This is a genomic window from Parafrankia sp. Ea1.12, from assembly GCF_900465275.1.
GTDB classification, from domain to species: domain Bacteria; phylum Actinomycetota; class Actinomycetes; order Frankiales; family Frankiaceae; genus Parafrankia; species Parafrankia soli.
Genome location: NZ_UBIZ01000193.1, coordinates 1 through 56,825, shown reverse-complemented (window position 1 = coordinate 56,825; position 56,825 = coordinate 1). Strand labels below are relative to the sequence as shown.

44 protein-coding genes, 4 tRNA genes and 1 pseudogene are annotated in these 56,825 nt (G+C 70.9%); 11 read left to right on the top strand and 38 right to left on the bottom strand.

The genetic code is table 11. The annotated features are described in order from the left end of the window. The first annotated feature begins 474 nt into the window (after positions 1–474). Positions 475–1,116: a G/U mismatch-specific DNA glycosylase gene (gene mug / locus FMEAI12_RS06585; RefSeq protein ID WP_235013762.1), complete on the top strand. Its 642-nt coding sequence runs from the start codon at positions 475–477 to the stop codon at positions 1,114–1,116. A gap of 265 nt (positions 1,117–1,381) precedes the next feature. Here the strand turns inward: mug and FMEAI12_RS06580 are convergent, their stop codons facing one another. From FMEAI12_RS06580 to FMEAI12_RS06540, 9 genes are all read right to left on the bottom strand, one after another. Next, positions 1,382–5,272, bottom strand: a complete 3,891-nt coding sequence (locus FMEAI12_RS06580; protein WP_071066150.1) for a DNA-directed RNA polymerase subunit beta' — start codon at positions 5,270–5,272, stop codon at positions 1,382–1,384. Positions 5,273–5,432: 160 nt separating this feature from the next. Then, a complete protein-coding gene (gene rpoB / locus FMEAI12_RS06575) occupies positions 5,433–8,858 on the bottom strand; it encodes a DNA-directed RNA polymerase subunit beta (RefSeq protein ID WP_071066151.1) in 3,426 nt (1,141 codons plus the stop codon). A 1,286-nt stretch (positions 8,859–10,144) separates the two neighbouring features. Next, positions 10,145–10,537, bottom strand: a complete 393-nt coding sequence (gene rplL, locus FMEAI12_RS06570; protein ID WP_071066152.1) for a 50S ribosomal protein L7/L12 — start codon at positions 10,535–10,537, stop codon at positions 10,145–10,147. 206 nt (positions 10,538–10,743) lie between these two features. After that, positions 10,744–11,292, bottom strand: a complete 549-nt coding sequence (gene rplJ / locus FMEAI12_RS06565; RefSeq protein ID WP_071066153.1) for a 50S ribosomal protein L10 — start codon at positions 11,290–11,292, stop codon at positions 10,744–10,746. A 433-nt stretch (positions 11,293–11,725) separates the two neighbouring features. Then, complete coding sequence (rplA, locus tag FMEAI12_RS06560) at positions 11,726–12,439, bottom strand: 50S ribosomal protein L1 (protein WP_071066154.1); 714 nt, start codon at positions 12,437–12,439, stop codon at positions 11,726–11,728. A gap of 243 nt (positions 12,440–12,682) precedes the next feature. Further along, positions 12,683–13,117, bottom strand: a complete 435-nt coding sequence (gene rplK, locus FMEAI12_RS06555) for a 50S ribosomal protein L11 (protein WP_018505143.1) — start codon at positions 13,115–13,117, stop codon at positions 12,683–12,685. Positions 13,118–13,152: 35 nt separating this feature from the next. Further along, on the bottom strand, positions 13,153–13,977 hold the full coding sequence (nusG, locus tag FMEAI12_RS06550; protein WP_071066155.1) for a transcription termination/antitermination protein NusG: 825 nt from the start codon (positions 13,975–13,977) through the stop codon (positions 13,153–13,155). Between the two features lie 229 nt (positions 13,978–14,206). Continuing rightward, entirely contained in the window at positions 14,207–14,470 is a 264-nt protein-coding gene (gene secE, locus FMEAI12_RS06545; RefSeq protein ID WP_020463489.1) for a preprotein translocase subunit SecE, read from the bottom strand. 32 nt (positions 14,471–14,502) lie between these two features. Further along, positions 14,503–14,575, bottom strand: a tRNA-Trp gene (locus tag FMEAI12_RS06540). A 272-nt stretch (positions 14,576–14,847) separates the two neighbouring features. Here FMEAI12_RS06540 and FMEAI12_RS06535 point away from each other — a divergent pair. Next, on the top strand, positions 14,848–16,056 hold the full coding sequence (locus FMEAI12_RS06535) for a pyridoxal phosphate-dependent aminotransferase (protein WP_112105336.1): 1,209 nt from the start codon (positions 14,848–14,850) through the stop codon (positions 16,054–16,056). A gap of 228 nt (positions 16,057–16,284) precedes the next feature. Here the strand turns inward: FMEAI12_RS06535 and FMEAI12_RS06530 are convergent, their stop codons facing one another. The 5 genes from FMEAI12_RS06530 to FMEAI12_RS06510 form a co-directional block, all read right to left on the bottom strand. Next, the gene (locus tag FMEAI12_RS06530) at positions 16,285–16,713 is read right to left on the bottom strand and encodes a MaoC family dehydratase (protein ID WP_020463491.1); all 429 of its coding nucleotides are present in this window, start codon (positions 16,711–16,713) and stop codon (positions 16,285–16,287) included. A gap of 81 nt (positions 16,714–16,794) precedes the next feature. Further along, on the bottom strand, positions 16,795–17,250 hold the full coding sequence (locus FMEAI12_RS06525) for a MaoC family dehydratase N-terminal domain-containing protein (protein WP_112105335.1): 456 nt from the start codon (positions 17,248–17,250) through the stop codon (positions 16,795–16,797). Between the two features lie 329 nt (positions 17,251–17,579). Further along, complete coding sequence (gene rpmG, locus FMEAI12_RS06520) at positions 17,580–17,711, bottom strand: 50S ribosomal protein L33 (protein ID WP_226931056.1); 132 nt, start codon at positions 17,709–17,711, stop codon at positions 17,580–17,582. Between the two features lie 127 nt (positions 17,712–17,838). Continuing rightward, a tRNA-Met gene (locus FMEAI12_RS06515) sits at positions 17,839–17,915 on the bottom strand. Positions 17,916–18,010: 95 nt separating this feature from the next. Then, positions 18,011–18,083: transfer RNA gene (locus tag FMEAI12_RS06510), tRNA-Thr, on the bottom strand. A 581-nt stretch (positions 18,084–18,664) separates the two neighbouring features. Here FMEAI12_RS06510 and FMEAI12_RS39745 point away from each other — a divergent pair. Together FMEAI12_RS39745 and FMEAI12_RS06500 are read left to right on the top strand one after the other, a co-directional pair. After that, positions 18,665–20,530 (top strand): GH25 family lysozyme, encoded by a 1,866-nt coding sequence (locus FMEAI12_RS39745; RefSeq protein WP_306769246.1) that lies wholly within the window; start codon positions 18,665–18,667, stop codon positions 20,528–20,530. A 155-nt stretch (positions 20,531–20,685) separates the two neighbouring features. Then, the gene (locus FMEAI12_RS06500; RefSeq protein ID WP_112105334.1) at positions 20,686–21,393 is read left to right on the top strand and encodes a hypothetical protein; all 708 of its coding nucleotides are present in this window, start codon (positions 20,686–20,688) and stop codon (positions 21,391–21,393) included. 70 nt (positions 21,394–21,463) lie between these two features. On the opposite strand, the gene FMEAI12_RS06495 is transcribed toward FMEAI12_RS06500, so the two are convergent. From FMEAI12_RS06495 to FMEAI12_RS06485, 3 genes are all read right to left on the bottom strand, one after another. After that, complete coding sequence (locus FMEAI12_RS06495; protein ID WP_112105333.1) at positions 21,464–21,898, bottom strand: gamma-glutamylcyclotransferase family protein; 435 nt, start codon at positions 21,896–21,898, stop codon at positions 21,464–21,466. 37 nt (positions 21,899–21,935) lie between these two features. After that, complete coding sequence (pyrE, locus tag FMEAI12_RS06490; protein WP_071066160.1) at positions 21,936–22,463, bottom strand: orotate phosphoribosyltransferase; 528 nt, start codon at positions 22,461–22,463, stop codon at positions 21,936–21,938. A gap of 93 nt (positions 22,464–22,556) precedes the next feature. Then, positions 22,557–22,925 (bottom strand): nuclear transport factor 2 family protein, encoded by a 369-nt coding sequence (locus FMEAI12_RS06485; RefSeq protein WP_071066161.1) that lies wholly within the window; start codon positions 22,923–22,925, stop codon positions 22,557–22,559. Positions 22,926–23,102: 177 nt separating this feature from the next. Here FMEAI12_RS06485 and FMEAI12_RS06480 point away from each other — a divergent pair, with 177 nt between their 5' ends. Next, complete coding sequence (locus FMEAI12_RS06480; protein ID WP_112105339.1) at positions 23,103–23,966, top strand: helix-turn-helix domain-containing protein; 864 nt, start codon at positions 23,103–23,105, stop codon at positions 23,964–23,966. Positions 23,967–24,287: 321 nt separating this feature from the next. Here the strand turns inward: FMEAI12_RS06480 and FMEAI12_RS06475 are convergent. Further along, a tRNA-Tyr gene (locus FMEAI12_RS06475) sits at positions 24,288–24,372 on the bottom strand. A gap of 131 nt (positions 24,373–24,503) precedes the next feature. Between FMEAI12_RS06475 and FMEAI12_RS06470 the strand changes: the two genes are divergently transcribed. Next, positions 24,504–24,992, top strand: coding sequence for a YajQ family cyclic di-GMP-binding protein (locus FMEAI12_RS06470; RefSeq protein WP_020463499.1), 489 nt, complete (start codon positions 24,504–24,506; stop codon positions 24,990–24,992). 603 nt (positions 24,993–25,595) lie between these two features. Here the strand turns inward: FMEAI12_RS06470 and htpX are convergent. Next, entirely contained in the window at positions 25,596–26,468 is an 873-nt protein-coding gene (htpX, locus tag FMEAI12_RS06465) for a zinc metalloprotease HtpX (RefSeq protein ID WP_071066162.1), read from the bottom strand. 78 nt (positions 26,469–26,546) lie between these two features. Further along, positions 26,547–27,512 carry a Rossmann-like and DUF2520 domain-containing protein gene (locus FMEAI12_RS06460; protein ID WP_235013761.1) on the bottom strand — a complete coding sequence of 322 codons (966 nt, stop codon included), beginning with the start codon at positions 27,510–27,512 and terminating at the stop codon, positions 26,547–26,549. Between the two features lie 1,105 nt (positions 27,513–28,617). On the opposite strand from FMEAI12_RS06460, the gene FMEAI12_RS06455 reads away from it, so the two are divergent. The 3 genes from FMEAI12_RS06455 to FMEAI12_RS06445 all read left to right on the top strand — a co-directional run bounded on the left by FMEAI12_RS06455 (position 28,618) and on the right by FMEAI12_RS06445 (position 33,434). Then, entirely contained in the window at positions 28,618–30,504 is a 1,887-nt protein-coding gene (locus FMEAI12_RS06455; protein WP_112105331.1) for a 2-oxoacid:acceptor oxidoreductase subunit alpha, read from the top strand. Next, positions 30,501–31,562 carry a 2-oxoacid:ferredoxin oxidoreductase subunit beta gene (locus FMEAI12_RS06450; protein ID WP_071066165.1) on the top strand — a complete coding sequence of 354 codons (1,062 nt, stop codon included), beginning with the start codon at positions 30,501–30,503 and terminating at the stop codon, positions 31,560–31,562. The genes FMEAI12_RS06455 and FMEAI12_RS06450 overlap by 4 nt, the downstream gene beginning before the upstream one ends. A gap of 339 nt (positions 31,563–31,901) precedes the next feature. Next, positions 31,902–33,434 (top strand): hypothetical protein, encoded by a 1,533-nt coding sequence (locus tag FMEAI12_RS06445; protein ID WP_235013760.1) that lies wholly within the window; start codon positions 31,902–31,904, stop codon positions 33,432–33,434. 104 nt (positions 33,435–33,538) lie between these two features. On the opposite strand, the gene FMEAI12_RS06440 is transcribed toward FMEAI12_RS06445, so the two are convergent. From FMEAI12_RS06440 to FMEAI12_RS06365, 16 genes are all read right to left on the bottom strand, one after another. Beyond that, complete coding sequence (locus FMEAI12_RS06440) at positions 33,539–34,555, bottom strand: polyprenyl synthetase family protein (protein ID WP_071066449.1); 1,017 nt, start codon at positions 34,553–34,555, stop codon at positions 33,539–33,541. 7 nt (positions 34,556–34,562) lie between these two features. After that, the gene (gene nuoN / locus FMEAI12_RS06435; RefSeq protein ID WP_112105329.1) at positions 34,563–36,140 is read right to left on the bottom strand and encodes an NADH-quinone oxidoreductase subunit NuoN; all 1,578 of its coding nucleotides are present in this window, start codon (positions 36,138–36,140) and stop codon (positions 34,563–34,565) included. Further along, on the bottom strand, positions 36,137–37,696 hold the full coding sequence (locus FMEAI12_RS06430; RefSeq protein WP_071066451.1) for an NADH-quinone oxidoreductase subunit M: 1,560 nt from the start codon (positions 37,694–37,696) through the stop codon (positions 36,137–36,139). Before FMEAI12_RS06430 ends, nuoN begins: the two co-directional genes overlap by 4 nt. Position 37,697: 1 nt before the next feature. Beyond that, complete coding sequence (nuoL, locus tag FMEAI12_RS06425) at positions 37,698–39,686, bottom strand: NADH-quinone oxidoreductase subunit L (RefSeq protein WP_112105328.1); 1,989 nt, start codon at positions 39,684–39,686, stop codon at positions 37,698–37,700. Between the two features lie 184 nt (positions 39,687–39,870). After that, positions 39,871–40,170, bottom strand: coding sequence for an NADH-quinone oxidoreductase subunit NuoK (gene nuoK, locus FMEAI12_RS06420; RefSeq protein WP_020463509.1), 300 nt, complete (start codon positions 40,168–40,170; stop codon positions 39,871–39,873). Beyond that, the gene (locus tag FMEAI12_RS06415) at positions 40,167–41,108 is read right to left on the bottom strand and encodes an NADH-quinone oxidoreductase subunit J (RefSeq protein ID WP_112105327.1); all 942 of its coding nucleotides are present in this window, start codon (positions 41,106–41,108) and stop codon (positions 40,167–40,169) included. The genes nuoK and FMEAI12_RS06415 overlap by 4 nt, the downstream gene beginning before the upstream one ends. Then, positions 41,105–41,722, bottom strand: a complete 618-nt coding sequence (nuoI, locus tag FMEAI12_RS06410; RefSeq protein WP_112105326.1) for an NADH-quinone oxidoreductase subunit NuoI — start codon at positions 41,720–41,722, stop codon at positions 41,105–41,107. Before nuoI ends, FMEAI12_RS06415 begins: the two co-directional genes overlap by 4 nt. Positions 41,723–41,725: 3 nt before the next feature. Further along, positions 41,726–43,114 (bottom strand): NADH-quinone oxidoreductase subunit NuoH, encoded by a 1,389-nt coding sequence (nuoH, locus tag FMEAI12_RS06405; protein WP_112105325.1) that lies wholly within the window; start codon positions 43,112–43,114, stop codon positions 41,726–41,728. Next, on the bottom strand, positions 43,111–45,702 hold the full coding sequence (locus FMEAI12_RS06400) for an NADH-quinone oxidoreductase subunit G (RefSeq protein ID WP_112105338.1): 2,592 nt from the start codon (positions 45,700–45,702) through the stop codon (positions 43,111–43,113). Before FMEAI12_RS06400 ends, nuoH begins: the two co-directional genes overlap by 4 nt. 4 nt (positions 45,703–45,706) lie before the next feature. Continuing rightward, positions 45,707–47,050, bottom strand: coding sequence for an NADH-quinone oxidoreductase subunit NuoF (gene nuoF / locus FMEAI12_RS06395; protein ID WP_020463514.1), 1,344 nt, complete (start codon positions 47,048–47,050; stop codon positions 45,707–45,709). 2 nt (positions 47,051–47,052) lie between these two features. Beyond that, on the bottom strand, positions 47,053–47,874 hold the full coding sequence (gene nuoE, locus FMEAI12_RS06390) for an NADH-quinone oxidoreductase subunit NuoE (protein ID WP_020463515.1): 822 nt from the start codon (positions 47,872–47,874) through the stop codon (positions 47,053–47,055). Continuing rightward, positions 47,874–49,247: an NADH-quinone oxidoreductase subunit D gene (locus tag FMEAI12_RS06385; RefSeq protein ID WP_112105324.1), complete on the bottom strand. Its 1,374-nt coding sequence runs from the start codon at positions 49,245–49,247 to the stop codon at positions 47,874–47,876. Before FMEAI12_RS06385 ends, nuoE begins: the two co-directional genes overlap by 1 nt. A 91-nt stretch (positions 49,248–49,338) precedes the next feature. Beyond that, positions 49,339–50,028, bottom strand: coding sequence for an NADH-quinone oxidoreductase subunit C (locus FMEAI12_RS06380; protein WP_112105323.1), 690 nt, complete (start codon positions 50,026–50,028; stop codon positions 49,339–49,341). After that, positions 50,021–50,815, bottom strand: a complete 795-nt coding sequence (locus FMEAI12_RS39740) for an NADH-quinone oxidoreductase subunit B family protein (protein WP_018505174.1) — start codon at positions 50,813–50,815, stop codon at positions 50,021–50,023. The genes FMEAI12_RS06380 and FMEAI12_RS39740 overlap by 8 nt, the downstream gene beginning before the upstream one ends. Then, positions 50,806–51,168: an NADH-quinone oxidoreductase subunit A gene (locus FMEAI12_RS06370; protein WP_071066458.1), complete on the bottom strand. Its 363-nt coding sequence runs from the start codon at positions 51,166–51,168 to the stop codon at positions 50,806–50,808. Before FMEAI12_RS06370 ends, FMEAI12_RS39740 begins: the two co-directional genes overlap by 10 nt. Positions 51,169–51,510: 342 nt before the next feature. Further along, positions 51,511–52,821, bottom strand: a complete 1,311-nt coding sequence (locus tag FMEAI12_RS06365) for a geranylgeranyl reductase family protein (RefSeq protein ID WP_041256663.1) — start codon at positions 52,819–52,821, stop codon at positions 51,511–51,513. A 646-nt stretch (positions 52,822–53,467) separates the two neighbouring features. On the opposite strand from FMEAI12_RS06365, the gene FMEAI12_RS06355 reads away from it, so the two are divergent. Together FMEAI12_RS06355 and FMEAI12_RS39735 are read left to right on the top strand one after the other, a co-directional pair. Then, positions 53,468–54,184 carry a dienelactone hydrolase family protein gene (locus FMEAI12_RS06355; RefSeq protein WP_020463521.1) on the top strand — a complete coding sequence of 239 codons (717 nt, stop codon included), beginning with the start codon at positions 53,468–53,470 and terminating at the stop codon, positions 54,182–54,184. Positions 54,185–54,268: 84 nt separating this feature from the next. Then, positions 54,269–54,445, top strand: a pseudogene (locus FMEAI12_RS39735) (transposase); the annotation flags it as partial. A 119-nt stretch (positions 54,446–54,564) separates the two neighbouring features. On the opposite strand, the gene FMEAI12_RS06345 reads toward FMEAI12_RS39735, so the two are convergent. Both FMEAI12_RS06345 and FMEAI12_RS06340 read right to left on the bottom strand, forming a co-directional pair. Continuing rightward, positions 54,565–56,199, bottom strand: a complete 1,635-nt coding sequence (locus tag FMEAI12_RS06345; protein ID WP_112105322.1) for a GGDEF domain-containing protein — start codon at positions 56,197–56,199, stop codon at positions 54,565–54,567. Between the two features lie 177 nt (positions 56,200–56,376). Beyond that, positions 56,377–56,825: class I SAM-dependent methyltransferase (locus FMEAI12_RS06340; protein WP_146776645.1), on the bottom strand; the 449-nt coding region annotated here is incomplete at its 5' end.

Below are 56,825 nucleotides of genomic sequence, written 5' to 3'. Positions count from 1 at the left end.
GATCTATTGACCAGCCAGCCCCCCTTGGACCACGCCCCATGGAGATGTGTGGCGGGTGAGTGAGTCCATGGACTCACTCACCCGCCACACATCTCGCGGGCCGGCGCGGAGCGCCCTGATCTACGGTGGGCTGATCCGGGTGGGGGTGGATGATCCGCAGGGGCGGCGACAAACGAGGATGCCAGGATGGCCAGCACCAGACCGCCCAGCCAGGGCACCGCGCCGGACCAGCCGTCCCCGGCCGACCAGACACCAGAAGACACGCCGTCGCAGACGCTCACCCTGTCGACGGGCCCCACGCTGCCATCAGAAGCTGCGACGCCGGGAACGGAAGCCGCGCCGGTGCAAGAAGCCGCCCCCGCGCAGGAAGCCACGGACAGGCCCATAGCCGCCCCGGCACCGGAGGCCGCCGACACGCCTGTAGCCGGGCCGGCACCGGAGGCCGCCGACACGCCTGTAGCCGGGCCGGCGGCGCTGAGGTCACCGAAGCCGCCGCGGCGGCCCCGACCGGACCGTGCGGAGCTTCTCGCGGCCTATGGGAAGACCGTCCCGGACCTCGTCGGTCCGGAGACCCGGGTGCTGCTGTGCGGTATCAATCCGTCCCTGGAGTCCGGCGCCACCGGATTCCATTTCGGGACGCCCAGCAATCGGCTCTGGCCGGTCCTGCACTTCGCCGGGTTCACCGGGCGCCGGCTGCATCCGTCCGAGACCGAGCACCTACGCGCCCGGGGCATCGGAATCACGAATCTGGTGCACCGCTCGACCGCTCGCGCCGATGAGATCGCTGACGACGAAATCAGGGCCGGTGTGCCGGTACTCATCGAGCTTGTCGAACGGATCCGCCCGGAATGGGTCGCCTTTCTCGGGCTCGCCGCGTACCGCATCGGCTTCGGGCGGCGGACGGCGAAGGTCGGTCGACAGCCGGAGCGCATCGGTCCCGCCGGGGTGTGGCTGCTGCCGAACCCCAGTGGGCTGAACGCGCACTACCAGCTACCCGACCTTGTCCGGGTCTACGGCGAACTGCGCGAGGCCGCCTTCGGGCCTGTCACGGCCACCACGCCGACAGCGGGCCCGACCGCGGGTCCTGGGCTCAGGTCCGGACACGGCGGCGGCTGACGGCGGCTGACGGCGACGGCTGACGGCGACGGCGGTCGGTGGCGCCGGCCGACGCAAACGCCGAACGGCCCGGTGAACCGCGTACCTGCACGGTTCACCGGGCCGTCCCGGTCACAAGAGTCGGACGCCCGAGCCGGATACCCGACACCGGGCGCCTGACACCAGGCGACGAGCGCCCGGCCGTCAGACACCAGGCCTGGCACCGGGTGCCGGACGAGCGCGGTCACTGCCGCGGTCGCCCGGCACCGGAGTCAGGCTCGCTGGCTCAGCGGTAGTCGCCCGAGCTGCGGTAGTCGAACTCGTCCAGCGGGACGGCCTGGCCGGATCCGGCACCGAAGGCGCCGTACTCGACCGAGGCGCCGTCCTCGTAGCCGCTGACCGAGTACATCGCCGCGCGCGCCTCGTCGGTCGGCTCCACCCGGATGTTGCGGTACCGGGAGATGCCGGTACCCGCCGGGATGAGCTTTCCGATGATGACGTTCTCCTTGAGGCCGACCAGCGAGTCCGAGCGGGCGTTGATCGCCGCGTCGGTGAGCACCCGGGTGGTCTCCTGGAAGGACGCCGCCGACAGCCACGACTCGGTGGCCAGCGAGGCCTTGGTGATGCCCATGAGCACCGGGCGGGCCGAGGCCGGCTGGCCGCCGATCTCCACCACGCGCCGGTTCTCGCCCTCGAAGCGGGCGCGCTCGACGAGCTCACCCGGCAGCAGCGTGGTCTCCCCCGACTCGAGCACGTTCACCCGCTTGAGCATCTGGCGGATGATGATCTCGATGTGCTTGTCGTGGATCGACACACCCTGCGACCGGTACACCTCCTGGACCTGGTCGACCAGGTGGAGCTGCACCTGGCGCGGGCCGAGGATGCGCAGCACCTCGTGCGGGTCGACGGCGCCGTCGATCAGCTGGGCGCCGACGTCGACCCGCTCGCCCTCACGGACCCGCAGCCGGGAGCGGCGGGAGACCGGGTAGGCGATCTCCTCGCTGCCGTCGTCGGGGACGATGACGACCTTGAAGGTCTTCTCCGTCTCCTCGATCTTGACCCGGCCGACGACCTCGCTGATCGGGGCCTTGCCCTTGGGGCTACGGGCCTCGAACAGCTCGACGACACGCGGCAGACCCTGGGTGATGTCGTCACCGGCGACGCCACCGCTGTGGAAGGTACGCATCGTGAGCTGGGTTCCCGGCTCACCGATGGACTGGGCGGCGACGATGCCGACGGCCTCGCCCACGTCCACCAGCTTGCCGGTGGCCAGCGAGCGGCCGTAGCAGTGCGCGCAGACACCCATCCGCGACTCGCAGGTGAGCGCCGAGCGCACCCGCACCGACTCGATCCCGGCCTCGATGATCTGGCCGATGACCACGTCGCCGGCGTCGGCGCCGGCCGGGACGACGACCTCACCCTGGGCGTCCACCGCGTCGGAGGCGAGCGAGCGGGCGTACGCGGAGGTCTCCGCGTAGCGGTCGCGCACCAGCACCCCGTCCGGTCCCTTGCGGGCGATCCGGGTCAGGATGCCGCGCTCGGTGCCGCAGTCCTCCTCGCGGACGATGACGTCCTGGCTGACGTCCACCAGACGACGGGTCAGGTAACCCGAGTCGGCGGTCCGCAGGGCGGTGTCGGCGAGACCCTTACGGGCACCGTGCGTCGAGATGAAGTACTCGACGACGGTGAGGCCCTCGCGGAAGTTCGCCTTGATCGGCCGCGGGATGATCTCACCCTTGGGGTTGGAGACCAGTCCGCGCATGCCGGCGAGCTGCCGGATCTGCATCATGTTTCCGGCGGCCCCGGAGTTGACCAGCGTGTAGACCGGGTTGGTCTCCGGGAAGTTCGCCTCCATGGCCTCGGCGATCTTGTTCGTCGCCTCGGTCCAGATCTGCACCAGCTCGCTGCGGCGCTCCTCGTCGGAGAGGAAACCGCGGCCGAACTGCTTCTCGACCCGCTCGGCCCGCTGCTCGTACTCGTCGAGGATCTGGGCCTTGTTCGGCGGAGCCACGACGTCCTCGATCGCCACCGTCACACCGGACCGGGTGGCCCAGTAGAAACCGGCGCTCTTGAGGGCGTCCAGCGTCGCAGCGACCTGGATCTTCGGGTACCGCTCGGCGAGGTCGTTGACGATCGCCGCCTGCGCCTTCTTGTTCAGCTGGGCGTTGATGAAGGGGTAGCCCTCCGGCAGCGCCTCGTTGAGCAGGCAGCGCCCGAACGTGGTCTCCAGGGTGAACGGGTCACCCGGCAGCCAGTCGGCGGGCGGCGCCCACTCGGCGGGGGGCGTGCTCTCCCGCAGCCGCACCTGGATGCGGGCCTGCAGGTGGATCTCCCGCGCGTCGAAGGCCATCTGGGCCTCGGCGACGCTGGAGAAGAACCGGCCCTCGCCGATCGCACCCTCGGACACCCGGGACAGGTGGAACACCCCGGTGACCATGTCGAGGCTGGGCATGGCCAGCGGACGGCCCGACGCCGGCGACAGGATGTTGTTGCTCGACAGCATCAGGATCCGGGCCTCGGCCTGCGCCTCGGCGGACAGCGGCAGGTGCACCGCCATCTGGTCGCCGTCGAAGTCCGCGTTGAACGCGGTGCAGACCAGCGGGTGGATCTGGATGGCCTTGCCCTCGACCAGCTGCGGCTCGAAGGCCTGGATGCCGAGGCGGTGCAGGGTCGGCGCCCGGTTGAGCAGCACGGGGTGTTCGGTGATGACCTCTTCGAGGACGTCCCACACGACCGGGCGGGCCCGCTCGACCATGCGCTTGGCCGACTTGATGTTCTGCGCGTGGTTGAGGTCGACCAGGCGCTTCATCACGAACGGCTTGAACAGCTCGAGCGCCATCTGCTTGGGCAGGCCGCACTGGTGCAGCTTGAGCTGCGGGCCGACCACGATGACCGAACGGCCCGAGTAGTCGACGCGCTTGCCGAGCAGGTTCTGGCGGAACCGGCCCTGCTTGCCCTTGAGCATGTCGGACAGCGACTTGAGCGGACGGTTGCCGGGCCCGGTGACGGGCCGGCCGCGGCGGCCGTTGTCGAACAGCGCGTCGACGGCCTCCTGCAGCATCCGCTTCTCGTTGTTGACGATGATCTCGGGCGCGCCGAGGTCGAGCAGCCGCTTGAGCCGGTTGTTCCGGTTGATCACCCGGCGGTACAGGTCGTTCAGGTCGGAGGTGGCGAACCGGCCACCGTCGAGCTGGACCATCGGCCGCAGGTCCGGCGGGATCACCGGAACGCAGTCGAGCACCATCCCCATCGGGGAGTTGCGGGTGTTCAGGAACGCCGACACGACCTTGAGCCGCTTGAGCGCGCGGGCCTTCTTCTGCCCCTTGCCGCTGCGGATGGTCTCGCGCAGCGACTCCGCCTCGGCGGCCAGATCGAAGTCGGCGAGCCGGTGCTGCAGCGCCTCGGCGCCCATGCCGCCCTCGAAGTACTGGCCGAACCGGTCGCGCAGTTCGCGGAAGAGCAGCTCGTCCGGCTCGAGGTCCTGGACCTTCATGTTCTTGAACCGATCGAAGACCCGGTCGAGGTCGTCGATCTTGCGCTGGGAGCGGTCACGGATCTGGCGCATCTCGCGCTCGGCCGACTCGCGCACCTTGCGGCGGGCGTCGCCCTTGGCGCCTTCGGCCTCGAGCTGCGCCAGGTCCTCCTCCAGCTTGCGCTGGCGGGTCTCGACGTCGGCGTTCTTCTTGTCCTCGAGCTGCTGCTTCTCAACGCCGATGCGGGCCTCGAGAGTCGGCAGGTCGCGGTGCCGGGAGTCGATGTCGACCTTGGTGATCATGTAGGCGGCGAAGTAGATGACCTTCTCGAGGTCCTTCGGCGCCAGGTCGAGCAGGTAGCCGAGACGGCTCGGCACGCCCTTGAAGTACCAGATGTGGGTGACGGGGGCGGCGAGCTCGATGTGGCCCATCCGCTCGCGGCGCACCTTGGCGCGGGTGACCTCGACGCCACAGCGCTCACAGATGATGCCCTTGAACCGGACCCGCTTGTACTTCCCGCAGTAGCACTCCCAGTCCCGGGTCGGACCGAAGATCTTCTCGCAGAAGAGCCCGTCCTTCTCCGGCTTGAGGGTGCGGTAGTTGATCGTCTCCGGCTTCTTGACCTCACCGAACGACCACTGGCGGATGTCGTCCGCGGTGGCCAGGCCGATGCGCAGCTCGTCGAAGAAGTTGACGTCCAGCAAGACTGTCGCCTGCTCTCTCTTTCTCAGTCGGGACGCTGCCGGGGCCCCCGGGCCGGGGCCTGTGGGCTCCTACCCGGGTGGCACGAGTGGACGGGGGCGGGGGCCCGCCGTGACCGGCCGCAGCCGGTCGGCGCATCCGCCAGGCGGACCCCCCGTCACGTCAGACCTCTTCGACGCTGCTCGGCTCACGCCGTGACAGGTCGATACCGAGCTCCTCCGCCGCGCGGAAGACGTCCTCGTCGGTGTCCCGCATCTCGATGGAGACCCCGTCGCTGGACAGCACCTCGACGTTGAGGCACAGCGACTGCATCTCCTTGATGAGGACCTTGAACGACTCCGGGATACCGGGTTCCGGGATGTTCTCGCCCTTGACGATCGCCTCGTAGACCTTCACTCGGCCGACGACGTCGTCCGACTTGATCGTGAGGAGCTCCTGCAGGGCGTAGGCGGCGCCGTACGCCTCGAGCGCCCACACCTCCATCTCACCGAACCGCTGGCCGCCGAACTGCGCCTTACCACCGAGCGGCTGCTGCGTGATCATCGAGTAGGGCCCGGTCGACCGGGCGTGGATCTTGTCGTCGACCAGGTGCAGGAGCTTGAGGATGTAGATGTAGCCGACCGCCACGGGGTACGGGTACGGCTCTCCGGTGCGGCCGTCGTACAGCTCGGCCTTGCCGGAGGAACCGATCATCTGCTGACCGTCCCGGTTGGGCAGGGTGGCGTCGAGCAGGCCGGTGATCTCCTCCTCGCGGGCACCGTCGAACACCGGCGTCGCCACGTTGGTACCGGGCGGGGCCGCGTCGGCGCCGATGCCGCGCAGGCGCTCCTTCCAGCCCTCCGTGCCGGAGTCGACCTGCCAGCCGGTCTTGGCGACCCAGCCGAGGTGCGTCTCCAGGATCTGGCCGATGTTCATACGACGCGGCACACCGTGCGGGTTCAGCACGACGTCGACGGCGGTGCCGTCGGGGAGGAAGGGCATGTCCTCCACCGGCAGGATCTTGGCGATGACGCCCTTGTTGCCGTGCCGGCCGGCGAGCTTGTCACCGTCAGTGATCTTGCGCTTCTGGGCCACGTAGACGCGGACCAGCTCGTTCACGCCCGGGGGCAGCTCGTCGCCGTCCTCGCGGGAGAACACGCGGACACCGATGACCTTGCCGGACTCGCCGTGCGGCACCTTCAGCGAGGTGTCGCGGACCTCCCGGGCCTTCTCACCGAAGATCGCGCGCAGCAGGCGCTCCTCCGGGGTCAGCTCGGTCTCGCCCTTCGGGGTGACCTTGCCGACCAGCACGTCACCGGGCGACACCTCGGCACCGATCCGGATGATGCCGCGCTCGTCGAGGTCGGCGAGGACCTCCTCGGCGACGTTCGGGATGTCCCGGGTGATCTCCTCCGGGCCCAGCTTGGTGTCCCGGGCGTCGACCTCGTGCTCCTCGATGTGGATCGAGGAGAGGACGTCGTCCTGCACCAGGCGCTGGGAGAGGATGATCGCGTCCTCGTAGTTGTGCCCCTCCCACGGCATGAAGGCCACCAGGAGGTTCTTGCCCAGCGCCATCTCGCCGTTGTCGGTGCACGGGCCGTCGGCGATGACCTGGCCGGCCTCGACGCGGTCGCCCTCGAAGACGATCGGCTTCTGGTTGATGCAGGTGCCCTGGTTCGACCGGCGGAACTTCGCCAGGCGGTAGGTGCGCCGCGTCCCGTCGTCGTGCATGACGGTGATGTAGTCGGCCGACAGGTCCTCGACCACGCCGGACTGGCCGCAGACGACCACGTCGCCGGCGTCCTTGGCCGCGCGGGCCTCCATGCCGGTGCCGACCAGCGGAGCCTCGGAACGCAGCAGCGGAACCGACTGGCGCTGCATGTTCGAGCCCATCAGGGCACGGTTGGCGTCGTCGTGCTCGAGGAAGGGGATCATCGCCGTCGCGACGGACACCATCTGCCGCGGCGAGACGTCCATGTAGTCGACCTCGTCCGGCGGGATGAACTCGACCTCACCGCCCTTGCGGCGGACCAGGACGCGGTCCTCGGCGAACGTGCCGTCCGGGTTCAGCGGGGTGTTCGCCTGCGCCTTGACGTGGCGGTCCTCCTCGTCCGCGGTCAGGTAGTCGATCTGGCCGGTGACCCGGCCGTTCTCCACCTTGCGGTACGGGGTCTCGACGAAGCCGAACGGGTTGACCCGCGCGAACGTCGACAGCGAGCCGATCAGGCCGATGTTCGGGCCTTCCGGCGTCTCGATCGGGCACATCCGGCCGTAGTGGCTGGGGTGCACGTCGCGGACCTCGAAGCCGGCCCGCTCCCGGGACAGACCGCCGGGGCCCAGCGCCGACAGGCGGCGCTTGTGGGTCAGGCCGGCCAGCGGGTTCGTCTGGTCCATGAACTGGGAGAGCTGGCTGGTGCCGAAGAACTCCTTGATGGAGGCGACGACCGGCCGGATGTTGATCAGGGTCTGCGGCGTGATCGCCTCGACGTCCTGGGTCGTCATGCGCTCGCGGACGACGCGCTCCATCCGGGCCAGGCCGAGGCGGACCTGGTTCTGGATGAGCTCGCCGACCGTGCGCAGGCGCCGGTTGCCGAAGTGGTCGATGTCGTCGACCTCGTAGTTGTCCGGGTCCTGGCCCGCGTGCAGCTTGACGATGTACTCGATCGTGCGGACGACGTCGTCCTCGGTGAGGACGCCGACGTCGTGCGCGACCTCGAGGGTCAGCTTCTTGTTCACCTTGTAGCGGCCGACCTTGGCCAGGTCGTAGCGCTTCGGGTTGAAGAAGAGGTTCTCCAGCAGGGTCTGCGCCGACTCCCGCGTCGGCGGCTCGCCCGGGCGCAGCTTGCGGTAGATGTCGAGCAGGGCGTCGTCCTGGCTGGAGGTGTGGTCCTTCTCCAGGGTGACCCGCATCGACGGGAAGTCGCCGAAGCGCTCCAGGATGCGGGCCTCATCCCAGCCCAGGGCCTTGAGCAGGACGGTGACCGACTGGCGGCGCTTGCGGTCGATGCGGACGCCGACGGTGTCCCGCTTGTCGATCTCGAACTCGAGCCAGGCCCCCCGCGAGGGGATGACCTTGCAGGAGAACAGATCCTTGTCGGACGCCTTGTCGATCGCCTTCTCGAAGTACACACCCGGGGACCGGACGAGCTGGCTGACCACCACGCGCTCGGTGCCGTTGATGACGAACGTGCCCTTCGGGGTCATGAGCGGGAAGTCGCCCATGAACACCGTCTGGCTCTTGATCTCACCGGTGGTGTTGTTGGTGAACTCGGCGGTGACGAACAGCGGCGCCGAGTAGGTCATGTCCTTGTCCTTGCACTCCTCGACGGAGTACTTGGGGGGCTCAAACCTGTGATCCCGGAAGGACAGGGACATCGAGCCGGAGAAATCCTCGATCGGGGAGATCTCCTCGAAGACCTCCTCGAGCCCGGAGGTGATGGGGACATCGTTCCTGTCGGCGTCGATGGCCTCCTGGACCCGCTCCGCCCAGATGTCGTTGCCGATCAGCCAATCGAATGACTGCGTCTGCAGGGCGAGAAGATCCGGGACCTCGAGGGGCTCGATGATCTTTGCGAACGAGATGCGGGAGGCGGAACGCGAGGCGGCCAAGGTGGTCCTTCCGGTGGCCTGATCGTGGGGCTGGCGTCGCGGATGTCAAGGATCCGTAAGGGGGTGGTCAGGTGATCAGTGTCTCGCTACGGTTGTGCGGAACGTCGGCGGGGGGTACCCCGGCAATGCGAGGATCCCGAGATGGAGACTGCGTCGCGGATGCGGCAACCAGCCGGGCGGCGACCGCCCGTGCGGACGCCGGCGCGGGCGAAACGGTGGGGCCGAGCGCCCGCGTGATGCCTGGAGTCCACTGACTCGGGGCATGACGGAGCGGCCGCGGGTCTGGTCGGCACGTGTGTGGCAAGGCCACGCGGCGCCGGCGCGGCGATCTCGGATCGACGTGTCGGTGCAAGGGCGAGAAGTCTCGTTCGGGTCTCGGTTCGGACAGCCGGGCCGCCGTGCCCGCAAGCGAGACACGGCCACGCCGCTCTCGCGTCACCCCGAACCCGCTGAGGCGGCAGGTGCCCGGTCAATGGACCGAAGGACCGCGGACCGCCCCGCGGCGCGAACCCGATCACCCCAAGGGGCCGGATCCCGATGTCGAACGTGTTACCGACGAGCCCGATGCAACGAGAAAGACAGCGCAAACTAGCAGTGTAGCCGACGGCTTCACTGCTGGCAAGGACGAGACCTGATCACGTCGCGCGCCGCTTCCCTACGAAGGTTCGCGAAATGATGGAACTCCGTAGCCCCGGAGCTAGTCAAGGCCTCAAGGGCAACATCGTCTCGGCCCGATCTCGCCGTTGACACGTCGCTCCAGGTGAGCCGGACCGCCGCCGGCCGTCGGCGGCCGAGCGCCTTCGCCGGCCCGCCCCACGGGAAGATGCCCCGTGAGAAGGCCATTCGTGCATGAGACGGACGAAGACGTCGCCCTGATCGCGCCCACCGACCGGCCGCCCGAACGGCCGATCACGACCTCTCAGGCCGTCCCGCGGGCCCGCCCCACGGCCCGACGACGACACCGAAGTCTTACCACCACCGGCCCCGCCCGCCAGTCGGATCACCACCCGCCGCGCCGCCCCACCGGACCGCCGTGCCACCGTGCCACCGTGCCACCGTGCCACCGGACGCCACTGTGCCACCGGACCCGCGCCGCCGCGCCGCACCCGGCCGCACAGTGCCGGACACACCGAAGCCCCGCCCCGGACGTACCGGGACGGGGCTCAAGGTCACCCGCTCCCCGACCGGCGGGAGGCCGGCCGGGGAGCGGGATGTCCGCCGCGACGACAGCGCGCTGGCGCCGGGGCCACGGCGGACCGGTGCCGGCAGGCGGCACCGGTACCGAACTACTTGACGGTGACGGTGGCGCCGGCGCCCTCGAGGGCCGCCTTGGCCTTGTCCGCGGCCTCCTTGGCGACCTTCTCCAGGACGGGCTTGGGGGCGCCGTCCACGAGGTCCTTGGCCTCCTTGAGGCCCAGGCTGGTGAGCGCGCGGACCTCCTTGATGACCTGGATCTTCTTGTCGCCGACGGACTCGAGGATCACGTCGAACTCGTCCTGCTCCTCGACGGCGGCGGCCTCGCCGCCCGCGCCACCGGCCACCGGGCCGGCCGCGATGGCGACCGGGGCGGCCGCGGTCACGCCGAACGTGTCCTCGAACTGCTTCACGAACTCCGAGAGCTCCAGGAGCGTCATCTCCTTGAACGCTTCGAGGAGATCGTCGGTCGAAAGCTTCGCCATGGTGGCGGTTCCTTCCTGGTAATGCCGATCAGATGATCCGGCGCCCGGCCGTGCCGGGGGGTGTCGTCAGGTGGGTGGTCGGTCGTCGCGCCCCGTGGGACGCGGCCCCGCCGGGACACCACCCGCGTGGGCGGCTCGGTGCGGGCCAGCTGTGGCCACACCGGGACACCGCCTCGCGGGACGGGGGTCCCGTCAGGCGTCGCTCGTCAGGCGTCCACGGAGACCGGCTCGGCGCCGGCCGTCTCCTCCCGCTGCGCGCGCAGGGCCTCGGCGAGCCGAGCCACCTGCGACAGCGGGGCGGCGAAGAGGCCGACCGCCTTGGCCAGCGAGCCGTTCATGGCTCCGGCCATCTTGGCGAGCAGGACCTCGCGGGACTCCAGGTCGGCGAGCTTGCGGATCTCCTCCGCATTCATCGCCTTGCCTTCGACGACCCCGCCCTTGACGACCAGAGCCGGGTTGGCGCGGGAGAAGTCCCGCAGGCCCTTGGCCGCCTCGACCGGGTCGCCGCCGACAAACGCGACGGCCGTCGGACCGACGAGCAGGTCGTCGATGCCGGACACGCCGGCCTGTGCCGCGGCGATCTTGGTAAGGGTGTTCTTGACCACCGCGTAGCGGGTGGTCTCGCCGAGGGCGCGGCGCAGCTCGGTGAGCTGACTCACCGTCAGGCCGCGATACTCGGTCAGCACCGCGGCGGTCGAACCACGGAACTCCTCGGCGATCTCCGCCACCGCGGCGGTCTTCTCCGAGTTCGCCATCGGGCTCCTTCAATGGTCGGCCGGCCATATCGAAGGACCCGGAAACGACGAACGCCCCGGCGCAGGAGGCACGGGGCGTCAAGGGCGACGATCTTCGCCCGCCGACCGTACCCACCTGGGTGAGTTCGGAGCCGGCACAGCGGCGATGCGTGAGCCACTTCCCGTCCGCCACCTACGCGGGCCGCTCGGGGAAACCGAGCCTTCGGCCTCCGACGACAGGTCTCCGAAAAACTCGGGACCCGACGGCCGGAGTACGACCAGCGGTCTTCGGTGTGGAACTGTTCATCATCGTAGCAGGAGCAACGCGGAACGAACGAAGGGCACACACCGCGGACGGTGCGTGCCCTCGTCGTGCCGTTCGATTCGAACTGGTCCGGCCCGGTCGTACGATTCCGGTCGAACTCGTCCGGTCTTCCGGTCGGCGCCGTTCCGGTCAGGCCGAGATCTCCTCGAGGAGGTTCCGGGTCCGGTTCGGGTCCACGGGGATGCCGGGGCCCATCGTCGTGGCGAAGGTGACCTTCTTGAGGTACCGGCCCTTGGCCGCCGACGGCTTGACCCGGACGATCTCGTCGAGGGCGACGGTGTAGTTCTCGATGAGCTGGGTCTCGGAGAAGCTCACCTTGCCGATGACGATGTGCAGGTTGCCCTGCTTGTCGACCCGGAAGTTGATCTTACCGCCCTTGATGTCGCCGACGACCTTGGCGACGTCCAGGGTGACGGTGCCGGTCTTCGGGTTCGGCATGAGCCCACGCGGCCCGAGGATGCGGGCGATCCGGCCGACCTTGGCCATCTGGTCGGGCGTCGCGACCGTGGCGTCGAAGTCGAGGAAGCCCTCCTGGATGCGGGCCACCAGGTCGTCGCTGCCGACGATGTCGGCGCCCGCGGCGGTGGCCTCGGCGGCCTTCTCGCCGGCGGCGAACACCGCGACCCGCGGGGACTTACCGGTGCCGTGCGGCAGGTTGACCGTGCCACGCACCATCTGGTCGGCCTTGCGCGGGTCGACGCCGAGCCGGATGGCGACCTCGACGGTGGCGTCGTACTTCGTGGACGACGTCTCCCGGGCCAGCCGGGCCGCGTCGAGCGGGCTGTAGAGAGCGGTCGCGTCGATCTTCTCTGCCGCGGCGCGGTAGGCCTTGCTGCGCTTCATGAGTTCTCCTCGTGGTGTTGGCGGGTCCCGCTCCGCGCCGTCCGACCCGGGCTCAACCCGGGCCGTGGCAGCGACGAGCCCTCCCACATACCTGCGTTCATCCGTGCGTCGCGACGAGCCCGCCGCGATGTCACACGTGTACTGCCTTGTGTCGCCCTTGTGCCGTCCGCTCCCGCCGCGTGCGTCGGAACGTCCGGCGGGACTTCCCACGCGTTCGCGCGGGACACGGTCATACGGACACGGTCACTCGCCGACGGTGATACCCATCGAGCGCGCGGTACCGGCGATGATCTTCTCCGCGGCCTCGATGCTGTTCGCGTTGAGGTCCGGCAGCTTCGTCTGGGCGATCTCGCGCACCTGGGCCGGGGTCAGCTTCGCGACCTTGACCCGGTGCGGCGTGCCGCTGCCCTTGTCCACACCGGCGGCCTTGAGGATCAGCCGGGCGGCGGGCGGGGTCTTGGTGACGAAGGTGAACGACCGGTCGTCGTACACCGTGATCTCGACCGGCACGACGTTGCCGGTCTGCGACTCGGTGGCCGCGTTGTACTGCTTGCAGAACTCCATGATGTTCACGCCGTGCTGGCCCAGGGCGGGACCGACCGGCGGCGCCGGGGTCGCCTTGCCGGCGTTGATCTGGAGCTTGATCAGCGCAGTGATCTTCTTCTTCTTGGGAGGCATCTGTTCGTCTTCCTACCGGGGTTCTACGGAGCGGATCAGATCTTCGCGACCTGGTTGAACTGGAGCTCGACCGGTGTCTCCCGACCGAAGATGGAGACGAGTACCTTCAGGCGCTGCGCGTCGAGGTTGATCTCGCTGATGGTGGCCGGCAGGGTGGCGAACGGGCCGTCCATGACGGTGACGGACTCCCCGACCTCGAACTCCTGGGCCTTGACCGTCTCGACCTTCTTCTCCTTCGGCGCCGCCGGCGCGAGGATGGAGACGACCTCCTCGCGGCGCAGCGGCGACGGCCGGTTCGTCAGGCCCACGAACCCGGTCACACCCGGCGTGTTGCGGACCGCCGACCAGGACTGGTCGGTCAGATCCATCCGGACGTAGATGTAGCCGGGGTACTTCTTCTGCTGTACGAGCTGGCGCTTGCCGTTCTTGACGACCGGGACCTCTTCGGTCGGGACCTCGATCTGGAAGATGTAGTCCTCCATGTTGAGGCTGGAGATCCGGGTCTCGAGATTGGTCTTGACCTTGTTCTCGTAGCCCGCGTAGGAGTGCACGACGTACCACTCGCCGGGAGCGTCCTCGAGCGCCCGGAGCAGGTCGTCGCCATCATCCTGAGGCTCGGGCGTCGCGACCGCGGTGGCCGGCACGGCGTCAGCGGCCGGCGCGGCATCGGCCGCCACCGTCGCGGGCGTGTCGGCGGTGGAGCCGCCGTCGGGCCCGAGGTCGTCCTCGAGGTCGTCCTTCTCAGGTGCGGCCGCGGCGTCCGTGCTCGCGACCTCGTCGCGCTCGAACGCCGCAAGGGGGTCGAGACGGTCGAGGGCCTCTCCCTGCTCGGAGGAGGCGTGCTCGGGAGACTGGGACACGCGGTCGTTCCTTCTCTCGTGGACGGGTGGACAGTGGGTGGTTCTCCCGCCGGCGGACCTGATCCGCCGAACGGCCGGCCGCCGACCGGGTCGCCCGCCGCGACCCGTGCCAGCGGGACGCACCCGGCCACACAGGGCCGGGACGACGGCACGAACCGGTGCCCGGGCCGAGCACCGCGCCGCACCGACGATCGGTCGGCCCGGCTCGCTGCCCATGGCGGCTCCGGTGTCAGCCGAAGACCGCGAGGACCGCCTTCGTCAGGCCGAAGTCGAGGCTAGCCACGAAGGCCGTCATCACCGTGACGAAGACAAGCACGACGACCACGTAGGTGATCAGCTCGCTCCGGCCCGGGTAGACGACCTTGCGAAGCTCCGCGATGACCTCGCGGACGAACTGACGAATCCTGCGGACAATCGAGAACGGCGACCGTCGACGGTCGGCCCGCGCGGACCTACCGGCCCGCGGTGCCGCGTCACGCGTATCGGTCGCCACTCAGCTCCACCCACTCGTTCGTCGGTCCAACGCAGGGGCGACAGGACTCGAACCTGCAACCGCCGGTTTTGGAGACCGGTGCTCTACCAATTGAGCCACGCCCCTTAGACGTACCCGGACCACCACCTAGTTCCCACCGTGCCGCCTTCGCTCTCCGTCAGGCTTCCCGATGATTTTCAAAGGATCTTCGCGATCCTCTAAAGATCATTTAGGGCCGTTCGGTGGAGCTACCGGCTGCAGGCGGGGGCTGACAGGCCGAGCGGAACGAGCATACCCCTTCATCGACCGGATGCCGGCCGCACGGTGCTCTTCGACGTCCGCAGGTCGCCCCAGGAGGGGCCGGACGGGCCAGCCCGATCCCCTACTCACGTGGCAGCATGGCTGCCATGAGCAGGATCTCCCACCGCATCGCGGGCATCGCGCCTTCCGCGACCCTCGCCGTCGACGCGACCGCCAAGGCGATGCGCGCCGCGGGCCGGGACGTGATCGGCTTCGGTGCCGGCGAGCCCGACTTCCCGACTCCCGAACACATCGTCGCCGCCGCGGAGAAGGCGTGCCGCGAGCCGCGCATGCACCGCTACACCCCGGCTGCCGGCCTCCCCGAGCTGCGGGAGGCCGTCGCGGAGAAGACCAGGCGCGACTCCGGCCTGGTCGTCGAGCCAAGCCAGGTCCTCATCACCAACGGTGGCAAGCAGGCTGTCTACCAGGCGTTCGCGACTCTGCTCGACCCAGGGGACGAGGTTCTCCTGCCTGCCCCCTACTGGACGACCTACCCCGAGGCGATCCGCCTCGCCGGCGGTGTGCCGGTCGACGTCGTGACCGGGCCCGAGGCCGGCTACCGCGTCACCGTCGAGCAGCTCGAGGCCGCCCGGACCCCCCGTACCAAGGTCCTGCTGTTCTGCTCCCCCTCCAACCCGACCGGCGCAGTCCACACCCCGGAGGAGGTCCGCGCGATCGGCCGCTGGGCCGCCGAAGCCGGCATCTGGGTGCTCAGCGACGAGATCTACGAGCACCTGGTCTACGGCGAGGCCCGCTTCGCCTCGATGCCCGTCGAGGCACCCGAGCTGGCCGACCGCTGGGTCGTCGTCAACGGCGTCGCCAAGACCTACGCGATGACCGGCTGGCGGGTCGGCTGGCTGATCGGCCCGCTCGACGTCGTCAAGGCGGCCACCAACCTGCAGTCGCACGCCACCTCGAACGTCTCGAACGTCGCCCAGGCCGCGGCGCTCGCCGCCGTCGCCGGCCCGCTCGACGCCGTCCACGAGATGCGGACGGCCTTCGACCGCCGCCGCAAGACCATGCACGAGATGCTCGTGCAGATCCCCGGCGTGCGGTGCCCCCTGCCCGACGGCGCCTTCTACGCCTACCCGTCGCTGGAGGGCGTGCTCGGCCGGACGCTGCGCGGTCGCACGCCGGCGACCTCGGCCGAGCTGTGCCAGTTCATCCTGGAAGAGGCCGGCGTCGCGATCGTGCCCGGGGAGGCCTTCGGCACCCCGCGCTTCGCCCGCCTGTCCTACGCCCTCGGGGACACCGACCTGGTCGAAGGTGTCCGCCGGCTCGGCGCCCTGCTGTCCGAAGCCGTCTGAGGACGGCTGAGCGCACCGTCCACCTCCACGCACCCCGGAGTCGAGGCGATGTCCGGCTGACGGACACCGGCTGACTGACGTGCACCCGGCCGTCGTAGCTACGACGGCCGGCAGCGGGCCCCGCGGCACACCGCCGCGGGGCCCGTCGGCGTGTGGGGCCGGGCCGCGCCGCGCCGGTATCCGGGTGTGGGACCGGGCCCCACGGGACGCTGCCGGGCGCCGCCGGGGTCAGGCAAGCTGGACGGTCGCCCGCGCCGCCATGAGGACCTTGGCACCCTCGTGTCGGACTGTGAGGTTGACCACGACCCTCCCGCCGTCGAGCTTTTTCTCCACAACGCCCCGCACAGAGATCTGCGCGCCCTCGTCGTCGTCGGGCACGACCACGGGTGAGGAGAACTTCACGCCGTACTCGACGACGGCCGCCGGGTCGCCGACCCAGTCGGTGACGAGACGGCCCGCCGTGGCCATCGTCAGCATGCCGTGCGCGAGCACACCGGGGAGCCCGGCCTCGGCGGCCACCCGCTCGTTCCAGTGGATCGGGTTGAAATCGCCCGACGCGCCGGCGTAGCGCACCAGATCGGCTCGCCGCAGCGGGAAGACCCGGTCACCGATCTCGGTACCGACGTCGACGGCGTCATAGGTGACGGTGGTGGGCATGCCGGCTCCGATCGAACCCTCGGCGGGACGCCGCGTCAGCGGGGCGGCGCGGCGACGTCGCGGTGGTCAGCGAGAAAGTGGTCAACGAGGCGGCGCGGTGCCGCGGGAGACCAGGCTGCACGTTCCCTCCGCGACCAGCTCGCCACTCGTCGTCGTGAACTCGTAGGACGTCACCAGCACCTCGTTGCGGCCGACCGAGCGGATGGACGCCAGCGTCGAGCGCACCACGAGCTCGTCGCCCGCGACAACCGGGCGGTGCAGGGTGAACCGCTGGTCACCGTGGACGACGAGGGAGTAGTCCAGGCCGAGAGCAGGATCGTCGGTCGGCAGGCCGAGGTCGCCCGGGATCGCCGTGACCAGGAAGGTCGGCGGGGCGAGCAGGTCGGCGTGACCGGCGGCCTTCGCCGCCTCCACGTCGTGGAAGAGCGGGTTGCCGTCGCCGATGGCGCGCGCGAACTGGCGGATGTGCTCACGTCCCACCTGGAACGGGACGTCGGAGGTGTAACTACGTCCGACAAAGTCCTGGTTCAGCGGCACCGCACGCTCCGATCTCGACGTTGCCGGATCCCGATGTCGCCGGAACCCGGGCTTACCAGACCGGTTCGAGACCCTATCGGGCCCGCGCCCGCGCGGACAGCATCGCCACCCGGACCGCGGCACCGCCCGGACGGCGCGGCCACCGGAGCCGCGTCGTCACTCGGACGGCGCGGCCACTCGGGACGGCGCGGTGACGGCATGACGAAACCGGGCGGGTCCGTGTGTCGCGGACCCGCCCGGAGTAAGTCGTGTGTCGCGGTCACCGCGCCTGCGCCGGGGCTCGCCCCGCCCGGTCGACGGCGCCCCGCCAGCCGTGGTCGGCCGACGGGCTAGCGCGTCTCGCGGTGCTCGGTGTGCGTGCGGCAGTTCGGGCAGAACTTGCGCAGCTCGAGACGGTCCGGGTCATTCCGCCGGTTCTTGCGCGTGATGTAGTTGCGGTGCTTGCACACCTGACACGCCATTGTGATCTTCGGACGAACGTCGGTGGCAGCCACGGCGAGATGCCTCTTCCTGTCTCGAATTCTCTACAGGCCAAGGGGCCGCGACTCACCAGACCCCTGGAGGGTGACACGGTGTGCCGCGACCCGATGGTAGCGGTGGCCGGACTTGAACCGGCGACACAGCGATTATGAGCCGCTTGCTCTGCCAGACTGAGCTACACCGCCATGACGGATCACCAGCGAGCGAAGATCCGACTGACAGTATAAGCGGACAGACCACCAACTGCCGATCACGATCCTGCCCGATACCGGACCGCCTGAGCCCCTTTACGGAATCGAACCGTAGACCTTCTCCTTACCATGGAGACGCTCTGCCGACTGAGCTAAAGGGGCGTGCTCGCGCGGGACTCACGTTACACGACTCCGGCGACTTCGTGGCGGGCACCCCCCACACTTCCGCCCGGCGCCGACCGTCCGGCTCGCCCGCATCCACGCGCGGCCGGCGGGAACGTGCCGATCGACCCGGACGGCAGGCGGGTGACCAGACCCCGCGAACACGGCCAGAAGGCCGACACGGCGAACTAACGGTGACGTCGAGCCCGACACGCACCCCCCGCTGATAGCTGTAAGTAATCGCATGAGTGCCTAGCGTGTTGCTCGGCCGTGGACGCGCGCCTCACAGGTGCTACCGCAGCCGCCGCCGCGCCTCCCAGCATCGAGGGTTGCTCATGCCGCTCACGTACCGTCACTCCCGAGATCCACAGACCCCGGACGCGGCGCCCATCGTCCCGCGTGCGCCGTGGGAGAGCCAGCCGGCCGCCTCACCGCGGCCGCTCCCCCTCGCCGGGGTACCTGTCCCGGCCGGGACCTCACTGCCACCTGGAACGTCCTACGCGACGCTGCGCGCCGCGTTCCCGGATCGGCCCGTGTCGGGGCCACCGTCACCGAAGAGACCACAGAACGCGACCGCCAAGGTGGCGTTTCCGGCAGCCGCCAGCTTCGCTCACGATCTGCCCGCGGCCGGCGAGACACAGGCCGGAGCGGCGCAGCCCGGCGTCGTCTGGGCCGGCGAGATCGTGATGGCCGAGCCCGCGGCTGCCGGCCGGGTGGCAGTCGACCGGGTCGCTGCCGGCCGGGTGGCAGTCGGCCGGGTGACAGTCGGCCGGGTCGCGGTCGACGAGGCGCTGGCCGCCTGGCGCCTGCGCAATGCCGGACGGTTCTCCGCGCGGGTCCTCAGCGCGGCCACGGTGGCCGTCACCGCCGTCGCGCTCTCCGCGCCGGCCGCGGGCGCGCTGCCCACGCCGCAGGCGTCCGGGGTCTCAACTCCGTCGGCGCAGATCACCCCGCAGACACAGATCACCCCGCCGACGCAGACCTCGCCCGCGACACAAATCACACCGTCCGCAGCGGCGGCACCAACGCCGTCGCCGGCGGCCCAGGCACCAGCGAACGGGGCGGCGGCGACCACGACACCCGCACCCGCGGCGCAGACATCCGCACCCGCGGAACCGACACCGGCATCCGCCACACCCTCGGAGCCGGCGCCCGACCCGGCGCCCGTGCCACCCGGGGCGACTCCACCTGCGCCGCCCGGGGCCACCCCTCCCGTGCCGCCTGGGGCCAGCCCGCCGGCGGCGGGCATGACACCGGCACCCGGGCCGGGGACGTCCGAGCCCGTCCTGTCCACGGAGCCGTCCCCCGCCTGGCCCAAGGGCATCGACATCGCATCGTGGCAGCACCCCGGGTCGGCGCCGATCGACTGGAACGCGGTCAAGGGTGCCGGCATGACCTTCGCAATCGTGAAGGCCACCGAAGGGACCAATTACACGAATCCGTTCTTCGTCGGCGACCGGGACGCGGCCGGCAAGGCGGGCCTCGTCGTCGGCGCCTACCACTACGCCCGCCCGGCAGCCCCGATCTCGACCGCCGTCGACCAGGCCCGGCACTTCCTGGCTGTGACCGGCCTCACGCGCACAGCCGGCCACCTGGCTCCGGTCCTGGACCTGGAGACCACCGGCGGGCTCGATCCGGTGGCCCTCGCGGCCTGGACCCGGGCCTTCCTGGAGGAGATCGAGTCCCAGACCGGCCGGGCGCCCATCCTGTACACGTACCGGTCGTTCTGGACGAACAGCATGGCCGATACGAAGGAGTTCGCCCGGTACCCGTTCTGGTTCGCCATCTACAACAACGAGTCCACCCCGGGATGGCTGCCGGGCGGCTGGCCCGGCTGGGCGATGTGGCAGTACACGTCCTCTGGCGTGGTCCCCGGGATCATCGGGAGCGTCGACATGAACGTCGTGTGCTGCTCCGCCCCCGCGCTGACCGGGCTCGCCGACGGCACCCTCTCCGAGATCGACAAGCGGTACGCGGCGGCCGGGCTGCTGCAGCTCGCTCTCGGGGCGCCCACCGAAGCGGAGGTCGTCGCGGGCGGCGGCGGCCGCTGGCGCCCCTTCAAGAACGGGCTGATCTACTGGTCCGTCGCGACGGGACCGCGGGTGCTGCACGGCAAGATCGCGAAGAAGTACCTGGGCCTCGGCGGGACCAACAGCTTCCTCGGACGTCCGCTCGGCGACGTCGAGTGGGCCGCCGCGCCCGGCGCCCACCAGGCGATCTTCCAGGGCGGCTGGATCTACTGGCACCCGACGACCGGGGCGCACGAGGTGCACGGCCTGATCCTGCGCCGCTACCTCGAACTGGGCGGCTCGACGTCCAGCCTGGGTCTTCCGATCACGGACGAGTACTCGGTGCCGGGCGGCCGGGAGAGTGCCTTCCAGTTCGGCAAGCTGCGCTGGACGGCCGCGACGAACGCGGTGACCCTGCTGCCCGCGGCGGCGCCCTGACGCCACCCACCCCTGTCCGGCCTGACGGCGCACATCCCCGACCCCGAAACGAACGCGAGGAGTGACGAAGGCCTACGCGGGGTATCTGACGCCGAGTGCGGCGGACTGTGGCCACTTGGTCACATGCTGCGCCGTCGTGCAGCCGGGAGGACCAGATGGCAGATCTGCGGCAGGTACGCAACACGGACGGCTGGCTGATCTTCGCGGCCGTCATCATGTTCATCGTCGGTTTCCACAACCTCATCTACGGCATCGCGTCACTACGCGACTACATCGTGATCGTGGACAATCTCTACTCCACCTCGACGGGCACCGGGGTGATCTACGCCAACACCACCTTCTGGGGCTGGCTGTGGATCGTCGTCGGCATCGTCCAGATGGGGATCGCGTTCGGCATCGCGGCCGGCAACGAGCTGTCCCGCTGGGTGGGCATCGTCATCGCCGCGCTCAACGCGATCGGCCAGCTCGCGTTCATGGCCGCCTTCCCCATCTGGTCGGTGATCATCATCGCCATCGACGTCCTCGTCATCTACGCGCTGGCCACCTACCAGACGCGCGGCCGTGGCGGCGCCGCCGAGCCCTACCCGAGTGACCGTCCCGGGATGACCCGCGGCGCGCCCACGACGGCTCGCAGCGGGGTGCGCGCCGGAGCGGGCGGCGGCTACGACCGCGACCAGGGCTACACCTCCGACCAGGGCTACGCCTCCCAGCCGGGCCAGACCGACCGCGGCGAGGGCTACCCGGCGGGCCCGCCCGACCCCGGTCAGCGGTCGGGCGGGCCGGGCCTCAGGCCGGGCGACCCCGGCTACCGGGACCCGAGCCGGAAGGACGGCCCCGGGGGTTCGGGCGCCGGCATCCGGTGACGGTATGACCGCCGAGGCCGCCGCGGACCTGTCACCGCGGCGGCCTCGGCACGACCTGACCACGCATCTGTCACCGCGGCGTTCCCGGCACGACCTGATCACGCCACAGCCGGCAGCGGCGGACGAATCCGGCCAGGTGCTCGGCCGCGAAGCGGTCCGGGTCCCAGTCGGACGTCCGCACGTCGGTCACGTCACGCCAGAGATAGGCGACCGCCGAACCACCGCCGACCAGGGTGAGCTCGCGCGCCTCGTACGGATCGCCCTCGAAGAGGTCGAGCAGCTCGCGTTCGATCCTGGTCAGACCGCTCAGGCACCTGCCCGAGCACACGTCGCCGGGACGTGCGGGGACCAGGCCCGGGTAGCTCCGCCCCGGCAGCGCCGCCGCCCGCCAGCCGCCGACGGCCGCCGGAGTGATGGTCGGCACCCGGCCGAGCAGCGCATCGACGACCACGTCGAAGCGCAGCGTCCCGTAGACGAACAACGCTCCGGCCACGTCCGAAGTCATCCCGGTCCCGCGTGTCCGACGTCAGGCTGTCCGGGTGCTAGCGAGCCGCGTCGAGGTCGGCGCGGGTGAGGGTGGGGAGCAGCGTCAGGCCGATCTCCGCGAGCCGCTCCCGGCCACCCTCCTGGCGATCGATGACGCACAGGACGTCCTCGACGACCGCGCCCTGCTCGCGCAGCACCCGGGTGGCGTCGAGCACGGCCCCGCCACTGGTCACCACGTCCTCGACCAGGACGATCCGCCGACCCTCGACCTCGCCGCCCTCGGCGATGCGCCGGGTTCCGTACTCCTTCGCCTTCTTGCGGACGAACCGGGCCGGCAGGCCGGTACGGGCCGACAGCAGCGTGGCCAGCGGAACGCCGCCCAGCTCCAGGCCGGCGAGGAGATCTGTGTTCGGCGGGAGATGCACCGCCATCGCCTCGACGATGTCGGCGAGCAGCGCCGGCTCGGCCTCGAACAGATACTTGTCGAAGTACTCGGTGCTCGTACGGCCCGACCGGAGGAGGAAGGTCCCGGTCAGGTGGGACGCCGCCCGCACCCGGGCGGCCAGCGCTTCGATGTCGGCCACGTCTGCCGACTCTACGGCCCGCCACCGCGCCGCCAGCAGGCTTCGGCCGGACGGCGGAGGCGGTGCGGCCGGGTCGGGGCCGGCGGTAACGGATCAGGCCCCCGCGGGCACCTTGTCGAGGAAGCCGAGCACCTGGGTGATGCGGCCGTCGGCGCCGCGTTCGATCACGTCGAACCCGACGACGAGGGGTTCGGCACCGGGCTGGCCAAGGCCCCAGGTGAAGCGGGCCTGGGCGTGGTGGGCGTCGACCTGCCCCAGCATGGTCATCGTCAGGCCGGGGAACTGTCCCTGCACCGCTCCGATCATCGTGTCGATGGCGTCGTGGCCCTCGGCCGTGGCGATCGGGTCGACATAGCGGGCCCCGGGGGCCAGGGCCTTCGCCACGGCAGCCCTCCGTAGAGCGGGGTCGGTCTCGTTCCACGCGGCGATGTAGTTCAGGGCCAGGGTCGCGAGGTCGTCCACGGTGTGTCCTCACTCTCGGATTCATCATTGTCGGATTCACCGGCGGATCTGGCTGCCGGGCGGCGGACCTGCCCGGCCGCTTCGGCGGTGGGACCGATGCTGCCGGCCCGAGGTGCGGCCCGTCGATTACCTGTGAAGTCATGGCCCGACGACGGCGGCGGCGCCTACGGTCGTGCCATGAGCCTCGCCCGCGAGCCCGGTCGGCCGGTGGGAGCGTTGCTGCGCGGCTGGCGGGAGCGGCGCAGGCTCACCCAGCTGGACCTCGCTGAACGCGCGAACGTCTCGACGCGCCACATCAGTTTCGTGGAGAACGGGCGGTCCCGACCGACAAGCGAGATGATCATCTCGCTGTCCGGGCATCTCGACGTCCCGCTCCGGGAACGCAACCAGCTGCTGCTGGCCGGAGGCTACGCACCGGCCTACTCCGAGAGCGATCTCGCCTCGCCGCCGATGTCCGCGGTGAGCGCGGCGATCGACCGGGTGCTCACCGGCCTCGGGCCGCTGCCCGCGGCGGTCATCGACCGGCACTGGGAGCTCGTCGCCGCGAACGACGCGATCGACCTGTTCACCGCGGGCGCGGCCGCACGGCTGCTGGAGCCCCCCGTCAACGTGCTCCGGCTCAGCCTGCACCCCGAAGGCATGGCCCCGCGCATCCTGAACCTTCCGGAGTGGAGGGCACACCTGCTCGACCGGCTGGCCCGGCAGGCCGACGCGACCGGTGACCAGGTCCTCCGGGACCTCCACACCGAGCTCAGCGCGTACCCCGTGCCCGACCGCGTCGCAGATGGGGCTGCCGACGGCGGCGAGCGTGGCCGTGCGGGACGCCCGGCCGAACCCTGGACGGCGAACGGCATAGTCACCCCGGTGCGCTACCGGTCACCCCGGGGCGAGCTCTCGCTCTTCACCACCACCACCGTTTTCGGCACGCCCACCGACGTGACCGTCTCGGAGCTCGCGGTCGAGACCTTCTTCCCAGCGGACGCCCCCACCGCCAGTCTTCTCTACGGATCCGCTCTTCTCTACAGATCCGCACGCACCTGATCGGTCCCTGCAGGCCGGGGCAGCCCCGGGCGGTCCGCCGTGAGCACTGGTGACGTCCGTTTGGTGCATGTCTCCCAGCCCAGACCGGCCGGTCGGCCCTGACCGCACAGACCCACGGAGTCCCGAGCCAGGCAGCCGTGGCCCAGGTCGGGCTGCACGCCGCCTTACGCACGCCGCTCGACCGTCGTAGGGCGTGTCGGCGTGCCCTGAGCTCGGACCCCGACAGTAGCCATGCTCGGTGGGACCGGTCGGGGACATGGAACAGGCCCCGGATTCTTCTCCAGGGCCTGTGTCGCAGCATGTTCCCCGGGTAACCCGGGGTGGTGGCAGGTGATGGATTCGAACCATCGTAGGCTGAGCCGACGGTTTTACAGACCGCTCCCTTTGGCCGCTCGGGCAACCTGCCGTGTTCAACAAGCATACCGGTCGCACCGAGTGGACTGACGGGGAGGGTCCCCCCAACACTCCGGCCCGCGCCCGGCCCGCGTCACGGGGCCGGCGCTCGCCCCGTACGACTTGACCAGGAGGTCCGTGCCCGTGGCAGATCCGTCCTTCGACATCGTCAGCAAGGTCGACACCCAGGAGATCGACAACGCGGTCAACCAGACGGCGAAAGAGATCAAGACCCGCTTCGACTTCCGGGACACCGGGGCCTCCGCGGCGCTGTCCGGCGAGTCGATCCTCCTGCAGGCCAACAGCGAGGATCGGGTGAAGGCCGTCCTGGACGTTCTGCAGGAGAAGTTCGTGAAGCGCGGCATCTCGCTGAAGTCGCTCGAGCACGGCGAGCCGCGGCAGTCGGGCAAGGAGTACAAGCTGACGGTGACCGTCCAGCAGGGCATCGCGGACGAGAAGGCCAAGGCCATCGCCAAGAAGATCCGCGCGGACGGCCCGAAGGGCGTGCAGGCGCAGATCCAGGGCGACCAGCTCCGGGTCACCGGCAAGAAGCGGGACGACCTGCAGCGGGTCATCCAGCTTCTCAAGGCCGAGGACTTCGACGTACCGCTGCAGTTCGTCAACTACCGGTGATCGCCCTCGCCCGCCGACACCGGCGGGCGACGGCGACCAGCCCGGACTGACGCCGCCCGGACACAGCGCGCCGCGGCCCCGCAGCGCGTGCCCCGCAGCCCCCAGCGCCGTGGCGGTGCGGGCAGGGCCGCGGGACGGACCGCAATTCACGGGGCGTATGCACGGGAAGAAGCACGATCGCCGCCGCACGGCAGAAAGCGTTAGGAACATCCGGCGGTAGATGTCCGAAATAGGTGCACCCCGCCCGATGGGGGGTTTCGGGCGGGGTGCGTGCGGCGGAACCTGGGGGGTACGCTCCGCCGCTGTCTGGAAGCTTTGAGACTACTCGCTATCCAGCGCTTCAGCGTGCCTTCCCCGGGTCTCGTCGTGACGCGGTGGTGAACTCCGCGTTCCCGGCATGTTCCTTCCATGCCAAGCCACATCGGCCGCCACCGAGGAGCCGCGCCCATCCGGTCGGTGCCATGAAGGGAATGCCGACGTCACGGCCTGAATCAGGCGATCCGGCGCGCCGCTCCCGGCCGGCAAAGCGACCGGGAGCCGATTCCTCCGGCGGAACCGTGGCGGTGGGGTTGAGGGTGGACGGAGTAGGCGGATTGGGTGGGGTTACCGATACGGGTTCATCCTGGCGCGCTGCTCCAACCGGGCGATCCGCTCGGCGATCGGCGGGTGGGTCGAGAAGAACCGGCCGATGCCGCCGCCACGGAACGGGTTCGCGATCATCAGCGCGGCGGCCGGGCCCAGCCGCGAGTTGGCTGGCAGCGGCCTGGCGGCCGTGCCGGCCTCCAACTTGCGCAGGGCGCTGGCCAGGCCGAGCGGGTCGCCGGTGAGGGTCGACCCGGATTCGTCCGCCTGGTACTCGCGGGCCCGGCTGATCGCCAGCTGGATGATCGTGGCGGCGATCGGGCCGACGACGATGAGGGCCAGCATCTCCAGTACCCCGGGGCCGTCCTCGTCGCGACCGCCGCCGAAAATGGCAAACCACTGCAGCATGTTTGCCAGATAAACGATGATGCCCGCGAGCGCGCCCGCAACCGAGGCGATGAGGATGTCGCGGTTGTAGACATGGCTCAGCTCATGCCCGAGGACACCACGGAGCTCACGGTCATCCATGATCTCCATGATTCCCTCGGTGCAGCACACGGCCGCGTTACGGGGGTTTCGCCCGGTCGCGAAGGCGTTCGGTGACGATGTGGGGCTCAGGTACAGCTTGGGCATCGGCATGCGCGCCCGGGTGGCGAGCTCCTGGACGATCGCGTAGAGCCGGGGCTGCTGAACCTGGCTCACCGGATACGCCCGCATCGCTCGCAGGGCGATCCGATCCGAGTAGAAGTAGGAGAATCCGTTCATCGCGAGCGCGAGAACGACGGCGATGACGAGGCCGCTCGTGCCGAAGAGCGACCCGATCCACACGATCGCGGCCGAGAGAACGCCGAGGAGAAGCGCCGTCTTCAGCCCGTTGAGACTGCGATGAAGCATGGCTGTCGCGTATCCGTCCTGTCGACCTGTCGCACTCGCTTCAACGAAGGAGCCGACGCTCCCTGTTCCCGGCAGCGGTCACGCCCACCCGCGGCCGTCCGTCGCACCGGCGCGCACGGCGGCGGCGGCGGCCGGCTCGAGCAGGCCGGCCTGCTCGAGCCGGTCCGCGGTGAGGACGGCGAGCGCGGCGTAGGCGTCGGCGAGGTGGCGGTCGCGCCGTTCCAGCCTGTCCAACTGCGCTGTGACGGTGCCGACGTCCCCGCGCCGGACCGGGCCGGTCATCGCGGCCTCGCCGGCGTCCAGCGCGTTCTCCAGCGACACGCGCAGCAGCGGGCCGAGCGCGCCGGCCGGGTCGGGGACGCCCGCCTCGGCGATCAGCCGTCCGGCGGCCGTCACGAGGGTCGCCAGGAAGTTGCCGCCCAGGACCAGGGAGGCGTGGTAGAGCGCCCGCTGCTCCTCGGCGACGACCGCCACGCGCCCGCCCACGTCGGCGACCAGGCGGCGCACGAGCGCGGCCGCCGGCTCGTCCCCGGGGGCCGTCGTCACGCCGAAGGTGGCACCGGCGAGGCGGTCGACGTCGGCCGGCGTCCCGGTGAGCGTCATGATCGGGTGGATGGCGGCCGGGTGCGCCCCGGCGGCGCGGGCCGGCGCGAGCGGGGCGATCCCGTGCCGTCCGCTCAGGTGCGCGACGAGCGGGGACGGCGAGCGGGCCGCGTCGGTGCCGGCCGGGCCGGACCGCGCCGGACCGGTGCGGGCCAGGCCGGGGGCGGCCTGTGCGGCGACGGTCTCGATCAGGTCGTCGGGCACGCCGAGCAGGATCACCTCTGCGGCGGCCGCGGCCTGCTCGGGCGTGGCGCACGCCGTGGCCGCCGGGAAGCGCGCGGCGGCCCGTTCCCGGCCGGCGGGCGAGCGCACGTAGTAGGCGCGAACCTCGTGGCCGGCGGCGGCGAGCGCGGCGCCGAGCGCCGAGCCGGCGCGGCCGACGCCGATGACGGCCACGGTGAGGCCCGGGCCCGCAGCCATGCCCGCCGTTATTCCCGCCACATGGCCGTCCTCCCGCGCTTGCGCTCCCGGAGCGGCCCGCCGCGGTCGGCTCCCCCGTCTCCGCCACTCGTGCCCCGCCGGAGTGACCTCATGCACCGATCCAATCGTCCGAGGTGCGCACAGGCGACGGATACCCGGCCATGGCCGGGTTCACCGGGGGCCATCGACTCCGCCGGAGCTCACGACCGGACCACCCGGCCGCGCAATGAACGGCCACGGCCACACATCCGGAACTCCGCCGGAACACACCGTTCATCTCCCGGTGACCGATCGGTGATGCTGAGAGACGTCCGCGTCGATCCGTGCCCGGTCGGTGTCATCGGGAGGTCGTCCAGGCGCGGCGCCTATCGCGCCATACGAAATCGCGGGACGCCCCGCGCACCGCTGGTCCACCTAATCGATAGTGTTCACATCGGGGCGCCATCCTCATCCGACCGGGGCCGGGAACACACTCATGTGTGGACGTCGGCCGCACGGCGGGGGTGATCGCCGCGATACCACCACGATGCCGGTGTACTCGTTTCCACGACAACACCGGCATGCCGATCTCTGGGCGGAGGTCACCTGAATACGGCCCGCGCTGTACATAGGCGCCCCGAACGGTATGGACGTCGCCCGCGCGCGGCACGGGTGACCGCCGCGCACAGTCGCGCCCCGGGGGGCGCCCCACCGGCTGGGGGATTCGGGCGCGGGTCGCGGCACCGGCCGGGGTGTCCGCCTACGGACACCCGTCGGGGCTCCCGCGAGCAGGTGACACAGCACGTCCGCGGCCCGAAGGGGGAACCGGCGGCCTTCTCCGCGCGGCCCGCCCGCCGGTGTCCGGCCGTCTCCTCCCACCCGCCGGAGCCGACGGTTCGCCCCGGTGGGGACGGCCTCGGAGGGCCCCACGGCGGGGACGGTCCCGCCCGCCGAGCCGCACTCACGTCCGTTAGCAGAAAACGCATACCGCAACCAGCCGCACACCACCAGGCAGGGTGGGTGACGGGGATAATCCGGTCCCGAACGGCGTCCCACCGGCCTTCCCGGAGTCGGTCAGGCGTCACGATCCCCGTGGTGCATTGAGCCGCCCGGTACGCTGGGGTGGTACCTGAGGAGGTTACTGAAGGTGTCTGAGCAGGTCAGGGAGAGGGAGACCCGCCGGCTCGACCGGGTCGTCGTGCGCTTCGCGGGCGACTCAGGCGACGGTATGCAGCTCACCGGAGAACAGTTCACAAGCGAGACAGCGGCATTCGGCAACGATCTGTCCACGCTTCCGGACTTTCCCGCGGAAATCCGGGCGCCAGCCGGCACCCCGGCCGGAGTTTCTGGCTTCCAGCTACATTTCTCCGATCACGATATTCTCACCCCGGGCGACGCCCCGGACGTCCTGGTGGCGATGAACCCGGCCGCGCTGAAGGCGAACCTGAAGGATCTGCCGCCCGGCGCCGACCTGATCGTCAACACCGACGCGTTCACCGGCGGCAACCTGAAGAAGGCCGGCTACGCGACCGACCCGCTGGCCGACGGGACTCTGGACAACTACACCGTCCACCGCGTCCCGCTGACGTCCATGACGATCAACGCGGTCAACGCCGCCGAGGGCGTCGCGGGGACGGTGAACAAGAAGGAAGCCGAGCGGGCGAAGAACATGTTCGCGCTCGGCCTGATGAGCTGGCTGTACCACCGGCCGACCGGCGGCACCGAGGGCTTCCTCAAGAAGAAGTTCGCCAAGCGGCCGGAGATCGCGGCGGCCAACATCGCCGCGTTCCGGGCCGGCTTCAACTACGGCGAGACCACCGAGTCGTTCTCGGTCACCTACGAGGTCGCCCCGGCGCGCATGCGGCAGGGCACCTACCGGCGGATCACCGGGAACATCGCGCTGTCCTACGGGCTGATCGCGGCCGGCGAGCTGACGAAGCTGCCGCTGTTCCTCGGCACCTACCCGATCACCCCGGCCTCGGACATCCTGCACGAGCTGAGCAAGCACAAGCAGTTCGGCATCCGGACGTTCCAGGCCGAGGACGAGATCGCCGGTGTCGGTGCCGCCCTCGGCGCCTCGTTCGGCGGCTCGCTGGGCGTGACGACCACGTCGGGCCCGGGTGTCGCGCTCAAGAGCGAGACGATCGGCCTGGCGGTCAGCCTCGAGCTGCCGCTGCTGATCGTGGACATCCAGCGCGGCGGCCCGTCCACCGGCCTGCCGACCAAGACCGAGCAGGCCGACCTGCTGCAGGCGATGTTCGGCCGCAACGGTGAGGCCCCCGTGCCGATCGTGGCGCCGCGCTCGCCCGGCGACTGCTTCGACGCCGCCGTCGAGGCCGCCCGGATCGCGACGAAGTACCGGACGCCGGTCTTCCTGCTCTCGGACGGCTACCTGGCCAACGGCTCCGAGCCGTGGCTGCTGCCGACCCGCGAGGAGCTGCCCGACCTCACGGTGACCTTCACGACCGAGCCGAACCACGACGGGCCCAAGGGTCCGGAGTTCTGGCCCTACCAGCGCGACCCCGAGACGCTGGCCCGCCCGTGGGCGGTCCCCGGCACCCCGGGTCTGGAGCACCGCATCGGCGGTCTGGAGAAGGCCGACGGCTCGGGCAACATCTCCTACGACCCGGCGAACCACGACCGCATGGTCCGCCTGCGCCAGGCCAAGATCGACGGCATCGCCCGGGACATCGCCCCGCTCGAGGTCGACGACCCGTCCGGCATGGCGAGCGTGCTGGTCCTCGGCTGGGGTTCGACCTTCGGCCCCATCGCCGCCGGCTGCCGGCGGGTCCGGGCCAAGGGGCTGCACGTGGCCCAGGCGCACCTGCGCCACCTCAACCCGTTCCCGGCGAACACCGCCGAGGTGCTGCGCTCCTACGACAAGGTGCTGATCCCCGAGATGAACCTCGGCCAGCTCCGCACGCTGATCAGGTCGCAGTTCCTGGTGGACGCGATCGGCTACAACCAGGTCCGTGGACTGCCGTTCAAGGCCGCGGAGCTCGCGGGCGTCTTGGAGGACGTGATCAACCAGTGACCGTCACAACGAACGGCAGCGGGATTACCAACCGGCTCCTGGACCTGGTACCCGCCACGCCGAGCCAGCTGACCCGTAAGGACTTCACCTCCGACCAGGAGGTCCGGTGGTGCCCGGGATGCGGCGACTACGCCATCCTGGCCACCGTCCAGGGCTTCCTGCCCGAGCTGGGGATCGCCCGGGAGAACATCGCCTTCATCTCGGGCATCGGGTGCTCCTCACGCTTCCCGTACTACCTGCAGACCTACGGGATGCACTCCATCCACGGGCGGGCGCCGGCGATCGCGACGGGCCTGGCGACGTCCCGCCCGGACCTGTCGGTCTGGGTGGTCACCGGTGACGGCGACGCGCTCTCGATCGGCGGGAACCACCTGCTGCACGCGATGCGCCGCAACGTGAACATCAAGATCCTGATGTTCAACAACCGGATCTACGGGCTGACCAAGGGCCAGTACTCCCCGACGTCCGAGGTCGGCAAGATCACCAAGTCGACGCCGTTCGGCTCGCTCGACCGCCCGTACAACCCGGCGTCGCTGGCGCTGGGCGCGGAGGCGACGTTCGTCGCCCGGTCGATCGACTCGGACCGAGCCCACCTGACGTCGGTGCTGCGCGCGGCGGCGGAGCACCCGGGCACCGCGTTCGTGGAGATCTTCCAGAACTGCAACATCTTCAACGACGGCGCGTTCGAGGCGCTGAAGGACCGTGGCACCCGGGACGACGCCACGCTGAAGCTGATCGACGGTGAGCCGCTGGTCTTCGGCGCCGAGCGGGACAAGGGCATCCGGCGCGCGGCGTCCGGCGGCCTCGAGGTCTGCGCGGCGACCGACGAGGGCGTCCTCGTGCACGACGCGGCGAACACGGACCCGAGCCAGGCGTTCGCGCTGTCCCGGCTGACCGGGGATGACCACGGCGTCACCCCGATCGGCGTGTTCCGCAACGTCGACATCCCGACCTACGACGAGGCGCTCAACGCGCAGGTCGAGCAGACCCGGGAGCGGCAGGGGACGGGGGACCTGATGGCCCTCATCTCCGGCGGCGAGACCTGGACGATCGACTGACGGCGGGCTGACCTCAGTGCGAGGGGCCGGGGTGGGCACGACTGCCACCCCGGCCCCTCGCCGTTTCGGACCGCGACCGCAGGGCCCACCACCATCGTGCTATCTGCACCTATTGCCCTGTTACAGACGCTAACGCAGCACTTGCCGCTTTCTGATCAGCATGCGGTATCGTGTGCGCCGGTGGGGGTGCCGTGTGGCCCGGGGGGGCTCACAACACCGAAGCAGGCGGAGGCGCAGTGCGGGGTAACGCAGCGCGAGGTCACCGAGTCCGTCACCGGGGCTCGCCGTCGGGGTCGGGCCGCGCCCGGCACCAGGTTCCGCAGGGCGTTGGCGGCCACCGTGGGTAGCCACTCGGCCGGCCGGCACTCCCGCGCGGGCTCCACCGCGACCGATCGCCGGAACCGCACCCCGGTCCCCGGCCCGGCCTCCGGCCAGGGCCAGCCGATCGACGACCAGACCCCCCGGCCCGCCCAGGCGCTCACCTCCCGCGCGCGGACTCCCTACCCGCCGGGCGGCCCGCCGCGATCCGGCTGGGTCACCAGCGAGTGGAGCAGCAACCCGTCCGCGGCCACGGCCTCGCTGCCGCCCCGCCCCGCGACACGGCCCCCCGGCGAGCTGGATACCGTCACCGGCCCGATCTCGATGAGCACCTCCCAGCGCCGCGAGCTGTTCGGCGACGACCCGCAGCCCGGCCAGGCCGACGCCTACGGCCGCTCCGCGCGGCGGGCAGCGCGGTCCGCGGGCCGTGGGCGGCCCGGTGACCGCCTCGACGACACCGCCGACCTCGGCGTCCGCCAGCCCGGGGAGCTCGACCCGCAGCGGGTCGGCGACGAGGCGGGGGCCGCGGGCGGGCCCGGCGCATCCCGGTTCTCGCTGTTCGAACCGGCCCGCCCGGCCGGATCCCTGCGGCTCGACACGGCTCCCCGCTCCGGCGCCCGCGCCGAGGGCACCCGCGCCGACGGCACCCGCTCAACAACGGCTTCGCGCGCGGCGGCGCGGCCCACCGGTTCGACCACCGGCCGCGGCGCGCACCGCGCACCCGCGCCGCGTCGCGGGCCGAGCCGGACGCGCATGGTGGTCGCCGGTACCGCGTCCCTCGCCGGCCTCTCCGCGATCGTGACCGGTGTCGCGCTCAGCGGCGACCAGCCGGTCACCGCGGCCGGGCCCACCACGGGCGCCACCCCGCTCGTGCAGGTCGCCGGCGCCCGGCCGGCCGCGTTCGGCTCGGACGACACCCAGGCCTCCCGCGACGGGCGCGCCCCGCTGCCCACCTACCCGACGGCGGCGCCGGCCACGACGGGCGGCTCCGGCACGACCGACCAGAGCGACAGCGGGTACCGGAGCTCACCGAGCGGCCCGTCCGCACCGGCGTACAGCGGGTCCGGCACGCAGCAGCAGGGCCTGTCCGGCTACGAGATCCCGTTCGTCCCGCTGACCCCGCGGTCCACGGCGACGCCGTCCCCGGCCGCCGGCGGCACGACCACGCCGGGCAGCACCACGCCGGGCACGACAAACCCGGGCACGACGACGCCGGGGGCCACCACGCCAGGCACCACCACTCCCGGGAGCACCGCCCCCGGCACCACGACACCCACCCAGCCGGGAGCGACGACCTCGCCCACGCACGGCACCTCGCCGTCGTCGGCTCCGACAACGACCCGGCCGACCACGTCGAGCTCGAGCACTCCGGCGCCCGCGCCGTCGCGCGAGGGCTCGCTCCCGTTCAACCCGACGCCGGTCGAGGTCACCCCGATCTGGGATCTGCTCTTCCCCGCCCAGAGCCAGAGCACGTCGACGTCGTCCAGCGCCCCGGCGGGCTCCTCTGCGACGCCCGCGCCGACGGCGTCCTCGAGTACCGGCGCCGGCTCCTAGTCGGGCTCCCGCCGGGAGGGCACGGGCAGACCCCTCCCGGCTGCGGGGACCCCGTGCCGGCCACCCCGCACAGCGCGGTGGCCGGCACGGGGCCGAGCCCGGTCCTAGCTCGTGCGGTCGATGACGAAGTCGGCCAGCGACTCCAGCGCGGTCTTGGCCGAGCCGTCGGGCAGCGGCGCCAGGCACTCGCGGGCCTCGCTCGACCAGCGGATGAGCTCGGCGCGGGCCCGGTCCATCGCGGGATGCTCGCGCAGCAGCTCCAACGCCTCGACGACCCCGGACTCGGTGACCCCGGCCTCCGTGCGCGGGTTCACCCCGAGCAGGTCGCGCAGCCGGCGGGCCGCCGCGTCCTCGCCCTGCAGGGCGTAGAGCACCGGCAGCGTCGGGATGCCCTCGCGCAGGTCCGTCCCGGGTGTCTTGCCGGAGTCCTCGCTCGGCGACGCCACGTCGATGAGGTCGTCGGAGAGCTGGAAGGCCACCCCGAAGCGCTCCCCGAACGCGGCCAGGACGTCGGTCGTGACCGGGTCGGCGCCGGCGAGCATGGCGCCCAGGCGGGCGGACGTGGCGATCAGCGAAGCCGTCTTCTCCGTGATGACCCGCAGGTAGTGCTCGATCGGGTCCTGCCCCGGCCCGACCCCGACGGTCTCGCGGATCTGGCCCTCACAGAGGGTCGCGATCGTGCGCGCCAGGATGCGGGTCGCCTCCGGCCCCAGGTCGGCCGTGATCTCGGACGCGCGTGCGAACAGGAAGTCGCCGGTGAGGATCGCGACCGTGTTCGTCCACCGGGCGTTCGCGGACGCGGCACCGCGGCGCAGCGGGGCCTCGTCCATCACGTCGTCGTGGTAAAGCGTCGACAGATGGGTCAGCTCGATCGCCACGGCCGCCGGCACGACACCGACCGCGTCCGGATCGGCGAACTGGGCGGCAAGCAGTACGACCATGGGTCGGAACCGCTTGCCGCCCGCGTCGACGAGGTGCCGGGACGCCTCGGTCACGAAGGAGAACTCGCTGCGGACGGATCCGCGCAGCATCTCCTCGACCGCGGCGAGCCCGACCCGCATCGACTTCTCGAGATCAGGGTCGGCCCTGATCCCCATCACTTCCAGCCCGATAGCGCTCATACCGCCATCAGCGTACGAAGCCGGAGGTCGCCGCGGTGGTCGCCAGGTCGAGAAGCGGCTGCGGCGCCACGCCCAACAGCAGGGTCATGAGTGCACCTATACCCACCGTAGCGAAGGTAAGAGTCGGCCGGGTGACGACGACCGGCCCGTCGGCGAGCGGCTCGGAGAAGAACATCAGCACGATGACCCGGACGTAGAAGAACGCCGCGATCGCGCTGCACACCAGGGCCACGACCACCAGCGGGGTCGCGTCACCGGCGATCGCCGCCTGGAAGACCGCGAACTTCCCGGTGAACCCGCTGGTCAGCGGGATGCCGGCGAGCGCGAGCAGTAGGAAGGCGAACGTGCCTGCCAGCAGCGGCGACGTCCGGCCCAGGCCCTGCCACTGGGAGAGGTCGCTGGCCTCGCCGTCGCCGGTGCGGACCAGGGAGACCACCGCGAACGCCGCGATCGTGGTGAAGCCGTAGGTCACCAGGTAGAACATGGCGCCGCGCAGGCCGTCGACGTTCGAGCCGGCCATCCCGACGAGCAGGAAGCCGGCGTGCGCGACCGCAGAGTAGGCGAGCATCCGCTTGATGTCACGCTGCGTGAGCGCGAGCACCGCGCCGACGACCATGGTGAGAATGGCCACAGCCCAGATCACCGGCCGCCAGTCCCACCGCATGCCGCCGAAGGCCACGTAGAAGACCCGCAGCAGCGCCCCGAAGGCGGCGACCTTCGTCCCCGCCGCCATGAAGGCGGTGATCGGTGTCGGGGCGCCCTGGTAGACGTCCGGCGTCCAGGAGTGGAACGGGGCGGCACCGATCTTGAAGAACAGGCCGACGCCGAGCAGCGCGAGCGACAGGTAGAGGTACGTGTCGTTCTGGCCGACCGTGCCCACCGCGTCGGCGATCCGGCCGAGCTCGACGCTGCCGGCGTAGCCGTAGGCGAATGCGACCCCATAAAGGAAGAAGGCCGACGAGAACGCCCCGAGCAGGAAGTACTTCATCGCGGCTTCCTGCGACAGCAGCCGCCGGCGCCGCGCCAGCCCGCACAGCAGGTACAGCGGCAGCGAGAGGATCTCCAGCGCCACGAACATGACCAGCAGGTTGTTCGAGGCGACGAAGAGCAGCATGCCGCTGACCGAGAAGACCATCAGCGGATACGCCTCGGTCTGCACGTCCGGCGAGGTGCGCTGCGCGGTGGAGCCGCGCGAGCCGGGGACGATCGCGGCGGAGGCGACGAGCGCGCCGCCGGAGGAGTCCAGCCGGCGCTCGGCGACCAGCAGCACCGCCAGCAGCGCGAACACCAGGATGGTGCCCTGCAGGAACAGCGTCGGCCCGTCGATGGCCACCGCGCCGGCGGCGAGCACCTGGCGGTGGGCGTGCAGAAGCACCACCGCGACGAACGCGCCGATGAACCCCGCCCCGGCCAGCAGCGGCTGGAGCACCCGCCGGGCCTTCGGCGGTGCGAAGGCGTCGACGAGGACCCCGGCCAGCGCGACGCCGAACAGGATGAGCATCGGGCTGAGGGACGAGTACTCGATCGACGGCGGTGTGATCTTCTGCGCGGCGCCCTGCGCCAGCACAGTCGTTGCGGCGCTCACGAACGGCCTCCGGATTCCGGCGCGGCCACCGGGGCCGTCGGCGCCGGGTCAGACTTCCCGATGTCCGCGAACGTGGCGGTCACCGTGGGCGTGATGATGTCGAGCAGCGGCTTGGGGTACACCCCGAGCCCGATGATCAGCGCGACCATCGGCGCGACCACCACCCGCTCCCGCACGCTGAGGTCCTTGACGAGACGCATCTTCTCGTCCTTGACCGGACCGGTCATCGTGCGCTGGTACAGGTACAGGATGTAGATCGCGGCGAGCACGATCCCGCAGGTCGCCACGATCGCCAGTGCTCGGTACTCGGTGAACACTCCGACCAGCACCAGGAACTCGCTGACGAAGCTGTTCGTACCCGGCAGGGCCAGCGAGGACAGTCCGGCGATCAGGAAGACCCCGGCGAGGATCGGCGTCACCTGGGCCATGCCGCCGTAGGCGCTGACGTCCCGGCTGCCCCGGCGGGCCACCAGGAAGCCGACCACCACGAACAGCAGCCCCGTCGACAGGCCGTGGTTGACCATGTAGAGCACGGCGCCCGTGCCGGCCTGCGAGGTGAAGGCGAAGGTCCCCAGCGCTATGAACCCGAAGTGGGCCAGCGAGGTGTAGGCGACCAGCCGTTTCATGTCCCGCTGGCCGATGGCCAGCAGGGCGCCGTAGAAGATGCCGATCACCGCCAGGGCCAGCACCATCGGCGCGAAGTACTCGGCGGCGTCCGGGAACAGCGGGATGCAGTACCGGATCAGGCCGAAGGTGCCGACCTTGTCCAGCACCCCGACGAGCAGGACGGCGCCGCCGGTCGGCGACTGCGCGCCGGCGTCGGGCAGCCAGGTGTGGAAGGGAAACAGCGGCGCCTTGATGGCGAAGGCGATGAAGAAGCCGAGGAAGAGCAGCTTCTGCACGCCCGGGGTGATCTCCAGCTGGCGCAGGGTGGCGAAGTCGAACGTGCCCGTGCCGAGCTGGTCGGCGGAGACCACGTACAGGCCGATCACCGCGGCGAGCATCAGCAGCCCGCCGAACAGGCTGTAGAGCAGGAACTTCACTGCCGCGTAGGAGCGCTGTGCCTTCTCCTCGACCGGCCCGTAGCTCCCGATGAGGAAGTACATCGGAATGAGCATGGCCTCGAAGAAGACATAGAAGAGGAACACGTCGGTGGCGGCGAACACCCCGACCATGCCCGTCTCCAGCGCCAGCAGCAGCGCGAAGAACGCGGGGACGGAACGCCGCCCCTCTTCCGCCTCGTCCCAGGAGGACAGCACGACCACCGGGACGAGCAGCGCGGCGAGCAGCATCAGCACCAGCGAGATGCCGTCGGCGCCCACCGAGTAGGAGACGCCGAACTCCTTGATCCAGTCATAGGACTGGCCGAACTGGAAGCCGGCCTTGTCCGGATCGTAGGCGGCGGTGGCCAGCACCGCGAGCACCAGGACTGCCAGCGAGACCACGAGCGCGAGTTGCTTGGCGAGCGTGCCGTGCCGGCGCGGCAGCGACGCGACGACCAGCGAACCGACCGCGGGGACGATCAGCATGATCGTCAGCCAGGGGGCTGTGCTCACGTCAGCCGGCCCTGGTGAGCAGCAGAGCACCGACCACGAGGACGGTACCTCCCAACATCGACAGTGCGTAGGACCGGACGAAGCCGGTCTGGGTGCGTCGCAGCCGGCCGGACAGCCCGCCCACGGCGGCGGCGCTCCCGCGCACGAAGCCGTCGATGCCGACGTTGTCCGCCCAGACCAGGAAGCGGGTCAGGTACTGCCCCGGCCGCATGGCGACGACCTCGTTGAAGGTGTTCGCGTAGAGGTCGCGGCGCGCGGCGACGGTCACCACGCTGACCTCGGCGTCCGGCCGGGCGACGGCCTCGACCGGGCGGAGCTGGTAACGCAGGTAGGCACCGGCGAACCCGCCGGCGGAGACGACCAGCACCAGCGCGGTGACGACCGCGGGCGAGATGTCGTGGTGCGCCTCACCGTGCTCGCCGACCACCGGGGCGAGCCAGTTCTGCATCGAGCTGCCGAGGACGAACAGCCCACCGGCGAAGACCGAGCCGACGGCCAGCAGCATCATCGGGCTGGTCATCGTCGCCGGCGACTCGTGCGGGTGCTTGGTCTCCGGCCCGTCGTGCTCCCAGCGCGCCTTGCCGTGGAAGGTCATCAGGAACAGCCGGGTCATGTAGAAGGCGGTGATCCCGGCGCCGAGCAGCGCCACGCCACCGTAGATGTAGCCGCTGGTGCCACCCTTGGCCAGCGCCGTCTCGATGATGCGGTCCTTGGTGAAGAACCCGGACAGGCCCGGGAAACCGATGATCGCCAGGTAGCCGAGGCCGAAGGTGACCCAGGTGATCGGCATGTGCCGCCACAGCCCGCCGTACCTGCGCATGTCCTGCTCGCCGTCCATCCCGTGGATGACCGAGCCGGAGCCGAGGAACAGGCCGGCCTTGAAGAAGCCGTGCGCGAGCAGGTGCATGATGCCCAGCGCGTACCCGGCCGGGCCGAGCCCGACGGCGAGGAACATGTAGCCGATCTGGCTGACCGTCGAGTAGGCCAGGACCTTCTTGATGTCGTCGTAGGCGCAGCCGATGACGCATCCGATGAGGATCGTGACCGCGCCGATGATCAGGACGACGGTCCGCGCGGCCTGCGTCTGGTCAAAGATCGGGGCAGCCCGGACGATCAGGTACACACCGGCGGTGACCATGGTCGCGGCGTGGATGAGCGCCGAGATCGGGGTCGGGCCCTCCATGGCGTCCGGGAGCCAGGCCTGCAGCGGGAACTGACCGGACTTGCCGCAGGCGCCGAGCAGGAGCAGGAGCGCCATCGCGGTGATGGTGCCGTAGCCGATGACGTCCGCGGCGGCGGCACCGAACACCGAGTCGTAGTTCGTGCTGCCGACGGTGGCGAACATGAACATGATCGCGAGCGCGAGACCGACGTCGCCGACCCGGTTCATGTAGAAGGCCTTGTTCGCGGCGGTGGCCGCGGCCGGCTTGTACTCCCAGAACTTGATGAGCAGGAAGGACGAGAGGCCGACCAGCTCCCAGCCGCCGTAGAGCACCAGGAAGTTGTTGCCCAGCACCAGCAGCAGCATCGACGCCAGGAACAGGTTCATGTAGGCGAAGAAGCGCCGCCGGCCCGGGTCGTGCGACATGTAGCCGATCGAGTAGATGTGGATCAGCGTGCCCACACCGGTGATCAGCAGCACGAAGACCGCGGAGAGCTGGTCGAACAGCAGGCCGACGTCCACCTGGAAGCCGTTGACCGGGATCCAGCTGTAGAGGTGCTGGGAGACGGCCCGGTCGTCACCGGAGCGGTCGAGCAGCCCGAAGAACAGGACCAGGCCGACGACGAAGGATGCGGCCGCGGTCAGCGTGCCGAGCAGGTGGCCCCACCGGTCGGTACGCCGCCCGCCGAGCAGGAGAACGGCCGCCCCGGCCAGCGGAAGCGCGATGAGCAGCCAGGTCAGCGAGAACGCCCCGGACGCGGCGGCGTAGTGCACGGCCGCGCCACCGTGCTCGTCGGCCGCGAGGATGGCGGCCCCTCCGGCGCTCATCGCGGTCCGGTTCCGGGTACGTGCGCCAGCGCCAGGGCCACCGGAGGTGGTCCGGGCTGCGCCGCCCCTGTTGCGCAAAGCGTCACTGCAGTGTCGTCCGTTCTTCCGTGACCGGAGGTCCCGGTCGCGGCCGCGTCAGGGCGGCCGGGAGACAAGCCTCGGGATGCCCGAGTACGTCGAGAGGTCAGTACTTCAGGAGGTTCACGTCGTCGACCGACGCGGATCTGCGCGTCCGGAAGATCGCCAGAATGATCGCCAGGCCGACGACCACCTCGGCGGCGGCCACGACCATGACGAAGAACGCCATGATCTGGCCCTCCAGCGTCCCGTGGATGCGGGAGAACGTCACCAGGGTCAGGTTCACCGCGTTGAGCATCAGCTCGATCGACATGAACACGACGATCGCGTTGCGCCGGACCAGAACCCCGGTCGCGCCGATGGTGAACAGCAACCCCGACAGGATCAGATAGTTCGCCGGGTTCACCGACCGCTCCCCCTGCCCGCGCCCACCGGCGCCGACCCGCCGACGACGGTCTCGTCGTCGGAGTCCTCACTCGTCCCGTTCGCGCTCGGCCCGCCGTCGGGCCCACCGCCGCCCGGGCCGTCCGTACCCGGACCACCAGCACCGCCCGCACCGGGACCGCCTGTCCCAGGACCGCCCGGACCACCGGCACCGCCGTCGTCCGGACCGCCCGCGCCGGCCGGGCCGGACGGGCCCGCACCGGGCCCGCCGAGGTCCGGGCCGACGAGCTCGGGCTGCTCCGGGCCGGGGTTGGTCGCGAAGACCTTCGGCCCGGGCCGCGGGGTGACGGTGCCGCCCTCGGCGAAGCGAGCGCGCATCCGTTCCTTCTGCGTGGCCTTCTCACCGGTGTGCTCGCGGTGACCGAGGACCATCGTCCCGATCGCCGCGACCACGAGCAGCACCGAGATCGCTTCGAAGACGAAGACGTACTGGGTGAACAGCAGACGTCCGATCGCGTGGACGTTGCCGCCGGTGTTCGCCGCCTCCAGGCCCGCCGCCTTGCCGCCGTCGATCGCGCGACCGATCGGGAACACCAGCAGGCCGGCGAAGCCGAGCCCGAGGATCACCGCGGCGATCCGCTGGCCGCGCAGGGTCTCGACCAGCGAGTCGGACGAATCGACTCCGACCAGCATCAGCACGAACAGGAACAACACCATGATCGCGCCGGTGTAGACGATGATCTGGACGAAGCCCAGGAAGGGCGCGTCCTGGATCAGGTAGAACACCGCGACGCAGAACAGGTTCACCACGAGCAGCAGGGCGGAGTGCACCGCGCTGCGCATCAGGACCATGCCGAGCGCCGCCAGCAGCGCCACCGGCGCGAGCAGCCAGAACGTCCAGGCCTCGCCGTTCGACGTGCTGCTGATCTCCGCCGCCTGGGCGAGAATCTGCGGATTCATCGGGGCCGCTCCGAACCCGCGCCGTGGGCGGGCACCTTGTTCGCCGCCCTTTCGGCCTCGCCGGCCTCGTCAGCCTCGCCGGCCGGCGAGCCGCCGACCTGCCAGGGCAGCGGGGCGTCGGGATCGCGGGTGTAGTAGTCGGTCTCGCTCTCGCCGAGGCGCATCGGGTGCGGCGGGGACTCCATCCCGGCCCGAAGCGGGGCGAGCAGCTGCTCCTTGGTGAAGATCAGGTCGTTGCGGCTGTCGTCGGCCAGCTCGTAGTCGTTCGACATCGTCAGCGCCCGGGTGGGGCACGCCTCGATGCACAGCCCGCACAGGATGCAGCGCAGGTAGTTGATCTGGTAGACGCGGCCGTACCGCTCACCCGGCGAGAAACGCTCCTCGTCGGTGTTGTCCGCGCCCTCGACGTAGATCGCGTCGGCCGGGCAGGCCCACGCGCACAGCTCGCAGCCGACGCACTTCTCCAGCCCGTCCGGATGCCGGTTGAGCTGGTGACGGCCGTGGAAGCGGGGTGCCGTCTCCTTCTTCTGCTCCGGGTACTGCTCGGTCGTCGGCTTCTTGAACATCGTCGAGAAGGTGACGCCGAAACCCTTGTAGGGGTCGAGGATCCCCATGGTTCAGCTCTCCTGTCGCGGGCCGGAGCCCGCGGGGATGACGGTGGTGTTTCCCTTGTCGCCGCCGGCGGAGCCGGCCGCGCCGCTGCCGGCTGCAGTGCTGCCAGCCGCAGTGCGGCCGGCCAGTGCCCTCGTCGCGCCGTCGGACGGCGGCGGCCAGGGAATCCTGTCCAGGCTCGGGGCCGATTCGGCGCGTTCCCGCTCGGCCTCCTCCTGCTCACGCTGGGCCCTCGCCGCGCCCGGGTCGATGATCGCGACCACGAGCAGGACGCCCACCACGACCCCGAAGCCGATCAGCCACGGCGTCCGGTCGCTCACGTGCTCCTGGTAGGCGCGGAAGGTCGCGACCGCGAGCACCCACACCAGGCCGACCGGGATCAGGACCTTCCAGCCGAAGGCCATGAACTGGTCGTAGCGCAGCCGCGGCAGCGTGCCCCGCAGCCAGATGAACACGAAGATGAACAGCAGCAGCTTGATGACGAACCAGATCAGCGGGTACCAGCCGTGGTCCAGCCCGGACAGGCCCGGGATCGGCGGCGGCTGCCAGCCTCCGAGGAACAGTGTGGTCGCGATCGCCGAGACGGTGACCATGTTGATGTACTCGGCGAGGAAGAAGAACGCGAACTTGATCGAGCTGTACTCGGTGTGGAACCCGCCGACCAGCTCGCCCTCGGCCTCGGGGAGGTCGAACGGCGTCCGGTTCGTCTCACCGACCATCGCGATGCAGTAGAGGATGAACGACGGCAGCAGCGCGATGTACCACCAGTCGTGCTGGCTCTGCACGATGCCCGCGGTCGACAGTGTTCCCGCGTAGATGAAGACCGCGACGAAGGCCAGGCCCATCGCGACCTCGTAGGAGATGATCTGCGCGGCCGAGCGCAGCGAGCCCAGCAGCGGGTAGGTCGAGCCGCTGGACCAGCCGGCGAGGATCAGTCCGTACACGCCCAGCGACGCCGCCGCCAGCAGGTACAGCACGCTGACCGGCAGGTCGGCGAGCTGGAGCGTCGTGCGTTCACCGAAGATCGACACCTCCGGCCCGAACGGGATGCAGGCGAAGGCCAGGATGGCCGGCACCGCCGAGATGACCGGAGCCAGGATGAAGATCGGCTTGTCGGCCAGCGTCGGGATGATGTCTTCCTTGAGCATGAGCTTCACGCCGTCGGCGAGGCTCTGCAGCCAGCCGCGCGGGCCGTGCCGGTTCGGCCCGACCCGCTGCTGCATCTTCGCGACGACCTTGCGCTCGAAGACGATCGAGAACAGCGTCATCACCAGCAGGAACGCGAAGACCGCGACAGCCTTGATCAGGATGAGCCAGAACGGGTCGTCGGTGAGGACGGACATGTCCGGGTCGCCGACGTTCGCGGCGAGCAGGAGCGTCGAGGTCCCGGTCATGCCCGGCCTCCGGTGGTGTCGACCCGGCCCGCGGCACCGAGGCCGGTGTGGGCCACGGTCACGGCGGTGTCCTGGGCGGTCGCGAGCTGCGAGCCGAGCGCCGCGCCGCGGGTCTCGTCGGTCGGGAAGGTGTCGACTTCCCCGCCGGGCGCCGTCTCGGTCGGCAGCAGCCCGCCGGCACTGAGCCGAACCAGCACGCCGGCGTGCTCGGCCAGCGAGCGGCGGACGTGCGACCCGGGTGAGTGCGTCGGAACCCAGACGACCCGGTCCGGCATGGCGGTGATCTCCAGCGGCAGGGTGACGGAGCCGCGGGAGGTGCTGGCGGTGACCGGCTCCCCCTCGACCGCGCCGATCTCGGCGGCGGTCGCGGCCGAGAGCTGCAGCCGCGGTGGACGGGCGGTACCGGCCAGGTACGGCTCGCCGGCCTGCAGGGCGCCGTCGTCAAGGTTGAGGTGCCAGGTCGCCAGCAGGGCCTCGCCCGGACCGGCGGTCACCGGCTCGGGCACCCGCTCGACCGGAGCCGGGCCGCGCCCGGTCTCGTCACCGGCGCGGCCGAGCTCACTCAACTCGCGCGCGGCGGCGCCCGCGTCCGGAACCCGCAGGTCGATGCCCATCTCGGCGGCGAGCAGGTGCAGCACCCGCAGGTCGGGCAGGGCCGGCGTCCCCTCCAGTGCACGCTGGAAGGGACGCAGGCGGCCCTCCCAGTCGACGAACGTGCCGGCCTTCTCCGCCACCGGAGCGACCGGGAGGACGACGTCGGCGACCTCCGCGATCGACGAGCGGCGGATCTCCAGCGAGACGCAGAACGGCACCCGGGCCAGCGCGGCCAGCGCGGCCGCGGGGTCGGGCAGGTCCTCGGCGTCGACACCGGCGACGACGACCGCGTCAAGCCGGCCCGCCGCGGCGGCGGCCAGAATGCCGGCGGTGTCGCGGCCGGGCGCGCCCAGCAGGCGGGCGCCCCAGAAGGACTCCACCTCGGCCCGCGCGCCGACGTCCGCGACCGGGCGGCCGCCCGGCAGCAGCGACGGGAGCAGGCCGGCGGAGACCGCGCCGCGCTCACCGGCCCGGCGCGGCACCCAGGCCAGCGCGGCGCCGGTGGACTCGGCGAGGCGCAGCGCCGCGGACAGCGCGCCGGGCGACTCGGCGGCCCGCGAGCCGACCAGGATCACCGCGCCGGGTGCCCGCAGCGCCTCGGTGGTGGCCGACGCGCCGGTGGCCAGCTCGTCCAGCGTGGCGGCCTCGCCGCCGGGGACGACCGGGATCAGCGTGCCGGCCATCTTGCGCAGCCCGCGGGTGATCAGCGGCGCCAGCGCGTGCACGGCGGTTCCGTGCTTGCTCGCCGCCTTGCGCAGCCGCAGGAAGACGATGGGCGACTCCTCCTCCGGCTCGAACGAGACGAGCAGGACGGCGGGCGCGGCCTCCAGATCGGCGTAGGTGACCCCGATTCCGGTACCGGCGACGGCGCTACCGAGGAAGGCCTCCTCCTCGGCGGAGTGCGGGCGGGCGCGGAAGTCCACGTCGTTGGTGCCCAGGGCGAGCCGGGCGAACTTGGCGTAGGCGTAGGCGTCCTCGCGGGTGAGCCGGCCGCCGGCGAGCACGCCGACGCCGTTGCGGTCCCGGCACTCGGCCAGGCCGCGGGCGGCGTACTCCAGCGCCTCCGACCAGCTCGCCTCGACCAGCTCACCGGTGCTGTCGTCCCGGATCAGCGGCGTGGTGAGCCGGTCGGACTGCCGCGCGTAGTTGAACGCGAAGCGGCCCTTGTCGCAGTTCCACTCCTCGTTGACCGCCGGATCCTCGGCGGCGAGGCGACGCATCACCTTGCCGCGCCGGTGGTCGGTGCGCAGCGAGCAGCCGGCGGCGCAGTGCTCACAGGACGTCGGCGTCGACACCAGGTCGAACGGCCGGGCCCGGAACCGGTAGGCGGAGCTGGTGAGCGCACCGACCGGGCAGATCTGCACGGTGTTGCCGGAGAAGTAGGACGAGAACGGCTGCCCGTCGCTGACGGCGACCTGCTCGGCCGCGCCCCGCTCGAACAGCTCGATGAACGGATCCCCGGCGATCTGCGCGGAGAACCGGGTGCAGCGCGCGCACAACACGCAACGCTCCCGGTCCAGCAGGATCTGGCTGGAGATCGCCAGCGGCTTCGGGTACGCCCGCTTCGTCTCCTTGAAGCGGGAGGTCGCCGCGCCGTTGGCCATCGACTGGTTCTGCAGCGGGCACTCGCCGCCCTTGTCGCAGATCGGGCAGTCGAGGGGGTGGTTGAGGAGCAGGAACTCCAGCGTCCCGGCCTGGGCCTTCTTCGCCACCGGCGAGGTGACCTGGGTCCTGACGACCATGTCGGCGGCGACCGTGGTCGTGCAGGACGCGACCGGCTTGCGCTGGCCCTCGACCTCGACGATGCACTGCCGGCAGGCGCCGACCGGGTCCAGCAGGGGGTGGTCGCAGAACCGCGGGATCTCGATTCCCAACAGCTCAGCGGCCCGGATGATGAGGGTGCCCTTCGGCACGCTCACCTCGAGCCCGTCCACGGTGAGCGTGACGTGGTTGGGGGCGGCCGGCGCGGCCGGCTTCTCTGGGGCGACGGTCATGATCTCAGTGCGCTCCCGCGTAGGCGCCCGGCGTGCCCGCGGCCGCGCCACCCGCGGCCGCGCCGTTCGCCGAGCCGGCTACCGACGTGGTGGAACCCGACGGCCCCACCGGGGTGATCGGGAGGAACTCGTTCCGGAAGAACTTGATCCCGGAGACGATCGGCGAGGTGGCGCCGTCCGCGAGCGCGCAGAAGGCGCGTCCGAAGATGTTGTCGCAGGCGTCGACGAGGGTGTCGACGTCGTCGGGGTCGCCCTGGCCGCGCTCCATCCGGGACAGGATCTGCACCATCCAGGTGGTGCCCTCCCGGCACGGGGTGCACTTGCCGCACGACTCGTGCGCGTAGAACTGGGTCAGCCGCCGCACGATCTTGAGCATGTCGACCGAGTCGTCCATGATCATGAGGGCGGCCGTGCCGAGCAGCGAGCCGGCCTCCTGTACGCCCTCGAAGTCCAGCGGGACGTCAAGGTGGTCGGCGGTCAGCAGCGGCGTCGACGAGCCGCCCGGGGTCCACGCCTTGAGCTTGCGGCCGCCGAGGACGCCGCCCGCCATGTCGAGCAGCTCGCGCAGCGTCGTGCCCATCGGCGCCTCGTACTGGCCGGGGTGGGTCACGTGGCCGGAGAGGCTGTAGATCTTCGGGCCCGGGGCGCGCTCGCGGCCCATCGACCGGAACCAGTCGACGCCGTAGTTCACGATGAAGGGAACGGTGGCGATCGTCTCGACGTTGTTCACGACCGTGGGGGATGCGTACAGGCCGTGGGTCGCCGGGAACGGCGGGCGCAGCCGCGGCTGGCCGCGCCGGCCCTCCAGCGAGTCCAGCAGCGCCGTCTCCTCGCCGCAGATGTACGCGCCGGCGCCGGAGTGCACCACCAGGTCGAGGTCGAAGCCGCTACCGAGGATGTCGCGTCCCAGGTAGCCGGCGCGGTACGCCTCGGCGACGGCGGCGCGCAGCCGCCGGCCGGCGTGGATGAGCTCGCCGCGCAGGTAGATGAAGGCCCGGTTCGCGCGCACCGCGTAGGCGGCGATCACGATGCCCTCGATCAGCGAGTGCGGGTCGGCCTTCATCAGCGGGGCGTCCTTGCAGGTACCCGGCTCGCCCTCGTCGGCGTTGATGACGAGGTAGTGCGGTTTGCCGTCGCCCTGCGGGATGAAGCCCCACTTCATGCCGGTGGGGAAGCCCGCGCCGCCGCGGCCGCGCAGGCCGGAGTCCTTGACCAGCTTGATCAGGTCGTCCGGGCTCTGCGCCAGCGCCCGGCGCAGGCCCTGGTAGCCGTCGAGGCGCTCGTAGGTCGCCAGCGTCCACGACTCGGGCGCCGTCCAGCGCCGGGTGAGGACCGGGGTGACAGGCATGGTCAGTTCACCTTCGTCTGCGGGACGCCGGGCGTCCCCGGCGCGGGCGCCGGGCTCGCCGGGGCGGCGGCGCTCGACGATGCGGGGCTGCTCGACGCCGGCGCAGCCGGGGCCGAAGCAGCCGAGGGCGGCGCGTTCGAGGGCAGCGGGGTCAGCGGCGGGGCACCGGCCACACCGTCCTCCGCCTTCCAGCCGGCGGCCTCGGCGAGCAGCACGCCGGCCAGGGACGGGGTCCCCACCCCCTGCCCGGCGACGCCCTCCGGACGCGGGTCCTCGAAGCCGGCGAGCTGGAACGAGGACTCGCCGAACGTACACAGCGGGCCGCCGCGAGTCGGGGCCGGGCGCTCGCCGCGCCGCAGGGCCTCGACGATCTCCTCCGCCGAGTCCGGGTTGACCTGGTCGTAGAACTCGTAGTTGACGGTCATCACCGGCGCGTAGTCACAGGCCGCCAGGCACTCGGCGTGCTCCAGCGTGATCGTGCCGTCCTCGGTGGTCTGGTCGTGCCCGACGCCGAGGTTCTTCGACAGGCGCTCGTAGACCTCCTCGCCGCCGCGCAACAGGCAGGAGAGGTTCGTGCAGACGGAGACCAGCCAGTCGCCGACCGGGCGGCGCTTGTACATCGTGTAGAACGTCGCGACCGCGCTGACCTCGGCGTGGGTGATGCCGAGCTCCTCGGCGCAGAACTCCACGCCCTCCGCGGTGACCGCGCCCTGCTCGGACTGCACCAGGTGCAGCATCGGCAGCAGCGCCGAGCGGGAACGTCCCTCGGGGTAGCGCGCGATGATCTCGCGGGCCGCGGCGCGGGTCTGTTCGGTCAGTGGCATCAGCGATCAACTCCCCCGAGCACCGGGTCGACGGAGGCGACGCCGACGATCACGTCGGCCACCTGCCCGCCCTCCGTCAGCGCGGGCACGGCCTGCAGGTTCACGAAGCTTGGGTCCCGCACGTGGACGCGGAACGGCCTGGTGCCGCCGTCGCTGACGACGTGGTAGCCGAGCTCGCCGCGCGGCGACTCGATCTGCGTGTACACCTGGCCGGCGGGCACCCGGAAGCCCTCGGTGACGAGCTTGAAGTGGTGGATCAGGGCCTCCATCGAGGTCCCCATGATCTTGCGGATGTACTCGAGCGAGTTGCCCATGCCATCCGAGCCGATGGCCAGCTGCGACGGCCAGGCGATCTTCTTGTCGGCGACCATGACCGGGCCGGGGCGCAGCCGGTCCAGGCACTGCTCGATGATCTTGAGGGACTCGCCCATCTCCTCGATCCGCACCAGGTACCGGGCGTAGGAGTCGCCCTCGAGCGCGGTCGGGACGTCGAACTCGTAGGTCTCGTAGCCGCAGTACGGCATGGTCTTGCGCAGGTCCCAGGGCAGACCGGCGGCGCGCAGCACCGGCCCGGTCGTCCCCAGCGCGAGGCAGGCGGCGGCGTCGAGGAAGTTGACGTCGACCATCCGCGCCTTCCAGATGGGCTGGCCGGTCAGCAGCGCGTGGTACTCGCGGATGCGCTTGGGCATGTAGTCGAGGAACGCCCGGATCGCCGGGATCACCTCGTCCGGGATGTCCTGGGCGAGGCCGCCGGGCCGGATGTAGGCGTGGTTCATCCGCAGGCCGGTGATCGTCTCGAGCAGGTCGAGGATCTTCTCGCGCTCACGGAACCCGAAGATCATGCCGGTGGTGGCGCCGAGCTCCATGCCTCCGGTCGCCAGCCACACCAGGTGCGAGGCGATCCGCTGCAGCTCCATGACGAGCACCCGGATGACGGTCGCCCGCTCCGGCACCTCGTCGGTGATGCCGAGCAGCTTCTCCACCGACAGGCAGTACGCCGCCTCGTTGTACAGCGGCGAGAGGTAGTCGGCGCGGGTGAGGAACGTGACCGCCTGCGTCCAGGTGCGGTACTCGCAGCTCTTCTCGATCCCGGTGTGCAGGTAGCCGATGACCAGGCGGGTCTCGGTGACCGTCTCGCCCTCGATCTCCAGCACCAGCCGCAGCACGCCGTGGGTGGACGGGTGCTGCGGGCCCATGTTGACGGTGATCCGCTCGCCGTCGTCCTCACCGGTGCCGAGAACCTGTTCCCAGTCACCGCCCGTCACGGTGTAGATGCGACCGGCGGAGGACTCGGTGAACCCGGCCTCGTAGGGCTGCGCGCCGGTGATGGTCTCGGCCGAACCGTCGACGGGCGTCTCGGTGTGCGTGCTCATAGCGAACCTCGGAAGTCGGCTCGGGGGTGCCTGGCGGTCACGCGTGACCCCGTGGTGGCCCGCGCCCGGGTGCCGGCCGGACAGTGCCCGGTCACGAGTAGCTCCGGCGGGTCTCGGGCGGCGGGATCTGCGCGCCCTTGTACTCGACGGGGATGCCGCCGAGCGGGTAGTCCTTGCGCTGCGGGTGGCCCACCCAGTCGTCCGGCATCATGATCCGCGTCAGGCCGTGGTGGCCCTCGTAGACGATGCCGAACAGGTCGTAGGCCTCGCGCTCGTGCCAGTCCGCGGTCGGCCAGACCGGGGTCAGGCTCGGCAGCACCGCGTCGCCGTCCGCGACGGAGACCTCGACGCGCAGCCGGCGCCGGTGGGTCAGCGACGTCAGGTGCACCACGGAGTGCAGGCGGCGGCCGGTCAGGTCGTCGGGGTAGTCCACCCCGGACAACGACGACAGCAGCTCGAAGCGCAGCCCCGGGTCGTCGCGCAGCGTCCACGCGACGTCCAGCAGCCGCTCGCGGCGCACGTGGATCGTCAGCTCGCCGTACGCGAAGACGACCCGCTCGACGGCGTCGCCCAGCTCGGGGAAGACCCGCTCGAGGGTGTCGTAGACGGTGTCGGCGGCCTCGTCGCCGAACGGGCGGGACGTCGACGCCAGGGCCGCCACCGGCGGCACGAGGCCACCGAAGCCCGACGTGTCGCCACTGCCGCGCGCGCCGAAGGCGTCCCGGCGGCGGCCGCCGGGGCCGCCCGGAACGCCGGCGGAGCCCGGTACCAGGTCAGTCATCGGTCAGGGTCTCCGTGCTCGGTCCGGGACCGTCGGCCCGGGACTCGTCGGTCGGCTTGGCGTCGACGGGCACCCGCTTGCCGCGGCCGAAGACGGACGGCGGCGCGATCGCCGCCGGGCGGCGCTCGTCCAGCACCGGTTCGACGGCACCGCGCCCCGCCGGGACGGGCGCGCCTTCAGGCAGGCTGAACCGCTTGCGGTCGTTGACCGACAGCGTGCGGGTGTCGACCGCGCCGGCGGGCAGGCCGGACCACGCCGTGGCCACCTCGATCGGCTTCGGGTAGGGCGACGAGCCGGCCTTGGTGTGCTCGACCTTGCCCGACACCGAGCCGGCGAGGATCTTCTCGTGCAGCTTGATGATCGCGTCCATGAGCATCTCGGGACGCGGCGGGCAGCCCGGCAGGTACATGTCCACCGGAACGATGTGGTCGACGCCCTGCACGATCGCGTAGTTGTTGAACATTCCGCCGCTGCTCGCGCAGACGCCCATCGACAGCACCCACTTGGGCTCGGGCATCTGGTCGTAGATCTGGCGCAGCACCGGGGCCATCTTCTGGCTCACCCGGCCCGCCACGATCATGAGGTCGGCCTGGCGCGGGCTGGCCCGGAAGACCTCCATCCCGAAGCGGGAGAGGTCGTAGCGGCCGGCGCCGGTCGACATCATCTCGATGGCACAGCAGGCCAGGCCGAAGGTCGCCGGCCACAGCGACGACCTGCGCGACCAGTTGGCCAGCTTCTCGACGGTGGTCAGCAGAACTCCACCGGGCAGCTTCTCTTCTAGTCCCATTCCAGACCCCCCCGGCGCCATATGTAGGCGTAGGCGACGAAGATCGTCGCCATGAACGACACCATCGCGCCGAGACCGAAGACCGCGAGACTGTCGAACGTGACGGCCCACGGGAACAGGAAGATGATCTCGATGTCGAAGACGATGAAGAGCATCGCGGTGATGTAGTACTTCACCGGGAACCGGTGCGGCCCGGCCGGCACCGGCTCGGGTTCGATACCGCACTCGTAGATGTCGACCTTGGCACGGTTGAACCGTTTCGGGCCGACCAGCGCGCTCACCGCCACGGAACCGACCGCGAACAGCATCGCGATCGCGAGCAGAACGAGGATCGGCACATAACTGTCGAGCATGCCGAACTCCTCTCCTTCGAAAGTTTGGTGCGGACGTCTTGGTGGCGGTTCGCCGGGTGTGGCCGAACGGGCCTCCCGAGCCAACCGGTGCTTCGTGCTCCTGCCCCCGCGGGTGCCGAGCGCGGGTGCAGCCTACGCGACCTCTGATTTCCCGGTCGCACCGGGATTGTTCCCCTCCGCAGCACCGCCGGAGGGATCTCCCGTGGACGTCTGACACAGCCCGGAGTTCCCTGGTTCGGAGCACGCGCGACTATCGGGAGGTGTCGCGTGCGAGCACGTGCGCCGGAGTCCATACCGGCGGCTGCCGGCGTCCCTACCGGCTGCTTCCGAACGTGGCCGCGTTCAGGCGGCGGGCGCCAACCGGGTCAGCGCGTTGATCAGTCGATCCGTGGCGTCACCTCCCCGCGGGTCGGTCAGATTCGCCATGACCTTCAGGACGAAACGCATCAGCATGGGCCGAGGCAGCCCGTACCTGGTCCCCAGCGCCATCACGGTCGGATTCCCGATGAGCTGTACAAACAAACGGCCCAGGGTGTAATACCCCCCGTATGTCTGAGCCAGGATCTCCGGATATCGCCCGAGCGCCCGCTCCCGGGCCGGCCCGGAGTGCCGGGCGAGCGCAAGGACGATCGTCTCGGCGGCGATCCGGCCCGATTCCATCGCATATGCGATGCCCTCGCCGTTGAACGGGTTCACCATCCCGCCGGCGTCGCCGACGAGGAGCACTCCGTCCTGGTAGTGCGGGGCGCGGTTGAAGGCCATCGGCAGCGCGCTGCCGCGGACCGGGCCGGTGGCGTTCTCCTCGGTGTAGCCCCACTCGGGCGGCAGCCCGTTCAGCCACCGGCGGAGCAGATCCCGGTAGTCGGTGTTCTGGAAGGCGCTGGTGGTGTTGAGCATGCCCAGGCCGACGTTGCTGGTGCCGTCACCCATACCGAAGATCCACCCGTAGCCCGGCAGCAGCCGGCTCTGGCGCGGCGGGCCCTCCCACAGCTCGAGGTGGGACTCGAGGAAGTCGTCGTTCGTGCGCGGGCTGCGGTAGTAGCGCCGCACGGCCACGCCCAGCGGGCGGTCCTCCCGGCGCCGGATCCCCAGCGCCTGCGCGATCCGGGCGCTGTTGCCGTCGGCGGCGACCACAACCGGGGCACGGAACTCGGCCGGAGCCCGGTCGACCCCGGCCCGCGCGGTCACGCCGACCACCCGTCCCGTCCGGTCGTCACGCACCGGCCCGGTGACGGAGGCGCCCTCGACCAGTCGGGCACCGGCCTTGACCGCGTGCCGGGCGAGCATCTCGTCGAAGTCCGCGCGCGGGCGAACCAGGCCGTAGTCGGGCCAGCTCGCGAGCTCCGGCCACGGCAGCTCGAGGCGCACACCGCCGCCGATGATGCGCAGCCCCCTGTTACGCAGCCAGCCGGCCTCGACCGATGTGTCGATGCCCATCTCCACAAGGCTGCGCACGGCCCGCGGGGTCAGCCCGTCACCGCAGACCTTCTCCCGAGGGAAGGTGCTCTTCTCCAGCAGCAGGACGTCGAGCCCGGTGCGGGCGAGGTGGTACGCGGCGGCCGAGCCGCCCGGCCCGGCACCAACCACGATGACGTCGGCGTCAGGGCGGTCGTCGGGGCGGTCATCCGCCCGGGTGCCGTCCCGTTCCGTCATCCGCTTGGTCACGCGCTGCTCCGGATTCCCGCGCCAGTCGGCCGATCAGGGCCGTGTCCCACGTCTCCCGCTTGCGCGCTCGTGAAATTCTTCACGAGCGCCACGCCGAGTGTAGGCCCTGCCAAGGCCCAAGGCACCAACCAGGACCTCGAGATGCGCAGACGAGTCAACTTCCCCCGTACTTCGCAACGCAGCGCCACGGCACGGCGACGATAGGCACCTCGGTGGTCCCTCGACCGGGCCAACACCCGCCTGTCGGTGCGGCGCGAGCCGGCCGGCAGCGCGGGCGGCGCAGGCAGCGCGGGCGGCGCCGGCAGCGCGGGCGGCGCCGGCGGGCACGCAGGCGGCCCACGCCGGGCGAGCGGGCGGGCGGGGGCGACGCCAAGCGGGCACGGATGACGCGCACGATCGGGCCGACCGTCCCCGGCCAGGAGGTGACATGACCACCCGAGCTGGGTAGTTCCGCAAAGTTGGCTGACAAAAGTTGGCTGACTTTGGCTGGCAGAAAGTTGGCTGACATCGCGCGAATGACTGACATCGCGCGGACCCGCGTCTCACGGATCGACGCGCCCCCACCGGATCCGGAGCCCGCCGACCGCCCGGCGTGGATCGACAGGCCCCACCGACATCGGAGATCGACGCGGCCATGACCTCAGAAACAGTCGTTCTCACCACCGCCGAAGGTCCGACACCCGCGGTCATAGCGGAGCCCCGGTGGACCGCCCGCGGCGGCGTCCTCGTCGTGCACGAGGTGTTCGGGCTCACCGACCACGTGACCGACGTCTGCCGCAGGTTCGCGGACGCCGGCTGGCGGGCCGTCGCCCCGGATCTGTACCACCGGCAGGGCTCCCCCGTCTTCGACTACACCGACTCGGCGGCGGCGGTCTCGCTGCGCGGCCGGCTGGCCGGCGACGACATCCTCGACGACCTGGACTCCGGGCTGATGGTGCTCGCCGAGTCGGGGACGGCGGTCGACCGCTGCGCCGTCGTCGGGTTCTGCATGGGCGGCGGCATCGCCTTCCACGCGGCCGTACGGCGCCCGCTCGGCGCCGCCGTCACGTTCTACGGCGGCGGCATCGAGGACGGTCGGTTCGGCGAGCCCTCGCAGCTCGACCTCGCCGCCGCCCTGCAGACCCCCTGGCTGGGGCTGTACGGGGATCTCGACCGCTCGATCCCGGTGGAGCAGGTGGAGCACCTGCGGGCCGCGGCCGCCCGCGCCGACGTCGACACCGAGGTCGTCCGCTACCCGGGGGTGGGCCACGCCTTCTACAACGACGCGCGCCCCGACTCCTACGACGCCGCCGCGGCCCGCGACGCCTGGGCGCGCGCGCTGACCTGGATGGACGCACACGTCCCGAAGTGAAGGTCGACGAGGTCCGTTCCCAGCGCGGCAACCACGCCCTCAAACCCGTCCCAGAGCCAGCCCGCGCCGCGTGACGACGCCGTAGAGACCCCCCGGAAACGCCGGGCAGCCACCGTCGAGACCGTCATCGGCCACCCCGAGGACCTCACCGGCCTGCGCTGCTTCCGCCGCAGAGGGACCCCCGCCGTCACCGCCGGACTCGGCCTGGCTTGCACCGCCCTGAACCTGTTCCGCCTGCACCCTGCCCTTACCCCCACCTGACCGCCCGAGCACCACAGACACCCCCGGCCCCAGCCAGTCCGGACCCCCACGTGGCAACAGCCGACGCCACAGCGACACCCGCCAGCGCCATCATCAGCGAAACCGATTCTGCGCTGGGCTCACAGGTCCGGCCGGTAGACCACCAGCCTGCCGGCGCGCTCCCGTTTGGCCGCGTACATAGCCAGGTCGGCCTGGTGGAGCAGGATGTCGGGACTGGCTGGCCGAGCGGTGGAGCCGTCGAGGGTGACCAGGCCGAGGCTGGCTCGTGGGGTGTAGGGCCGCCCGGCCACCTGGCACGGCGCCTGGACCGCGGTCGCGAGCCGTTCGCCGATCCGGCGGGGGTCGTCGGGGCCGCCGCCGTCGAGGATGACGGCGAACTCGTCCCCGCCGAGCCGGGCGACGGTGTCCAGTGCCCGGGTTCCCGCCCGCAGCCGTTCGGCACTGATCTTGAGGAGTTCGTCACCGGTGGCATGCCCGAACGTGTCGTTCACCTGCTTGAAGTCGTCAAGATCCAGGAACAGCAGAGACACCGGCGCGGCGCCGTCGCCGCGACCGCCGTTGTCGGCGTCGCGTGAGAGTGCCCGCTGCAGCCGCCGGATGAACAATGCCCGGTTCGCCAGACCAGTCAGCGGATCATAGAATGCCTGGTAGTGCAGTTGGCGCTCACGTTCCCGGACCTCGGCGAGCAGCTTGCTGTTCTCCGCCAATGTCACCATCTGCCGGACCAGCACTACCAGCAGCAAGCAGACCATCCCATACGTCTCGACCCGGTCGAGCTGTGCACCAGTCGACAGCTTGCCGAGAACCAGCAGGCCAGCCGCACAGAGCGTCATGTAGGGCAGCACGGCGTGCGCCCAAATCGCCCGCGGGCCAGGCTGCGATGGGACGTCCGGCTGCACGCGGGCGGGTACCGGCACCAGCGCCGCCAGGAAGGTCAGCAGCCAGCTGAGGGCGAACCCCAGATAGGCCCCCGGCGGGGCGGCACGGTTGCCCGCTGCCGCGAGGTAGAGAAAGCCGTTACCGGTGACTGTCGAGATAAGCAAACCTGCGCCAAGCAATGCCGAGGTCGCCAGGGAACGCGGCCGGCGGAAGCTCGCGATCAGCAGTACCGCGGCGGCGAGGATCATGCTGGTGACCGGCTGGACCAGAGCGAACAGGAACTGCATGAGATCGGGCGCGCCCACCTGGACGACCGTGGCCAGCACCGTCCCCCACTCCAGCAGGGCGATCGAACCGACGATCAGTATGCTGTCCAGCACGGTGATCGCGTACCAGCGATGCCCACGACGTCGCACCGTGCTTGCGTTCTCGCCCGGGCCGTCTATCGGCTCAGAGGGCAGGGACAGCAACCCAAGTAGTGCCACCCCATAGAGGACGAAGAAGCCCGCCTGGGCCGGGGAAAACCGACCCGCCACGGAGCCCCCGGCCAGCAATGTCTTCGCCGTCCCCAGGCTGGGAGCCACCGCGCCGGCCGTGGCGATACCGATCAGCAGCCGCCAGCGGCGCTCGGCACCACGGGCGCGCCGAGCAGTCCACAAGCAGGAGACGGCCGTCGCGGCCAGGAATGCCGCAGCGGTGGACGTGACGGTAGCAGCGGCAGGCCGCGGATCCAGCAGCACCACGACGGCGACGTCCAGCCCAAGCAGCACCAGGCAGCCGACTACCGCCCACGACAATAGCGGTGGCGTGCGGCCGGCACCGGTCGAACGCCACGCCCTTGATACAGCGGCGACGCCGCCGCGCAGTCCGGACATCGCTCGAATCCCTCAGGAGAGCCTAACGCAATCATACGAACTCATGCAGTAATGGTCCGATGCGAGGTTCCGGGCGCTCCCACGCACGTCGCCCGCTCGACGGCGCAACCACCACGGGCCACGGTCGATCTTGAGGTTCCGCGGAACCGGGACGGCGGTGCCAACCGACGCCGTACGTCAGTCGTCTCCGCCGGGGCGGACGGCGCGGTGGACGGCGACGATGCCGCCGCTGAGATTGCGCCAGCCCACCCTTGTCCAGCCGGCCGCGCGGATCGTCTCCGCCAGCGCGGCCTGCCCCGGCCAGGCCCGGATGGACTCCGCCAGGTACACGTACGAGTCCGGGCTGCTGCTCACCGCTCGCGCGACCGCGGGCAGCGCGCGCATCAGGTACTCCATGTACGCCGTGCGCACCGGCCGCCACACCGGACGGCTGAACTCGCAGACCGCCAGCACGCCCCCCGGCCGGGTGACCCGCAGCAGCTCGGCGAGGCAGACGTCGACCTCGGCCACGTTGCGCAGACCGAAGGAGATCGTGACCCGGTCGAAGGAGCCGTCCGCGAAGGGCAGGCCCAGGCCGTCACCAGCCGCCAGCAGCACCCGGCCGCCACCCGTTCCCGCCCCACCCG

Bases quoted from the DNA above. Each gene is read 5' to 3' on its own strand.
- nuoE (WP_020463515.1), bottom strand. From the start codon at position 47,874: ATGCCACTGACCGAACAGACCCGCGCCGCGGCCCGCGAGATCATCGCG.
- FMEAI12_RS06380 (WP_112105323.1), bottom strand. From the start codon at position 50,028: ATGACTGACCTGGTACCGGGCTCCGCCGGCGTTCCGGGCGGCCCCGGC.
- FMEAI12_RS06370 (WP_071066458.1), bottom strand. From the start codon at position 51,168: ATGCTCGACAGTTATGTGCCGATCCTCGTTCTGCTCGCGATCGCGATG.
- FMEAI12_RS06415 (WP_112105327.1), bottom strand. From the start codon at position 41,108: ATGAATCCGCAGATTCTCGCCCAGGCGGCGGAGATCAGCAGCACGTCG.
- FMEAI12_RS06345 (WP_112105322.1), bottom strand. From the start codon at position 56,199: ATGTCCGGACTGCGCGGCGGCGTCGCCGCTGTATCAAGGGCGTGGCGT.
- FMEAI12_RS06355 (WP_020463521.1), top strand. From the start codon at position 53,468: ATGACCTCAGAAACAGTCGTTCTCACCACCGCCGAAGGTCCGACACCC.
- nuoL (WP_112105328.1), bottom strand. From the start codon at position 39,686: ATGAGCGCCGGAGGGGCCGCCATCCTCGCGGCCGACGAGCACGGTGGC.
- htpX (WP_071066162.1), bottom strand. From the start codon at position 26,468: ATGCTTCATCGCAGTCTCAACGGGCTGAAGACGGCGCTTCTCCTCGGC.
- nuoH (WP_112105325.1), bottom strand. From the start codon at position 43,114: ATGACCGGGACCTCGACGCTCCTGCTCGCCGCGAACGTCGGCGACCCG.
- rplA (WP_071066154.1), bottom strand. From the start codon at position 12,439: ATGAAGCGCAGCAAGGCCTACCGCGCCGCGGCAGAGAAGATCGACGCG.
- FMEAI12_RS06400 (WP_112105338.1), bottom strand. From the start codon at position 45,702: ATGACCGTCGCCCCAGAGAAGCCGGCCGCGCCGGCCGCCCCCAACCAC.
- FMEAI12_RS06480 (WP_112105339.1), top strand. From the start codon at position 23,103: ATGAGCCTCGCCCGCGAGCCCGGTCGGCCGGTGGGAGCGTTGCTGCGC.
- FMEAI12_RS06535 (WP_112105336.1), top strand. From the start codon at position 14,848: ATGGCTGCCATGAGCAGGATCTCCCACCGCATCGCGGGCATCGCGCCT.
- FMEAI12_RS06365 (WP_041256663.1), bottom strand. From the start codon at position 52,821: ATGACGGAACGGGACGGCACCCGGGCGGATGACCGCCCCGACGACCGC.
- FMEAI12_RS39740 (WP_018505174.1), bottom strand. From the start codon at position 50,815: ATGGGACTAGAAGAGAAGCTGCCCGGTGGAGTTCTGCTGACCACCGTC.
- rpmG (WP_226931056.1), bottom strand. From the start codon at position 17,711: ATGGCGTGTCAGGTGTGCAAGCACCGCAACTACATCACGCGCAAGAAC.
- rplJ (WP_071066153.1), bottom strand. From the start codon at position 11,292: ATGGCGAACTCGGAGAAGACCGCCGCGGTGGCGGAGATCGCCGAGGAG.
- nuoF (WP_020463514.1), bottom strand. From the start codon at position 47,050: ATGCCTGTCACCCCGGTCCTCACCCGGCGCTGGACGGCGCCCGAGTCG.
- nuoI (WP_112105326.1), bottom strand. From the start codon at position 41,722: ATGGGGATCCTCGACCCCTACAAGGGTTTCGGCGTCACCTTCTCGACG.
- FMEAI12_RS06530 (WP_020463491.1), bottom strand. From the start codon at position 16,713: ATGCCCACCACCGTCACCTATGACGCCGTCGACGTCGGTACCGAGATC.
- rplK (WP_018505143.1), bottom strand. From the start codon at position 13,117: ATGCCTCCCAAGAAGAAGAAGATCACTGCGCTGATCAAGCTCCAGATC.
- FMEAI12_RS06440 (WP_071066449.1), bottom strand. From the start codon at position 34,555: ATGAGCGCTATCGGGCTGGAAGTGATGGGGATCAGGGCCGACCCTGAT.
- FMEAI12_RS06385 (WP_112105324.1), bottom strand. From the start codon at position 49,247: ATGAGCACGCACACCGAGACGCCCGTCGACGGTTCGGCCGAGACCATC.
- FMEAI12_RS06495 (WP_112105333.1), bottom strand. From the start codon at position 21,898: ATGACTTCGGACGTGGCCGGAGCGTTGTTCGTCTACGGGACGCTGCGC.
- rplL (WP_071066152.1), bottom strand. From the start codon at position 10,537: ATGGCGAAGCTTTCGACCGACGATCTCCTCGAAGCGTTCAAGGAGATG.
- FMEAI12_RS06500 (WP_112105334.1), top strand. From the start codon at position 20,686: ATGGCAGATCTGCGGCAGGTACGCAACACGGACGGCTGGCTGATCTTC.